The following is a 41063-nucleotide window of genomic DNA, read 5'->3' on the forward strand; positions in this document are numbered from 1 at the left end:
CTCAGCCGGAACGGCGCCCAGCCGCGCGGAGCACTGACGTCGTGGCGCGGGACGATGGCGGCGGCAGGTGCGGCCTGGCTACGCATCGCTAGGCCAGGCTGTACAAGGCAGCGGCCCGCGCGTGCAGCGCGGTCGTATCGAACAGCGGCACCGCCGCGTCGGCCGGGCCGACCAGCAATCCGATCTCGGTGCAGCCCAGGATCACTGCCTCCGCGCCTTGCGCCTGCAGCGCCGCGATCACTTCGCGGTAGCGCAGCCGTGACGGCGCCTGGACCACGCCCTGGCACAGTTCCTCGTAGATGATGCGGTGCACGTCCTCGCGCGCCGGCGCATCCGGGATCAGTACCTCGAAGCCGCGCCGTTGCAGCCGTTCGCGGTAGAACGCCTGCTCCATGGTGAAGCGCGTGCCGAGCAGGCCGACGCGGACGATGCCGGCGGCCTGCAACGCATCGGCGGTGGCATCGGCGATATGCAGCAGCGGCAGCGGGACCGCGGCGGCGATCGCGTCGGCCACGCAATGCATGGTGTTGGTGCACAGCACCAGGAAATCGGCACCGCCGGCCTGCAGTGCGCGCGCCGACGCCGCCAGTGCGGTACCGGCCGCATCCCAGTCGCCGTCGCGCTGGTACTGCGCGATCTCGTGGAAGTCCACGCTGTGCAGCAGGAGCTTGGCCGAATGCAGTCCGCCCAGCTGTGCGCGCACCGTCTCATTGATGTGCCGGTAGTAGGGCAGGGTGGATTCCCAGCTCATGCCGCCGATCATGCCGATGGTCTTCATCGTGCGCCGCTTGCCGCCGTGTCGAGTGCGCGAGGATGGTAGCGGCATCGGCCGCGTGCAGCGACCGCGCGCTGCTGCGCCTGGGTCGGCGATGGCCGCGAAGGCCGGGTGCGTCGCGGCCTCATGCGCGGCATTCAGGCGTCCAGCGTCGGTGGCGTGCCGGTGCCGACGCGCGCCGCACGCCGGGCCAGCACCGCCTCGCGGTGGGCGATGTACGCGTTGGCGCCGAGGATCACCAGCGCGCCCAGCACGGTGCCGCCGTCCGGGGTTTCGTCGAACAGCCACCAGCCGAACAGCGCCACCAGCGGCAGCTGGGTGAAGCTGATCGGGGTCAGCGCGGAGACTTCGCCCAGGCGCAGTGCATGCGTCCACAGCAACTGCCCCAGGGTGCCGAAGAGGCCGGTGGCCAGCAGCCACAGCCATTCGATGCCGTGCGGCCAGCGCCACACGAACAGCGCCGGCAGCAGCGACATCGGCACCCAGAACACGTAGGTGTAGAACACCACCGTGTTGGCGGCGTCCACCCGTGCCAGTTGCTTGATCTGGATCGCGACCAGGGCGCTCATCACCGCCGCCAGCACCGCGACCAGGGTGCCGGGGCTGAACGCGGCAGCGCCGGGGCGCACGATCAGCAGCACCCCGACGAAGCCGCACAGCACCGCCAGCCAGCGCCGCATGCGCACCGTCTCGCCCAGCCACAGCGCGGCGGCCAGGGTCGCGAACAGCGGGGTGGAATAGGACAGGGCCATGGCCTGCGACAGCGGCAGGTGGCCGATCGCCCAGAACCCGGCCAGCATCGACACCAGGCCGATCGCGGTGCGCAGCAGGTAGCGCGGCAGTTGCGCGGTGCGCGGCCACGGCCGCCCCGGGCGCAACAGCATCGGCAGCAGGAACAGCAGTCCGAACAGGTTGCGGAAGAAGGCGATCTGCAGCGTGGACAGCTGCGCCGAGGCCAACCGGATCGCCACCACCATCAGCCCGAAGGCCATCGTACTGGCCAGCATCAGCAGCGCCGCGCGCAGCGGCGTGGGTGCGGCTACCACTGTGCGCCGACGATGCGCGGTTCCGGTTCCAGGACCACGCCGAAGCGCTCGCGCACCGAGGCGGTAATGCGCCGCGCCAGCTCCAGCAGCTCGGCACCGCTGGCCTGGCCGTGGTTGACCAGCACCAGCGCGTGCGCGGCGGACACGCCGGCATCGCCCTCGCGGTAGCCCTTCCAGCCGCAGGCCTCGATCAGCCACGCCGCCGACAGCTTGCGCTGGCTGTCGTCGTCGCCGGGAAACACCGGCAATGCCGGGTGTTCGTGCTGCAGCGCCAGTGCCTGTTCCAGCGGCAGCAGCGGGTTCTTGAAGAAGCTGCCGGCGTTGCCGAGCACGTCCGGATCAGGCAGCTTGCGTCGGCGGATGTTGATCACCGCCTGGGCCACGTCGGGCGCGCCGGGCGTGGCGATGCCCATGGCCTGCAGCTCCTCGCCGATGCCGGCGTAGTCCAGGCGCAGCGCGTGCAGCCGCGGCAGGTTGAACTCCACCGCGGCGATCAGATAACGGTCGGGCTGGCGCTTGAACAGGCTGTCGCGGTAGCCGAACTCGCAGGCGGCCGCATCCAGCCGCACGAAGCGCGCATCGGCGCGGTCGTAGGCCTCGACCACGTGCACGAACTCGCCCATCTGCACGCCGTAGGCGCCGATGTTCTGGATCGGCGCGGCGCCGACCGTGCCCGGGATCAGCGCCAGGTTCTCCAGGCCGGACAACCCTTGCGCCAGCGACCACATCACCAGTTCGTGCCAGCCCACCCCGGCACCGGCGCGGACGATGGCGTAGTCGGCACGGTGTTCGAGGGTGTCGATGCTGCGGTTGGCGAAGCACAGCACCACCCCGGGCGCATCGCCGGCGAACAGCATGTTGCTGCCACTGCCCAGCGGCAGCAGCGCGGCGCCGGCTAGCTCCGGCGCCAGCAGCGCCTCGGGCAGCGCCTCGGGCGCGAAGATCTGCAGCAGCCACGGCGCCTGTGCGGCGACGTGGAAGGTGTTGAGCGCCTGCAGCGGCGCCTGCGCGGTGAGCGACCAGGCCGTCGTGCTCATGGCGCGGCCACGGCGCCGCGGCTGGGCGCTTCACGGCGCCGACGCATCGCTTCCACGCACTCGCCGATCAGTTCCGGCCCGCGGAACACCAGCCCGCTGTAGCACTGCACCAGCGCCGCGCCGGCGGCCATCTTGGCCACCGCGTCGGCACCGGAGAGGATGCCGCCGACGCCGATCAGCGGGACGCTCTCGGGCAGGCGCGCGCGCAAGCGGCGCAGCACCAGGGTGGACTGGCCCAGCAGCGGCGCGCCGGACAGGCCGCCGCTTTCGCCTCCCAGCGGCTCGTGCTCCAGGCCGGGACGGGCGACGGTGGTGTTGGTGGCGATCACCCCGTCCACCTGCAGGTCCGACAGCACCCGTGCCGCCGCATCGATGTCGCTGTCGCTCAGGTCCGGCGCCACCTTGACCAGCATCGGCACGCGCTTGCCGTGACGCGCGGCCAGCGCTTCCTGCGCCTCGCGTAGCCTCGCGATCAACTGCCGCAGCGCCTGTTCCTCCTGCAGCTCGCGCAGGCCGGCGGTGTTGGGCGAGGAGATGTTGACGACGACGTAGTCGGCCAGCGCGTAGACCTTCTCCAGGCAGTGCAGATAGTCGGACGCGGCGTCTTCGTTCGGGGTGTCCTTGTTCTTTCCGATATTGATCCCGAGCAGGCCGCGCCGGCGCCGCGCGCGCTCGACGTTGCGCACCAGCGCATCCACACCCAGGTTGTTGAAGCCCATGCGGTTGATCACCGCTTGCTGCCGCGGCAGGCGGAACATGCGCGGCTGCGGGTTGCCGGCCTGCGCGCGCGGGGTGACGGTGCCGATCTCGACGAAGCCGAAACCCAGTGCCAACAGCGCGTCGATGTGCTCGCCGTTCTTGTCCAGGCCCGCGGCCAGCCCGACCGGGTTGGGGAAATCCAGGCCGAAGGCGCGCGTGGGCATCGGCGCGATCGTGCGCGCCAGCAGCGGATTGGTGCCGGTGCGGTAGGCCAGCTCGATCGCGCGCAGGCCCAGGGCATGCGCGCGCTCGGCGTCGAAGGCGAACAGGAACGGTCGGGCGAGGGAATACATGGCGTGGCTCAGTTCAGCGTCCCGGCGAAGGCGCGGGTGCGGTAATGGAACGCGACGACGCCGTCGCGCTGGTGCCGGTCGAACAGCGCGCGCAACGCCTCCAGCATCGGCGCGTGGCGCGGGTGGCCGGGCAGCGGCGCGTAGGAGGACGACAGCAGGCGTCCGCGCAGCGCCTCGAAATCCATGCGCTGCTCGTTGGAGAACTGCGCGGTGCCGCGCAGGCCGGCGCCGAACCAGCGCTGCATGGTGGCATCGTCGTGGTAGCGCTCGGCCACCGCGCTGTAGTCGGTGCCGTATTCCAGCAGCAACTGCTCGTAGCCCTCCAGGAACGGCGTGGCGTCGAGCAGGCGCGAATTCCAGTACACCAGCGCCAGGCCACCGGGACGCAGCACCCGCGCCCATTCGCGGCGCACCGCCTCCAGGTCGAACCAGTGGAAGGCCTGGGCGGCGCTGATCATATCGACGCTGGCGTCGGCCAGGGTGGTGGCTTCTGCGCTGCCGTCGATGGCGCGGAAGCCCGGCAGGTCGCGCAGCAGCGCCACTGCGGCCTCGCGCATCGCCGCGTTCGGCTCCACCGCCAGGGTCGGGTGCCCGGCCTGCAGGAACAGGCGCGTGGAGATCCCGGTGCCGGCGCCGATGTCGGCGACCAGCGCGTCGCGCGCCACGCCCAGCTCGCCGTGCACCCAGTCGAGCAGGGCCGGCGGATAGCTGGGGCGGTAGCGCACGTAGTCGGCGACGCGGTCGCTGAAGCGCTCGCGTGGCGCGGCGGCGTCCCGGCTCACGACTGGGTGCTGGCGAACCACGCCAGCCCCCCGAAGAACAGCACGAAGGCCAGGACCGCCAGGACCGCCAGCACCACCGCGGTCCAGCCCAGGATCAGTCCGCCGACCGCCAGGCCATCGCCCTGGAAACGGTGCGGCTGGCGACGGATCTCCGCGCGGGCCAGGTGCCCGGTGATGATCGCGCCGAGGCTGCCCAGCACCGGCATCAGGGTCCAGCCGAGGATCCCGGCGACCAGGCTGACCACCGCGAGGGAATTGGTTTCGCGCACCTGACTCATCGCTGTCGCTCCTTGCAGAAGGAAAGGAGCGGCGGCCGCAGGGTGCGGGCCGCCGCGCTCACCGCGTCACAGATCGAACTTGATGCCCTGCGCCAGCGGCAGCGAGTCGGAGTAGTTGATCGTGTTGGTCTGCCGGCGCATGTACACCTTCCACGCATCCGAGCCGGACTCGCGGCCGCCGCCGGTGTCCTTCTCGCCGCCGAAGGCGCCGCCGATCTCGGCGCCGGAGGTGCCGATGTTGACGTTGGCGATGCCGCAGTCGCTACCGGCCGCGGACAGGAACTTCTCCGCCGCCTTCAGGTTCTGGGTGAAGATCGACGAGGACAGGCCCTGCGGCACGCCGTTCTGCATGTCGATGGCCTCGTCCAGTGTGCTGTACTTCATCACGTACAGGATCGGCGCGAAGGTCTCGTGCTGGACGACCTCGTCGCTGTTCTTCAGGCCGGTGACGATGGCCGGCAGCACGAAGTTGCCCGGACGGTCTATCGCGGTGCCACCGGTCTCGACGGTGCCGCCGGCGGCCTTGGCCTTGGCGATCGAGTCCAGGAACTGCTCGACCGCGCCGCGGCTGTTCAGCGGGCCCATCAGGTTGGCCGGGTCGGTGGGATCGCCGATCTTGCCTTCGACCTGCTTGTAGGCCTTGACCAGCGTCGCCAGCACGTTGTCGTAGATCGATTCGTGCACGATCAGCCGGCGCGTGGTGGTGCAGCGCTGGCCGGCGGTGCCGACCGCGCCGAACACGATGCCGGGCACCGCCAGCTTCAGGTCGGCGCTCTCGTCGAGAATGATCGCGTTGTTGCCGCCCAGCTCCAGCAGGCAGCGGCCCAGGCGGCGCGCGCACTTCTCGGCGACGACACGGCCGACCTGGGTGGAGCCGGTGAAGCTGATCAGCGGGATGCGGGTGTCCTCGACCAGGCGCTCGGACAGGGCCACGCCGGCGTCGTTGATCAGGAAGAAGATGTCCGGGAAGCCGGCGTCGCGCAGCGCGTCGTTGCAGATCTTCATCGACGCGATCGCGGTCAGCGGGGTCTTGTTGGACGGCTTCCAGATGCAGATGTCGCCGCAGATCGCCGCCAGGAACGCATTCCAGCTCCACACCGCGACCGGGAAGTTGAACGCGCTGATGATGCCGACCAGGCCCAGCGGCTGGTACTGCTCGTACATGCGGTGGCCGGGGCGCTCCGAATGCAGGGTGTAGCCGTACAGCATGCGGCTCTGGCCGACCGCGAAATCGGCGATGTCGATCATCTCCTGCACTTCGCCGTCGCCTTCCGGCTTGCTCTTGCCCATTTCCAGCGCGACCAGCGAACCCAGCGCGTCCTTGTGCTTGCGCAGCGCTTCGCCGCACAGCCGCACCGCTTCGCCGCGGCGCGGCGCCGGGGTGGTGCGCCAGACCTTGAACGCGGCCTGGGCGCGGGCGATCACCGTTTCGTAGTCCTGCTCGGTGGTGGCCTGGACGTCGGCGATGACGTCGTTGTTCGACGGATTGAGCGGCTGCAGCACGCCGGCGCCGGTGGCGCTGGACCACTCGCCGTTGCCGAGATAGGTGCCGGAGTTGGTGGCGGCGAGGCCGAGCGCCTTGAGCAGGTCAGCGGACATGGAATCTCCTGGGTTCGTTGCGACAGGGAAGGCGACCGCAGGCGGGGGACGCGGGACGCGCAGCCGGCAATTTTAGCAGACCGGACGCAGCCGGCCGCCGTCGCCGGCCTGGAGCGGCTGGCGAGCGCAAAAACGCACAGGTATCGCGCCGCGCGGCGACTGCGGGGCTTGCATCGGCAAGCGAGGAGAAGGCCGATGGCGCCATGGCGGTCACAGCCGGCATGAACGAAATGGTGACCCCGGCGCGATTCGAACGCACGACCTGTCCCTTAGGAGGGGACCGCTCTATCCAGCTGAGCTACGGGGCCATTGGCCTGCCGGGGGATTCTACGACGCTGAATCGCGCGTTGTCGCCCCGGTTTGCAATAACGTCGTCTACACCTTGTGCCGACGCGGCCTGAGCATCGCCCTGGGTAGGCTGGGTACGTCGGCCACTGCGGCTGCGCGGCCAGTCGCGCTGCGATTCCGCGCTGTCTGCAGCGGCGACGAACGACGATGACGGAATCGCATCCGCCGCGTCCGCTACAAGCGTCCCGTTCGCGCTACCGCGGCGAGACGATCGCCGCCGCGCATCGGCGGTCCTGGTCGCCATGGCGTGACCGCCGGAGGTTCCGGCGAGCACGCGGCGACTTCCCCACCTATGCGAAGCAGGAGTGACTCATGAAGACAGCAATGAAGATGGTCCTGGTCGGTTCGATGCTGGCCGCCCTGGCAGCGTGCAAGCGCGATGGCGACCACCCGGCCACCGACCCCAACGCGGCCAATCCGCCGGCAGCGGCCGACGGCAGCCCGGCAGGCGGCAGCACCGCGCCGGCAGGCAGCACCAGCGGCGACGCCAGCGGCACCGCGACCGGGACCGACACCGGGCAGGGCACCATGCAGGGCCAGGACGCGTCGCAGGGCACGTCGCCGACCTCGCCGACCACCCCACAGGACCCGGCCAATCCGGATCCGCAGCAGCCGACGCAGACGCCGCCGGCCGACCAGAAGCAGCAGTAAGGCTTGCGCAAGCGCGCGGCGCCACAAGCGTCGCGCGCTTGGTCGCGGAGTCTTTTGGTCTACGTCGCGCGCGGCGTTTTTTCGTGCAGGGGCAAGTATCGCAAGCCGGCGCAACGCCGGGTTTGTCAGCGTTTGGCGATAGTCACTTTTGCAACCGTCTCGTTCGACCAGCAGGTCGATGCTGCAGGTCGATGCTGCAGGTGCACACACGGCGCTTGACAGCACCCCGACGCATGATGTCCTCTTGCGTTCATGCCTCAGGTTCTCGCCCTCACCGCCATCTCGCTTCCGCGTTCGCTTCGGCACGCGGCCGCCGTTGCCGCGGGCATTACCACCGGTATTACCACCCTCACCATTCGCCCGGTGCGGTCCGTCGTCTTCGCCTGATTGTCGAACACCACGGCCCCGCACCCGGATCAGGATGCGGGGGACTCCCTCGGCCTGATGCGAGCGGGGCCTCCACTCCGAGGTCTCCCATGTCGCCCGCCGTCGCTCCCGCTGTCGCCGCTTCGCCTGATTCCCCCGTAGATCCCGCGCTCGCCGCCGCCACCGTCGTGCACAAGTTCGGCGGCACCTCGGTGGCCGACGCCGAACGCTATCGCCATGTGGCGCAACTGCTGCTGGCGCGCCCGGAACGCCTCCAGGTCACCGTGGTCTCGGCGATGAAGGGCATCACCGATGCCTTGATCGGCCTGGCCGAGCTGGCCGCGCACGGCCACGGCGACTGGCGCGAGCGCTGGCACGAGACCCGCGCCCGTCATCGCGCCGCGGCGGTGGCCTTGCTCGGCGAACATGCCGGCGCCACGGTGGAATGGCTGGACGCGCGCTTCGAGCACCTGGCCGAAATCCTCGCTGCGCTGGCGGTGATCGGCGAGTTGCCGCGGGAAGTGCTGGACCGCGTGCAGGGGCTAGGCGAGGTGTATTCGGCGCAATTGCTGGGCGACCATCTGCGGGCGCTGGGCGAGGACTGCGCCGTGCTCGATGCGCGCGAGGTGCTGGTGGTCGATCGTGGCGAACTGGGTGTGGATGTGGACTGGGCCGCCAGCGCGCAGCGGTTGGCGCAGTGGCGTGCGCAGCACCCGCAGCAGCGCATCGTGGTCACCGGCTTCGTCGCCCGCGACCGCGCCGGCCGCATCACCACCCTCGGCCGCAACGGCAGCGACTATTCCGGCGCGATCTTCGCCGCGCTGTTCGACGCCGCCGAACTGCACATCTGGACCGACGTCGACGGCGTGCTCTCGGCCGACCCGCGGGTGGTGCCCGAAGCGGTGCAGCTGGAGACGCTCAGCTACGACGAAGCCTGCGAACTGGCCTATTTCGGCGCCAAGGTGGTGCACCCGCAGACGATGTCGCCGGCGATCGAGCGCGGCCTGCCGATCATCATCCGCAACACCTTCCAGCCCGAGCATCCGGGCACCCGCATCACCGCCAGCAGCGCCACCAGCGGCCCGATCAAGGGGCTGACCCTGAGCCCGGACCTGGCCGTGCTCAACCTCGAAGGCACCGGACTGATCGGCGTGCCCGGCACTGCCGAGCGCGTGTTCGCCGCGCTGCGCAACGCGCGCGTGTCGGTGGTGATGATCTCGCAAGGCTCGTCCGAACATTCCATCTGCTGCGTGGTGCGGCAGAACGAGTCCGAGCGCGCCCGCGACGCGCTGCTCTCGGCCTTCGCCCACGAACTGGTGGTGGGCCAGGTGCAGCGCGTGCAGCTGACCACCGGCATCAGCGTGCTGGCCGCGGTCGGCGACGGCATGGCCGGGCAGCCCGGCGTGGCCGCGCGCCTGTTCGAGTCGCTGGGCCGCGCCCAGGTCAACATCCTGGCGATCGCGCAGGGCTCGTCCGAGCGCAACATCTCGGTGGCCATCGACAGCGCACACGCGACCAAGGCGCTGCGCGCCGCGCATGCCGGCTTCTGGCTGTCGCCGCAGACCTTCTCGGTCGGCGTGATCGGGCCGGGCAACGTCGGCGCGGCGCTGCTGGACCAATTGCGTGCCGCGCAGCCGCAACTGCTGGCCAAGGCCAACCTCGACCTGCGCCTGCGCGCCATCGCCTCGCGCAGCACCATGCGGCTGGAGCCGCGTGCCTTCGCCGGCGACTGGCGGCAGGCGTTGGCCGCCGGTCAGCAGCCGACGGATCTGGACGCGTTCACCGCACACCTGCTGTCGGCGCATCTGCCGCATGCGGTGATCATCGACTGCAGCGGCAGTGCCGACGTCGCCGACCGCTACGCCGGCTGGCTGGCGGCCGGCATCCACGTGGTGACCCCGAACAAACAGGCCGGCGCCGGTCCGCTGCCGCGCTTCCACGCCATCCGCGCCGCGGCCGCCGCCAGCGGCGCGCGCTTCCGCTACGAGGCCACGGTCGGTGCCGGGCTGCCGGTGATCACCACCTTGCGCGACCTGGTCGATACCGGCGATGCCGTCACCGCCATCGAAGGCATCTTCTCCGGCACCCTGGCCTGGCTGTTCAACAAATACGACGGCAGCGTGCCGTTCGCGCAACTGGTGGCCGAGGCGCGCGGCATGGGCTACACCGAACCGGATCCGCGCGACGACCTGTCCGGCACCGACGTGGCGCGCAAGCTGGTGATCCTGGCGCGCGAGGCCGGGCACGAACTGAGTCTGGAGGACGTGGCGGTGGAGAGCCTGGTGCCGGAAGCGCTGCGCCAGGCCAGCGTGAACGATTTCATGGCGCGCCTGCACGAGGTCGACGACGCCTTCGCCCAGCGCCTGCAGGCGGCCAAGGCGCGCGGCTGCGTGCTGCGCTACGTGGCGCGGCTGGCGCCGGGCCATGCGCCCAGCGTGGGCCTGGTGGAGCTGCCGGCCGACCATGCCTTCGCCAACCTGCGCCTGACCGACAACGTGGTGCAGTTCACCACCCGCCGCTACTGCGCCAATCCGCTGGTGGTGCAGGGGCCGGGCGCCGGCCCGGAAGTGACCGCCGCCGGCGTGTTCGCCGACCTGCTGCGGGTGGCGGCGGGCGAGGGCGCGCGGCTGTGAGCCGGATGCAGACGCTGCCGACAAGCGCCATGGGTACGGCCGCGCTGCCGGTGCAGGCACGCGCGTTCGCGCCGGCCTCGGTGGCCAACGTGGCGGTGGGCTTCGATTTGCTCGGCTACGCGGTGGAAGGCGTCGGCGACACGGTGACGGTGCGCCGCATCGATGCGCCCGAGGTCCGCATCACCGCGATCCGCGGCACCACGGTCGCCTTGCCGCTGGAGCCCGCACGCAACACCGCCGGTGCGGCCCTGATGTCGCTGCGCGAGGCGTTGGCGCTGCCATTTGGTTTCGAACTGGAGATCGACAAGGGCATCCCGCTCAGCTCCGGCATGGGCGGCTCGGCCGCCTCGTGCGTGGCTGCACTGGTGGCGGCCAATGCCTTGCTCGAGGCGCCGCTGTCGCGCGATCAGTTGTATCGCTATGCGCTGGACGGCGAGGCGGTGGCCAGCGGCAGCCGCCATGGCGACAACCTCGGTCCGATGTTGCTCGGCGGGCTGGTGCTGTCGACCCTGGAGCGGCTGGTGCCGGTACCGGTGCCGACTGGCTGGCACAGCTTGCTGGTGCATCCGGACGCGACGCTGGAGACGCGCCATGCGCGCGCGGCGTTGGCCGGGGAGTACCGGCTCGGCGAGTTCGTGGCGCAGAGCGCGAACCTGGCCTTGGTGCTGGCGGGTTGTCATGCCGGCGACGAGGCGCTGGTACGCGCCGGCTTGCGCGATGTGCTGATCGAGCCACGGCGCGCGCCGTTGATCGTCGGTTTCGACGCGGCCAAGGCGGCGGCGCTGGCGGCTGGGGCGATGGGCGCGGGCATTTCCGGTGCCGGCCCGAGCGTGTTCGCCTGGTTCGCCACCCGCGCCGAGGCCGAGGCCGCGGCGCCGGCGGTCCAGGCTGCTTTCGCGGATGCCGGCTTCGGCAGCCAGCATTGGGTGTCGCCGCTGCAGTGTCCGGGCGCGACGTTGCTGTAGCCGAGCGTTGGCGCGGCGCGTTGACGCCTTTGTTGCTGCCGCTACTGCCGCTGCCGATATTGTTGCTGTTGCTGTTGCTGATGCTGTTGCCGATTTTGCTTTTGCTGTCGCAGTAGCTGTTGTCGTTGCTCTTGCTCTGGTTGTTGCTCTTGTTGTTGCTGTTGCCGTACCGGGGGTTCCCTTCCGAAGCGGCGGCCATCGCGGGGAAAAACCCGAAGGGCGGCGCACAGGGACGTGCGCCGTTCGCGGCAGGGGCAGGATGCCCCTTCCGCGAATCCCCGTGATGGACGCGGACCCGGAGCGCGTTAGCGCGGAGGGCGCGAGGCAGGGCGCGCTTTCTTTTGGTTACCTTTTCTTTGCGCGAGCAAAGAAAAGTAACTCGCCGCAAGGCGAAAGCTGTTGCTGTTGCTTGATTTTTGCGTGTGGCGGACGAGCGGAGCTTGTAGGAGCGGCTTCAGCCGCGACCTGGGCGATGGGCGAAGCGCCTGTCGCGGCTGAAGCCGCTCCTGCATGGGTCTTAAAGCAACAACAAGAGCAACAGCTTTCGCCTGGCGGCGAGTCACTTTTCTTTGCTTGTGCAAAGAAAAGTAACCAAAAGAAAGCACACCCCGCAGCGCGCCCTCCGCGCTACGCGCTCCGGGTCCGCAGCCACGACGGGCATTTTTCGACGGCACATCCATGTGCCGGCGAAAAACGACGCGCATCCTGCGCGTCGCCCTTCGGGTATTCGCCCGCCGCGGCTGCCGCGCCGAGGGGACCCCGGGTGAAGCAGAAGCGCAACAGCCAAAGCAACAGCAACAGCAACAGCAACAGCTAGAGCAACAGCCAAAGCCGAGAATGCCAGTGCGACCGAAATTCCCCTGCCACCGGAACCACCATGAACTTCATCTCCACCCGTAACGCCGCACCCCCCGTCTCACTCAGCCAGGCCATCGCCGCCGGCCTCGCCCCCGATGGCGGCCTGTACGTGCCCGAGCGCATGCCCGCCGCCCGCGACCTGCGCGCCGGCGCCAGCCTCGCCGAGACCGCCGCGGACCTGCTGGCGCCGTTCTTCGACGGCGACGCCCTGGCCACGGAACTGCCGGCCATCTGCGCCGAGGCCTTCGACTTCGATGCGCCGCTGCAGCCGCTGGCCACGCCCGGCGACCATGCATTGGAGCTGTTCCATGGCCCGACCGCCGCCTTCAAGGATTTCGGCGCGCGCTTCCTGGCCGCCTGCCTGACCCGGCTGCGGCGGGGGGCGGCGACACCGCTGACCATCCTCGTCGCCACCTCCGGCGACACCGGCGCCGCGGTCGCGGCCGCGTTCCATCGCCAGCCCGGGCTGCGCGTGGTGGTGCTGTATCCGGACGGGCGCGTGTCGCCGCGCCAGGCGCACCAACTCGGCTGCTTCGGCGACAACATCCAGGCGCTGCGCGTAGCCGGCACCTTCGATGACTGCCAGGCCCTGGTCAAGCAGGCGCTGAACGACGCCGACCTGCAGGCGCAGGCGCCGTTGAGTTCGGCCAACAGCATCAGCCTGGGGCGCTTGCTGCCGCAGATGAGCTACTACGCGCACGCAGCGCTGCAGCACCATGCCGCGCATGCGCAACCGCTGAACCTGGTGGTGCCCACTGGCAATCTCGGCAATGCGCTGGCGGCGATCCTGGCGCGTGCGCTGGGCGTGCCGCTGGGCCGGATCGTGCTGGCCACCAACGCCAACCGCGTGCTGCCGGACTTCTTCGCCGGCGCCGACTACACGCCGCAGCCCAGCGTGGCGACCGTCGCCAATGCCATGGACGTGGGTGCCCCGAGCAACGTCGAGCGCCTGCGCTGGCTGTACCAGGGCGACGACGCCACCCTGCGCACCCAATTCCAGGCGTACTCGGTGGACGATGCGCAGATCCGCCAGACCATCGGCGAGCGTTTCCGCCGCTATGGCGAGGTGCATTGCCCGCACACCGCCACCGCGCTGCACGTGCTGCAGCAACTGCGCGCCGAGGGTGCGGAAGCCGATGCCGGCGACTGGGCGGTGGCGGCCACCGCACATCCGGCCAAGTTCGAAGGCGTGGTGGAGCCGTTGATCGGGCAGCCGGTGCCGGTGCCGCCGGCATTGGCGGCGCTGCTGCAGCGGCCGGCACAGGCCGAGCCGATCGCGCCGGACTACGCGGCCTTGCGCGCGCGTCTGCTCGCCGGTTGAGCACTGCGCGGGCGGTGGCGCCCGCGCGCCTGGCGGCTCAGTCGGACGGCTGCAGCCGCTGCCAGGCGGCCAGGACAATCCCGCGCACCTGCAGCCAGTCCAGGCGCGAGCGCGGGTGGTCGCGCAGGAACACGTCGCGCAGTTGCGCGACCACGTCCTCCACGCGCTGGCCGTGGTACTTGAGGTAGGCGTCGTAGGCCAGCTTCAGTGCCGGCTCGTAGTCATGGAAGGTGTAACCGGGCTGATGGAAGGTGCTGTGCACGAAGTGCATCTTCCAGAACGCCAGTTCGCGCTCGCGGTCCAGCATCACGCAGGCGCGCGAGGCGTGTTGCATCTCGATGGCGACGGCCATGTTGGCCCTCCGAGTGGTCCCCCCCACCGGCACCGCGGCGACGCCGCAGGTGTGTTGCGCGCGCAGTCTATGCCGGTCGGGCCGCGATGCGGCGAAGACCAGCTGAAGCGTTCAGGGGTGGCGTGGCGTTGGGGTTGCCCGCCACCGCACAGGCCATCCGTTGCCGGCCAGCCGGCGCGGCGAGGTTGTCCACACGCAGTGTGGAACGTTGCCCTGGAATCCTGTGGATAAGTGGCCGGGCGCCGCGTGGCGTCAGCGCCTGGCGCGACGTGGCGAAAAAATCGCCGCAGCGATCCGGCTCAGGCTTCGTCCGAGGCCAGCCGGTGCAGCGCGGCGAAGTCGCGGATCTCCACCACGTGCAGTTGCGGCAGCGCGATCAGGCCCTGCTGACGCAGCTTGGTGAAGGTACGGCTGACCGTTTCCATGGTCAGGCCGAGATGGTCGGCGATGTCGCCGCGGCCCATCGGCAGCACCACCTTGTTGCCGGCATCGCCTTGGCGCGCCGCGCGCGCGGCCAGCTTGAGCAGGAAGTCGGCCAGCTTCTCGGCCGGCTGCAGCCGCGCCAGCGACAGCGCCGCGTCCTGCGCCGCGTCCAGTTCCAGGCAGGCGCGCTGCAGCAACTTGCGCTCCAGGTGCGGGAACTGGGTGCGCAACTGCTGCATCTGCGCCACCGACACCCGGCACACCCGGCTGTCGGCGATCGCTTCGATGTCGTGGCGGTGCCTGGCCGATTCGCTCAGGCCGACGTAGTCGCCCGGTAGGACGAAACCGGCGACCTGGCGGCGCCCGTCGGCGAGGGTGCGGACCAGGCGCAGCGCGCCGGCGGTGACGGTATAGACGGCCTGCCGCGCCTCGCCGGTGCGCGCGATGGTGGCGCCGGTGGGATAGGTCAGCGACGTGGTGACCCGTTCCAGCGCCTGCACCTCGTCGCAGGCCAGCGCCGAGCAGATCGCCAGGTGGCGGACCGCGCAATGCAGGCACTCGTTGCCGTGCGGCGCACGCGCGGCGGCCGGTTCGGCGTAGGGCAGGGCGAATCCGGAAGGAGGCCGGTTCATGGGCGTGGCAGCGGCGTCGTCACCAGGGAATGATACGCCGATGCGGCCGGGCGTGGCCGGTGCGGCTAGAATTGGCGTCCCGCTCGCCCCCGAATCGCAGGAGTTCCGCACGTGATCAAGCCCCGTACGCCGCCCGGCATCATGGAATTGCTGCCACGCGAGCAGATCGCGTTTCAGCGCATGCTGGACGTCATCCGCCGCAATTACGAGCGGTTCGGGTTCCTGCCGGTGGAGACGCCGGTGTTCGAGCTGTCCGACGTGCTGCTGACCAAGTCCGGCGGCGAGACCGAGCGCCAGGTGTACTTCGTGCAGTCCACCGGTGCGCTGGCCAATGCCGCGGCCGAGGGCGGCGAGGGCGGGCTGCCTGAGCTGGCGTTGCGCTTCGACCTGACCGTGCCGCTGGCCCGCTACGTGGCCGAGCACGAGCACGAGTTGAGCTTCCCGTTCCGCCGCTACCAGATGCAGCGCGTGTACCGCGGCGAACGCGCTCAGCGCGGCCGCTTCCGCGAGTTCTACCAGTGCGACATCGACGTGATCGGCAAGGACGCGCTGAGCATCCGCTACGACGCCGAGGTGCTGGCGGTGATCCACGCGGTGTTCGCCGAACTGGGCATTGGCGATTTCGCCGTGCAGTTGAACAACCGCAAGCTGATGCGCGGCTTCTTCGAGAGCCTGGGCGTGGCCGAGGGCGAGCGCCAGCTCGCGGTGCTGCGCGAGGTCGACAAGCTGGACAAGCGCGGCGCCGACTACGTGCGCGAGACGCTGGCCGGCGAGGGCTTCGGCATTCCTGCCGAGCAGGTGCAGCGCATCCTCGACTTCGTCGCGGTGCGCTCCAGCGGACATGACGATGCGCTGGCACGGCTGCAGGCACTGGAGGCCGATGCGGCGTCCAGCACGATCCTGCGCGAGGGCGTGGCCGAGCTGCGCGAGGTGCTGGCCCTGGTCAAGGCGCTCGGCGTGCCGGAAACCGCGTACTGCCTGAATTTCTCCATCGCCCGCGGCCTGGACTACTACACCGGCACCGTCTACGAGACGCTGCTGACCGACTACCCGCAGATCGGCTCGATCTGCTCGGGCGGCCGCTACGAGGACCTGGCCAGCCACTACAGCAAGTCCAAGCTGCCCGGCGTGGGGATCTCCATCGGCCTGACCCGGCTGTTCTGGCAGCTGCGCGAGGCCGGGTTGATCGATGGCATCGCCTCCAGCAGCGTGCAGGCGATGGTGGCGCTGATGGACGAGGCCAAGCTGGACGACGCGCTGGACATCGCGCGGCGGCTGCGCGTCGGCGGCATCAACACCGAAGTGCAGATGGAGCCGAAGAAGATCGGCAAGCAGTTCCAGTACGCGGCCCGTGCCGGCATCCGCTTCGTGGTGCTGGCCGGCGACGACGAGCTGGCGCGCGGCGTGGTCGCGGTCAAGGACCTGCTGCGCGAGCAGCAGTTCGAGATCGCCCGCGACGAACTGGCCAGCACGCTGTTGGTGGAACTGGAGCAGGCCAAGGTCATGGCCTGAGCCGGTCGCGGCGGCCGGAGACGGCCGCCACGCCGTAAAGGATTTCGTAGGAGCGGCTTCAGCCGCGACGCATCACCGGGAACGCCTGTCGCGGCTGAAGCCGCTCCTACAGCAGGCCCGCATCCTGCAGCATCGCCTTCAGTGCTCTGCGCTGCGCGCCATCCTCCGCCGGCCACCCCTGCAATTGCGCGACGACCTTGCCGTCGCGCACCAGGAAGAACGTCGGCATGCGCCATTCGCGTGGCAGCAGCCGCCATTCCTCGACGTCGTAGAGCGGGTGCAGCGGCGTCTGCGGCTGCGCGCGGTTCCAGGCGCGCAACGCGTCCATGTCCTCGCTGACGGGCGGTAGTGACAGCCATAGCGCGTGGTCGCGGAACGCCGGCCCCAGCTCGGGATCGGCGGCGATGGCGCGTGCGGCGTCGGCCGCGAAATGGCAGCCGGCGCTGACCAGGATCCGGGTTGGCCGCAGATCGATCCGCTGCCGGCGCAGGGTGCGGCCATCGGCGTCCAGCGACCACAGCGTCGGGCCCTGCGCCGCCGCGCCCAGGCGGTCGTCGAAGCGCTGCCAGCGCGGCCAGTCGGCGCTGCCGCCATCGGCCAGCACACGTCGCGCGTCCTCCGCGCGATGCGCCAGCAGCAGCGCGTTGCCGGCGGCATCCACCTGCGTCGCACTGGCCTGGCCGCGGCGCCGCAACTGCGCCAGTACCTGCAGTTGCGCGTCGAGCCCTGCCGCGGTGGGGCGCAGCGCGTAGGTGGCGACGACGGCCCGATACAGCAGGTCCAGCGCGGTATCGTCCAGCTGTGCGATGGCGGCGCGATCGAAGATCTCGGGCAGGGCGCTGCGCAACGCGGGCCACGGATCGCGCTCGCTGTGGCGCAGGCCGTCCAGATTCCGGTGATAGCGGTTGTAACGGCGCTCCAGGTCGCCGATCCGGGCAGCGGGATCGCTGACGCGCGGCTGCGTTGCCCAGTGCGGCAAGGTTTCGGCATAACGCTCGACGCCGAACAGCGCCAGCAATGCGCGACCCTGTTCGCGGGTCAGTTGCGGCAGGTCCTGCGTATCGAATCCACCCAGGCCGTTGCGGCCGAACACCAGGCCGTCGAGGAAGCGTTCGCGGGCGCCGGGCGTGAGCGCATCCAGTGGCGTGCGCTGGCCGGCGTGGGCGCGCAGGTAGGCCTCGAGCTGGGCGCTGGAGCGGATCGGGAGCCCCGCCGTGGCAAGCGCGGTGTCGCCGCTTGTCGCCACTTGGGCGGGTGGTGCCGGAGGCGGCTGCGCCAGTGCGTGCGTCGCCAGGCACAGCGTAAGACTGGCAAGACATGCGTAGCGCATGCGGCGCTCCTGGGGCGGTGGTCGTTGCCGATCCTAGCGGCCGCCGGTCGGTCCTTCCACATGCGGAAGGCGCCATCTTCCACAGTGCTTAGGGGCTGAGCGCGTCTGGGCAGGGCATCCAAGCATCCAGCGGGCACGCCGAAATCGCCGTTGCTGGTGATGCCGGCACCGGCGCGATGGGTGTAGTCGCTGCGGATGGTCACGGCTGAACGGCAGGCCGGCGCGACCCGCGAAAACTTGACCTTGTAATAGCGTGCTATTACATTAGCGCAATGAAACAACGTCCCGTCCCCGCAGAAGACCGCGACAGCGATGCCTCGTTCAAGGCGTTGGCGCGCACCCTGGCCCAGCTCGGCAAGCCGCAGGAAGTGGCGGCGTTCCTGCAGGACCTGTGCACGCCGGCCGAGCTGGAGGCGATGGCGGACCGCTGGCGGGTGGTGCCGCTGCTGCTCAAGGGCGTGCCGTACCGCGAGATCCACGACCTGACCCAGGTCAGCGTCACCACCATCGGCCGTGTCGCACGGACCCTGGAATACGGCGCCGGCGGCTATGCCGCGGCGCTGCGCCGGCAGACGGCGCGCCCCTCCGATTCCCACTGAGATGTCCTGATGAGTGCTTCCCTGGCAGCACCGGCCCGCGACCGGCTGCGTATCGCGATCCAGAAGAGTGGCCGCCTGGCCGAGCCGGCCCGTGCGGTGCTGGCGGCCTGCGGGTTGAGCTGGCGCGAGAGCCGCGACAAGCTGTTCTGCTACGGCGAATCGTTGCCGGTGGACCTGCTGCTGGTGCGCGATGACGACATTCCCGGCCTGATCGCCGATGGCGTGTGCGACTTCGGCATCGTCGGCCGCAACGAACTGGAAGAGCAGGCCGGCGAGCGCCGCCGCAACGGCCTGCCCGAGGCCTACCGCGCCCTGCGCGGACTCAACTTCGGGCAGTGCCGGCTGATGCTGGCGGTGCCCGAGAACTGGGAATGGAGCGGGCCGCAGCAGGTGCAGGGGCTGCGCATCGCCACCAGCTATCCGGCGGTGCTGGCCGACTGGCTGGACGCGCGTGGCATTGCCGCGCAGGTGGTGGAACTGTCGGGCTCGGTGGAGATCGCGCCGCGCCTGGGCACCGCCGACCTGATCTGCGATCTGGTTTCCAGCGGCGCCACCCTGGCCGCCAATCAGCTCAAGCCGGTGGAGACGCTGCTGGAGAGCGAGGCGGTGCTGGCCGGGCCGGTGCGCGAACCGGCCGACGCTCGCGCCGGCCTGGCGGCGATGCTGCTGCGCCGGCTCGACGGCGTGCTCAAGCTGCGCGACAGCAAACTGCTGATGTTCCGCGCCGCGCGCGAGCGCGTCGCCGACCTGGCGCGGCTGCTGCCCGATGCCGAACCGCTGGTGCAACTGCCTGGCGACGCCGATGGCCCGCTGCAGTTGCAGACCATGTGCCACGGCGCGATCACCTGGCAGCGCATGGAGGAACTGGAGCGCGCAGGCGCGCAGGGGTTGATGGTGTTGACGGTGGAGCGGTCGCTGGCATGAATCGATTGGAATGGAGCGCGCTCGACGCGCAGGAGCAGACGCTGGCGCTGACCCGGCCGGTGCAGCGCGTGGCCGAGCAGACCCGCAGCGCGGTGACGCAGGTGCTGGATGCCGTGCGCAGCCGCGGTGACGTGGCGCTGCGCGAGCTCACCGCGCGTTTCGATGGCGTGGTGCTGGAGACCTTCGAGGTCAGCGCCAGCGAGTTCGCCGCCGCCGAGGCGGCGGTGCCGGCACCGCTGCGCGCGGCGATGGCTGAGGCGGCGGCGCGGATCGACACCTTCCACCGCGCCGGCATGGCGCAGCCGTATGCGGTCGAGACCGCGCCGGGCGTGGTCTGCGAGCGCGTGGTGCGGGCGATCGGCCGGGTGGGTCTGTACGTGCCGGCCGGCAGCGCACCGCTGCCGTCCACCGCGCTGATGCTGTGCGTGCCGGCGGCGCTGGCCGGCTGTCGCGAAGTGGTGCTGTGCACGCCGCCGCGTGCCGACGGCTCGGCCGATCCGGCGGTGCTGGTCGCGGCGACGCTGTGCGGGGTGGACCGGGTGTTCAAGCTCGGCGGCGCCCAGGCGATCGCGGCCATGGGCTTCGGCACCGAGACCGTGCCGTCCTGCGACAAGTTGTTCGGCCCCGGCAACAGCTACGTCACCGAGGCCAAACAGCAGGTCGCCCAGGCCGGCGCGGCGGCGATCGACATGCCGGCTGGTCCGTCCGAGGTGCTGGTGATCGCCGACGCTGGCGCCAATGCCGCCTTCGTCGCCGCCGACCTGTTGTCGCAGGCCGAGCACGGCCCGGATTCGCAGGTGCTGTTGCTGTCCGACAGCGTCGCATTGATCGAGGCGGTCGAGAACGAACTGGAGCGGCAGCTGGCGACGCTGCCGCGTGCGGCGATTGCCCGGCAGGCGCTGGCCGCGTCGCGGCTGATCCGTGTCGACACGCTGGACGACGCGTTCGCCATCAGCAACCGCTATGCGCCGGAACACCTGATCCTGGCGCTGCGCGCGCCGCGCGACTGGCTGCAGCGGGTCGAGGCCGCCGGCTCGGTGTTCCTAGGCGACTACACCCCGGAGGCGCTGGGCGATTACTGCAGCGGCACCAACCACGTGCTGCCGACCAGCGGCGCCGCGCGCGCCTACAGCGGCGTGAGCGTGGCCAGCTTCCAGAATTTCGTCAGCGTGCAGAGCGCCAGCGCCGACGGCATCGCCACGATCGGCGGCTGCGCGGTGTTGATGGCCCGGGCCGAAGGCCTGGACGCGCACGCCAACGCGGTGGCGTTGCGCATGGAGACGGCGGCATGAGCGCGACCTCCGACACGCGCGCCGTGCTGGCGCTGGTACGCCCGGACCTGCGCGATTTCGCCGGCTACTCCTCCGCACGCAGCAGCGCGCTGCAGGGCGAGGTCTGGCTCAATGCCAACGAATCGGCCTGGGCCAACGCCGCCGATGGCGACGCCGGCAATCGCCGTTATCCGGATCCGCAACCACCGGCGCTGCGCGCGGCGCTGGCCGCGCTGTACGCCTGCGTCCCGGAACAACTGCTGCTCGGCCGCGGCAGCGACGAGGCCATCGACCTGCTGCTGCGCGCCCTGTGCGAGCCGGGACGCGATGCCATCGTCATCACCCCACCGGTGTTCGGCATGTACGCGGTGTGCGCGCGGCTGCAGAACGCACGCGTGGTCGAGGTCCCGCTGCGCGACACGGCCGACGGTCTGCTCACCGACGTGGACGCGGTGGTGGACGCCGCATTGAGCCAGATGGCCAAGCTGGTGTTCCTGTGCTCGCCGGGCAACCCCGGCGGCGCGGCGATCGCCGTGGCCGACATCGCCCGTGCCGCCGAGCGCCTGCACGGGCGGGCGGTGCTGGTGGTGGACGAAGCCTATGGCGAGTTTTCCGACGAAGCCTCGGCGACCGGCCTGCTGGCGCGCCACCCCAATCTGGCGGTATTGCGCACGCTGTCCAAGGCGCATGCGCTGGCGGCGGCGCGGATCGGCTGCGTGATCGCCGATCCGGCGCTGATCGCGGTGCTGCGGCGCTGCCAGGCGCCGTATCCGATTCCGGCGCCGTGCACGCAGCTGGCGCTGGCTGCGTTGCAGCCCGAACCGTTGCGGCAGACCGCCGCACGGGTGCAGGAAGTACGCGCCGAACGCACGCGCATGCAGGCGGCGCTGGCGGTGTTGCCGGGCGTGCGCCAGGTGTATCCGTCGCAGGGCAATTTCCTGCTGCTGCGCTTCGACGACGCCGAGGGCGCGTTCCAGGCGCTGCTGGCGGCCGGGGTGGTGGTGCGCGACCAGCGCGCCGCGCCGGGCCTGGGCGATGCGCTGCGCATCACTCTGGGCACGCCGGCGCAGAACCAGCGCGTGCTCGGCGCCTTGCAGGCGTGGAGGGCGGCGGCATGACTCCGATCCTGTTCGTGGACCGCGACGGCACTCTGATCGAGGAGCCGGCCGATTTCCAGATCGACGCCTACGAGAAGCTGCGCTTCGTGCAGGGCGTGATCCCGGCGATGCTCAAGCTGCGCGATGCCGGCTACCAGTTCGTCATCGTCACCAACCAGGATGGCCTCGGCAGCGAGGCCTATCCGCAGGCCGCCTTCGACGGCCCCAACGACCTGATGCTGCAGATCTTCGCCAGCCAGGGCATCGTGTTCCGCGAGGTGCTGGTCGACCGCAGCTGGCCGGCCGACAACGCGCCCACGCGCAAGCCCGGCATCGGTCTGATGCTGCCGTACCTGCAGGACCGCAGCATCGACTGGGCGCGCTCGGCCATGGTCGGCGACCGGGTCACCGACATTCAGTTCGCCGAGAACCTGCGCATCCGCGGTTTCCAGTTGCGCACCGCGCAGTTCGGCGGCGAGTGGGACTGGGCCGGCATCGCCCATGAACTGGCCGATGCGCCGCGCCGCGCACGGGTGCAGCGCGACACCAAGGAAACCCGCATCGCGGTCGAGATCGACCTGGACCTGGCGCGCGATCCGCACTGCGCCACCGGCCTGCCGTTCTTCGACCACATGCTCGAGCAGATCGGCAAGCACGGCGGCTTCGCCCTGGACGTGCGCGCCGAGGGCGACCTGCACATCGACGAACACCACACCATCGAGGACACCGGCCTGGCGCTGGGGCAGGCGTTGCGCCAGGCGCTGGGCGACAAGCGCGGCATCGGCCGCTACGGCTTCACCCTGCCGATGGACGAGACCCTGGCCAGCGCCGCGCTGGATTTCAGCGGGCGGCCGTACTTCGTGTTCGAAGGCGAGTTCAAGCGCGAGCGGGTCGGCGACATGCCGACCGAGCTGGTGCCGCACTTCTTCCGCTCGCTGTGCGATGCGGCCGGGCTGAACCTGCACCTGAGCGTGCGTGGCGACAACGACCACCACAAGGTCGAGGCCTGCTTCAAGGCGCTGGCGCGTGCCCTGCGCCAGGCGCTGCGCCGCGAAGGTGCGGCCTTGCCCTCCACCAAGGGCGTGCTGTGATGCGCGCGACTGCTGCAAGGAGCCTGCGATGACCGATGTCGCGCTGATCGACGCCGGCGGCGCCAACCTGGGCTCGGTGCGTTATGCGCTGGAGCGCCTGGGCGTGGAGGCGCGGCTGGTCCGCGATGCGGCCGGCCTGCAGGGTGCGGACCGGGTGATCCTGCCCGGCGTCGGCGCCGCGCCGCATGCGATGGCGCGGCTGCGCGAGCAAGGTCTGATCGAGCCACTCCGCGCGTTGCAAGTGCCACTGATCGGCATCTGCCTGGGCATGCAGTTGCTGTTCGAACGCTCGGAGGAGGGCGATGTCGACTGCCTGGGCCTGCTGACCGGCGTGGTCCGGCGCATGCCGCCGGCGCTGGGCATTCGCGTGCCGCACATGGGCTGGAACCGGCTGCTGCCGTTGCAGCCGTCGTCGCTGCTGGCGGGCGTGCCGGACGGCGCCAGCGCCTATTTCGTGCATGGCTATGCCGCGCCGGTCACCGCCGACACCGTTGCCGCCTGCGACCATGGCGGCCTGTTCACCGCGGTGGTGCAGCACGGCCGCCGTTGCGGCGCGCAATTCCATCCCGAGCGCTCGGCCGATACCGGCGCGCGCATCCTGCGCAACTTCCTCGAGACCGATTTCCCATGAGCTTCGTCGTCTATCCCGCGCTGGACATCCGCGACGGCCGCGTGGTGCGGCTGGCGCAGGGCGACTACGCCCGCGAGACCCACTACGGCGACGATCCGCTGCGCCGCGCGCAGGCCTTCGCCGACGCCGGTGCGCAGTGGATGCACCTGGTCGACCTGGATGCGGCCCGCGCCGGCGGCTACACCCTGGCGCCGCTGCTGCAGCGGATCCGCAGCGAGACCGGGCTGCAGGTGCAGACCGGCGGCGGCGTGCGCTCGCGCGCCGATGTGCAACGCCTGCTCGATGCCGGCGCCAGCCGCGTGGTGATCGGTTCGCTGGCGGTGCGCGACCGCGAGTCGGTGCTGGAGTGGCTGGCCGAGTTCGGCTCCGACCGCATCACCGTGGCGCTGGACAGTCGCCAGGACGCGCACGGCGTGTGGCGCTTGCCGGTGCACGGCTGGACCGAGACCTCGTCGCTGAGCCTGGATGCGCTGGCCGGCGAGTACGCCGCGGCCGGCCTGATCCATCTGCTGTGCACCGACATCGCCCGCGACGGCATGCTGTCCGGGCCGAACCTGGCGCTGTACACGCACCTGCGGCAACTCGCGCCGACGCTGGCCGTGCAGGCCTCCGGCGGCATCCGCGACGCCGCCGATGTGCGCGGCGCACGCGAGGCCGGCTGCGCCGGCGCGGTCCTCGGCAAGGCGCTGCTGGAAGGGCGGTTGCGCCTGGACGAGGCGCTGGCATGCTGAGCCGGCGCATCATTCCGTGCCTGGACGTGCGCGAGGGGCGCGTGGTCAAGGGCGTCAAGTTCCGCGACCACGTGGACATGGGCGACATCGCCGAGCTGGCGCTGCGCTACCGCGACCAGGGTGCCGACGAACTGGTGTTCTACGACATCGGCGCCAGCCCGGAAGGGCGCTCGGTGGACTACGCCTGGGTCGAGAAGGTGGCGCGGCTGCTGGACATCCCGTTCTGCGTGGCCGGCGGCATCCGCGACGTCGCCACCGCGCGCGCGGTGCTGCACGCCGGCGCCGACAAGATCTCGATCAATTCGCCGGCGCTGGAGCGGCCGGCGCTGATCGCCGAGCTGGCCGAGGCGTTCGGCGTGCAGTGCGTGGTGGTCGGCATCGATTCGATCCGCGAGGACGACGGCCAGTGGCGCGTGCGCCGCTTCACCGGCGACCCCAGCAAGACCCAGGCGCTGCGCATGCGCACCCTGGACTGGGTGGTGGAGGCGCAGCGCCTGGGCGCCGGCGAGATCGTACTGAACTGCATGGACAGCGACGGCGTGCGCCGCGGCTACGACATCGCCCAGCTGCATGAGGTGCGCGCCCTGTGCAAGGTACCGCTGGTGGCGTCCGGCGGCGCCGGCGAGATGCAGCACTTCGCCGATGTGTTCGAGCGCGCCGACGTCGACGGCGCGCTGGCCGCGAGCGTGTTCCACAGCGGCGCCATCGCCATTCCCGAACTCAAGCGCTTCCTGCGCCAACAACAGATCGAGGTGCGCGATGCCGCATGAACACTCCCATGACGCGGATGCCGCCGATGCGGCGCTGGACTGGGGCAAGGGCGACGGCCTGCTGCCGGTGGTGGTGCAGGACGCCGCCACCCTGCGCGTGCTGATGCTGGGCTACATGAATCAGGAGGCGCTGGCGCAGACGCGGCGCAGCGGCCAGGTCACCTTCTACAGCCGCAGCAAGCAGCGGCTGTGGACCAAGGGCGAAAGCTCCGGGCACGTCCTGGACGTGGTCGCGATCGACACCGATTGCGATCGCGATACCTTGCTGGTCCTGGCGCATCCGCACGGTCCGACCTGCCACCTGGGCCGCGACAGCTGCTTCCCGCAGGCGCCGGGCCAGTTCCTGGGCGCGCTCGATCGCCTGGTCGCCCAGCGCGAGCGCGAACGGCCCACAGGCAGCTACACCACGCAGCTGTTCGAGAAAGGCACGCGGCGCATCGCGCAGAAAGTGGGCGAGGAGGGCGTGGAGACCGCGCTGGCCGGAGTCGCCCAGGGCGACGACGAACTGCTCGGCGAATCCGCCGATCTGCTCTACCACCTGACCGTGCTGCTGCGCGCGCGCGGCCTGGGCCTGGCCGACGCAGTGGCGGTGCTGGAAGCGCGGCACCGCTGAGCCTGTCCGGCGCGGTCATCGCCGCGTCGGCATAGCTGGCTACAATCGGGAGCCCTCGGTTTCCCCGGATGTTCCGCATGCTGCGCACCGTCGTCCTTGCCTGCCTGTTGGCTGCCGCCGCTCCTGCCGTGGCGCAGACCGCGACGATCAGCGGCAGCGTCTATCAGGAACGCGACAACGCCCCGGGCCGCGGCCCTGGCGATACCGGCATCGCCGGCGTGCAGGTCTCCGACGGCGTGCACATCGTCCGCACCGACGCGCAGGGCCGCTACCGACTGCAGGTGGAGCCAGGCCGCACGGTGTTCGTGATCAAGCCCGACGGCTACAGCTTCGCCAGCGCCGGCAACGGCCTGCCGGACTACTGGCGGCATTACGCACCGGCTGGCTCGCCCAAGCTCAAGTACCCGGGCATTGCCCCGACCAGCGGCACCACCGACCACTGGGATTTCGCGTTGCGCGCGCAGCCCAAGGCCGACAGCACCGAGGTGCTGGTGTTCGCCGATACCCAGACCGCGTCGATGACCGACGTCGGCTACTACGCCCGCGACATCGTCGCGCCCCTGCGCGGCAAGACCCATGCGCGCATCGGCACCACGCTGGGCGACGTGGTCAGCGACGACCTGTCGCTGTATCCGGCGCTGAATGCGGAAACCGCCAAGCTCGGCGTGCCGTGGTTCCACGTGCCCGGCAACCACGACCTCAACTTCGACGCGAGCGACGATGTGGATTCGCTGTCGAGCTGGCGTGCGGTCTACGGCCCCGATACCTACGCGGTGGAAGAGGGCGGGGCCAGCTTCGTGTTCCTGGACGACGTGGTCTACCAGCCGACGCAGCAGCCCAAGTATGTCGGCGGCCTGCGCGAAGACCAGTTCGCGTTCCTGCAGGCCTATTTGGCCAGCGTGCCCAAGGACCGACTGCTGGTGCTGGGGATGCATATCCATCTGTTCGATGCGGTCCCGGGCAAGGAGACCTTCCGCCACACCGATCGTGCGCGCCTGTTCGCGCTGCTGAAGGACTTCCCGCACGTGCTGGTGCTCACCGGGCACAGCCATACCCAGCGGCACGTGTACTACACCGCGGCCGACGGCTGGCACGGCGCGCAGCCGCTGCACGAGTACAACGTCGGCGCGGCCTGCGGCGCGTTCTGGTCCGGGGTCAAGGATGCCGACGGCATCCCCGCCGCGACGATGGCCGATGGCACCCCGAACGGCTACGCGCTGCTGACCGTGCGCCGCGACGGCGGCTACGCGCTGGCCTACCACGCCGCGCGTGCCGCCGACGACGCGCAGATCGGCCTGCATGCGCCGAAGGTGTTGCGCCGCGGCGCCTATCCGGCCTGGGGTGTGTACGCGAACGTGTACATGGGCGAGGACGACACGCGCGTCGAGTACCGCGTGGACGACGGCGCCTGGAAGCCGATGCAGCGGGTCGAACAGCCCGACCCGACACTGCTCGCCGAGAACGCGCGCGACGATGCCGCCGACGCGCTGCGCGGCTACGACCGTTCGCCGGAAGCGACTCCCTCGCAGCATCTGTGGCGCGGCGCCTTGCCGACCGACCTGAAAGTGGGTGCGCACCGCATCGAGGTCCGCGCATTCGACCGCTGGCGCGGCGAGCAGCGAGCCGGCGGTAGCTACCGCTTGCAGGATGCGAGCCCTTGATGAAGTGGCGGCGGTAGGCGGTGGTCGGCAGATAAGCGCGCAGTGATGCTGCATGCTCGATCACCGTCACTGCCGCGACAGGATTTTAGGCGGCCATGTGTTCCAGGCGTCGGGACTGAAGTCCCTCCCACAGTGCGTCCATCAACACCTCGCAGCGTCGGACCCATATAGGAGCGGCTTCGCCGCGACAGGCGCGGTGAGGCGGTCGCGCCATCCACCGCCAACGCCAAGAGACGCGTGCTCGCGTTCCGCACACGCCACGCCGACCCCAGAAACAAAAAAACCTCCACGAAGGAGGCCGACGAACCGAAGGATCCTGGCTGGCGAGCGAAGGCTGGCGGGCGGTTGGATCGGAGCGCAGCTGGCTGGCGAAAAGCGGGCGGGCTTGCTGCGGGAGAGATTCTAGCGATCGCGCAGGCGTCGCGATCGAACGCGAATCACTCTCATCTTTTCGGCCTGCTGCACGGGTTCGGGCGTGCAGGGTCGGGAGCAGGATCGGCCGGCAAGCACGAGGGTGCGCGCACGCCCCTCGCATGCAGTCGACCTCACGCCCTGCGCGGCATCACCGCGCGGACGTGCGCTTCGTCGGCGATGCCGGGTCCTGCACGCGCATCGGCACGGCGGGCGCGGGCGCTGCGCCATGCGCGTGGGTCTGCTCGCCATCGGCCGCATCCGCCGTGTCGTCCGCATCGGGTTCCGGATACGGATAGGGCGGTGCCGCCGCGTTCGGCAACTGCGCGCGCCAGTGCTGCAGCCATGGGCCGATGCGCGCGCCTACGTACAGTTGCGGATACGACGGCGCCTCGCCTTCGGCCTGTTCGCGTGCGCTGATCTCGGCACTGGCCAGACGATAGCTTTCGACGACATCGGTCGTGTGCGCCAGCGCGTCGATCAACCAGGCGCGGCCGAAATAGGTGGCGCTGGCGGTGTTGCCGCAGCCGAACGAGGGCCGGTCGCGGCGCGCGGCGGTGATCACCAGGGTGTCGGCGGTCTTCAGCGCCGGTACGAAGCCGCCGGAGTAGCAGGCCGAGATCACGATGATGCGGTTGCGGATGCCGGCGTCGTCGAGCAGGCGGCGCAGTTCCTGCGGGGTGATGGTGTCGTACTCGGCATCCTCGCCGGGGCCGAACTGCAGATACAGTTCGTGCTGGTCGGTGCCGTGGCTGGTCAGGAACAGCAGCAATGCGTCCTCGTGCGGGTCCATCAGCTTGCCGACGCGGTCCAGGGTATCGGCCAGGTTGTCGTACGAGGCCTGCGGCGCGTAGGCGCGCGCGCCGAGATTGTCGCCGTGGTTGATCAGGGTGGCGATGCGACCGGCAGCGCCGAAGCGCTGCGCGAACAGCTGACGCAGGTACAGCACTTCGTTGCGGAACACGTCCTCGCTGGCGTCGCCGGCGAAGCCGACCACGTACAGGTCGGGGATGCCCGGTCGCTGCGCCTGCAGCGATCCCAGCGCCTGGCGCAGCTGCGCCTGGTCGAACGGGTCCTGCGCCGCGTCGTCCTGCGCGGTGTCGGCCGCGCCGGCCGGCATGGCACCGGCATCGGAATGGCAGGCGGGCAGCGCCAGCGCCAGCAGCGCGGCCGGCAGCAGCCGGCGTCTCAGCACGGCGAGCGGGCGCCGCAACGCCGCCAGGGCGGCGATCAAGGCAGCGACGGGCCTGCGCATTGCGGGCTCAGAAGCCCAGGTCGGCGAAGCTCTCCGCGCGGCGATGGCCGTTGCAGGCCTCGCCCTGGCGCGGTTGCGGGTAGTCGTCGCGGCGGTCGATCAGCACCGTGTCCAGGCCGGCGGCGCGGGCCGCATCCAGTTCGGCGACCACGTCGGACAGGAACACGATCTGCGCCGGCGCCACGCCGATCGCTTCGGCGATGCGCGCATAGCTGGGCTGCTCGCGCTTGCCACCGATCTCGGTGTCGAACCAGCCGGAGAACAGCCCGCGCAGGTCGCCGGCGTCGCTGTGGCCGAAGAACAGCTTCTGCGCCGGCACCGAGCCGGACGAGTACACGTACAGCGTCCGGCCCTGCTCATGCCAGCGGCGCAGCGCCGGCGCGGCGTCGGGATAGATGTGCGCGGTGAAGTCGGCATCGCGGTAGCCGGCCTCCCAGATCATGCCCTGCAGCGCCTTCAGCGCGGTGTGCTTGCGGTCCTCGTCGATCCAGCCCTGCAGGGTCTCCACGATCACCGCATCGGTGCAGATGCCGCCGCATTCGGTGGCGACCGCGTCCAGCCACTGCCGCACCTGCGGCTGCTGGCCGTGTTCGCGCACGAAGCCGGGCAGGGCGCGGCGCGCGTAGGGGAACAGCACGTCCTTGACGAAGGAGATGCTGCTGGTGGTGCCTTCGATGTCGGTGAGAACGACGCGCGGATCGGTCATCGCTCAGTGCGCCTCGCCGCGCAGCTTCGCCTCGTAGCGCGGGAAGCGCTGGGCGATATCGGTGCCGGTGAAGTGGCCTACCCAGCCATCCGGCTCGGTGAAGAAGCGGATCGCGACGAAGCGCGGCTCCGGCCCCATGTCGAACCAGTGGTGGGTGCCGTCCGGCACGGCGATCAGGTCGTTCTGCACGCACTCGATCTCGTAGACCTTGCCGTCCACGTGCAGGGTGAACAGGCCGGAGCCGGCGACGAAGAAGCGCACCTCGTCTTCCTTGTGGAAATGCTCCTCGAGGAACTTCTTGCGCATCTCCTCGCGCTGCGGGTTGTCCGGGGCGATGCTGACCACGTCCACGGTCTTGAAGCCGTTGGCGGCGACCAGGCGGTCGATGTCGGCCTTGTAGGCGGCCATCACCGCTTCCGGCGAGGCACCGGGCTCGATCGGCTGGTTGGCCTGCCAGCGCTCGAAGGTGACGCCGATCTTGCGCAGTTCGGCGGCGATCGCGTCGCCCTCGCGGCTGTCGAACAGCGGCGCGTCGGGAGTGGTGTCGGCGAAGATACGGAGTCGGCTCATGGCGGCGGGCGAAAGCGGCAGGGGGGACGAAAAGGGTAGCAGGTGCGCGGCCGGCGGCCGTTGCGGCGCTGGAACGCTGTCGCGCCGCGGCGGATCAGCCGGCGGCGCGCAGCTTGCGCAGCTCCAGCTCGCAATGCAGCAGGAACTCGAAGGCTTCCAGGTGGCGGCGCGCCTCGGCCATGTCGCGGCCCCAGGCGTACAGGCCGTGGCCGTCGATCAGGTAGCCCCACAACGGCGTGCGGTCGAGCAGGGCGTCGACCTGGGCCGCCAGCACGGTCATGTCCTGGGTGTTGGCGAACACCGGCAGGTCCACCGCGGTCTCGTGGGTCTGGTTGCCGTGCAGCGCCTTCAGCAACTCGTAGCCTTCCAGGCGGATATGGCCCTGCGGCGCGTACAGGCGCGAGGCGATGGTCTGCACCGGCGAATGCGTGTGCAGGATGCAGCCGATCTCGGGGAAGCGCCGGTACAGCTGGGTGTGCAGCAGGGTCTCGGCGGATGGGCGCAGCGGCCGGCCGACGGCCTGGCCGTCGAAATCCACCACCATGATGTCGTCCTCCACCAGCCGGCCCTTGTCGCGGCCGGAGACGGTGATCGCGGCATGGCGATCGTCCAGGCGGTGCGAGAAGTTGCTGCTGGTGGCGGGGGTCCAGCCGGCCTGCGAGAGCTCGCGGATGTTGTCGATCAGCAGGTGCGCCAGCGTGCGCAGGCGCTCGGAATCGTAGGGCAGTGCGTTCATGCGGGTAGTTTAGGGCTTGCTGGCGCGATTGGGATGACAGCACGCCCCCGTATTTCCTCGCGCCGTACCCTCACCCCAACCCCTCTCCCGGTGGGAGAGGGGCTAAGCCATCCAACCGAAGCCGGCGCTTCCTTCTCCCCTCGGGAGAAGGTGCCCCGCAGGGGCGGATGAGGGTACGGGCGAAGCCTCGTGCAGCCGAACACCGCGCGCGCTTCGCGCCCGTACCCTCACCCCAACCCCTCTCCCGCGAGGAGAAGGGCTTTTATGGCTCAACCTTTACCGATGCGGCGCAGCCGGCTGTGGCGGTAGCCGTAGCCGAAGTAGATCGCCAGGCCGATCACCGTCCAGCCGGCCATCAGCATCCAGTTGTGTGCGGTCATCGCCGACAGCAGCGCCAGGCAGCTGAGCACGCCGGCGATGCAGATCGGCCAGGCGAACGGGATGCGGAACGGGCGCGGCAGGTCCGGCTGGGTGCGGCGCAGGATCAGCACGCCGGCGCAGACCGCGGCGAAGGCGATCAGGGTGCCCATCGAGGTCAGTTCGCCCAGCACGTCCAGCGGGAACAGCGCCGCCAGCAGGGCGATGCCGATGCCGGTGATCACGGTGTTGACGTGCGGGGTGCGGTAGGTCGGGTGGATCTTGGTGAACACCGGCGGCAGCAGCCCGTCGCGGGCGATGATCATGAAGATGCGCGGCTGGCCGATGATCATCACCAGCACCACCGAGGACAGGCCGATCAACGCGCCGATCTCGACCACCACGCGCAGCCAGGCCAGCTGCGGATGCGCCGCCACCGCGGTCACCACCGGCTCGTCGGTGCCCAATTGGGTGTAAGGCAGCAGCCCGGTCATCACCGCGGCCATGGCGATGTACAGCACGGTGCAGATCACCAGCGACAGGATCATGCCGATCGGCAGGTCGCGCTGCGGCCGGTGCGATTCCTGCGCCGCCACCGAGACTGCCTCGAAGCCGATGTAGGCGAAGAACACCATCGCCGCGCCACGCAGCACGCCGTCCATGCCGTACTTGCCCGGGCCTTCGTTGGCGGGGATGAACGGATGCCAGTTGGCCGGGTCCACGTACTTCCAGCCGGCGGCGATGACGAGCACGATCAGGCCGCTCTTCAGCACCACCATCGCCATGTTCATCGCCGAGGACTTGCGGATGCCGACGTAGCACAGCCAGGTCAGCAGCAGCACGATGCCGGCGGCGGGCAGGTTGGCGATCGCCCCGGTGGGCTGTAGCTTGCCGTCCAGCGGCGCGTTGACCAGGGCCGCGGGCAGGTGGATGTTGAAGTGGTCGAGCAGGCTGAGGAAATAGCCGGTCCAGCTGACTGCCACCGCCGAGGCCGACACGCCGTACTCGAGCACCAGCATCCAGCCGATGAACCAGGCCGCCAGCTCGCCGAAGGTGGCGTAGGTATAGGTGTAGGCGCTGCCGGAGACCGGCACCATCGCCGCGAACTCGGCATAGGCCAGCGCGCAGAACGCGCAGCACACCGCGGCCAGCACGAACGAGAGCATGATCGCCGGTCCGGCGTGGTTGGCCGCGGCCTGCCCGGTGATGACGAAGATGCCGCCGCCGATCACCGCGCCGATGCCCAGCGCGGTCAGGCCCCAGGGGCCGAGCGCGCGTTGCAGGCCCAGCCCGCCGGCGTCCTCGTGGCTGGCATGAGGGTGTTTGGTGGCCAAGAGTTGTTTGAGCATGGAGCGGTTCCAGCCGAACACGGCGTGCGAGGAGAGGGGTGAACGCGAAGACCGGCGCGGACGCCGGTCTTCGGGGGAGCGGATCAGGCCTTGGTGGCCAGGCGGCTGTTGCGGATGCCGTAGAAGAAGTAGATGCACAGGCCGACCAGGGTCCAGCCGACGAACACCTTCCAGTGTTCCTGGAACGCCTGGAAGAACAGGCCGACGCAGAACAGCGCGCCCAGCGGGCACACCGCCCAGAACAGCGGCACCCGGAACGGACGCGGCAGATCGGGACGGGTGAAGCGCAACACCATCACGCCGACGCAGACCGTGGCGAAGGCCAGCAGGGTGCCCATCGACACCAGCTCGCCGAGCACGTCCAGCGGGATCAGCCCGGCCAGCAGCGCGGCCAGCACGCCGACCACCACGGTGCCGACGTAGGGAGTGTGGAAGCGGCGATGGACCTTGCCGAACAGCTTCGGCAGCAGGCCGTCGCGCGCCATGGTGTAGAAGATGCGCGGCTGCGCCATCAGCATCACCAGCACCACCGAGGACAGGCCGGCGATGGCGCCGATCTCGACGAAGGTCTTCAGCCAGGCCAGGTGCGGGTAGTGCTCCAGCGCGGTGGCCACCGGCTTGGCGGTGCCCAGTTGGGTGTAGGGCAGCAGGCCGGTCAGCACCGCGCAGACGATGATGTAGATGATGGTGCAGATGGCCAGCGACACCAGGATGCCGATCGGCATGTTCTTCTGCGGGTCCTTGGTCTCGCCGGCCGAGGTGGAGACCGCATCGAAGCCGATGTAGGAGAAGAACACGATGGAAGCGGCGCGGAAGATGCCGCTCCAGCCGAACTCGCCGGGGCCGGTGTTTTCCGGGATGAACGGATGCCAGTTGTCCGGGTTGATGTAGAAGACGCCGACGCCGACGAACAAGCAGATCACCAGCACCTTGATCGCCACCACGATGGCGTTGACGAAGGCCGACTGGGTGACGCCGACGTAGCACAGCGCGCTGACCGCGGCCACGATCAGCACCGCCGGCAGGTTGACGATGTTGCCGGAGGCGACGAAGGCGTGGCCGGTCCAGGTCAGCGGCGCGCTGGCCAGTTCCGTGGGGAAGGGCAGGCCGAGGGTGCCGGTGACGAAGCTGATCAGGTAGGCCGACCAGCCGACCGCGACGCTGGAGCCGGCGAACAGATATTCCAGTACCAGGCACCAGCCGATGAACCAGGCTACGCCTTCGCCGAGCGTGGCGTAGGAATACGAATAGGCGCTGCCGGAGACTGGCAGCATCGCCGCGAACTCGGCGTAGCACAGGCCGGCGAAGGCGCAGGCCAGGCCGGCGAACACGAACGACAGCATCACTGCCGGGCCGGCATGATTGGCCGCGGCCTGGCCGGTGAGCACGAAGATGCCGGCGCCGATCACCGCGCCGATGCCGAGCAGGATCAGGTGTCTGGCGGTGAGGGTGCGTTTGAGGGTGCCTTCGCCCTCCAGACTGCCTTCGAACGGTTCGCCGGCATCGACGTGACCGGCAGGTTCGATCGGCTTGACCCTCAGCAGAGACTTGAGCATTCGGTGCATCCCCAGGTAGCGGTACGGGGCAAGCGGCCCCGGCAATGGTGAAGCGCCGGGCCCTTGGTGGGCGACGCAAGCGTCGTACCATGCCAAAGCCGGCCGGCCGCCACAAGCCGCGCTGCACCGTGGACGGCGATAATGGCGGCCCCCGAACGCGAGAACGCCGATGCCGGAGTCGTCCCTACGCCAGCAGTTGCAGGCCCATGCCCGGCAGTGCCCGGACCAGGCCGAGGTCGCCGCGCAGTTCCTGGCCTTGCTGGACGATGCCGCCGATCCGTTCGTGCGCGCACGCCTGGACGGCCATTTCACCGGCTCGGCCTGGCTGGTCAGCGCCGATGGCACGCGCACCCTGCTGACCCATCACCGCAAGCTGCAGCGCTGGCTGCAACTGGGCGGGCACGCCGACGGCGACCGCGATCTGGCGCGGGTGGCGTTGAAGGAGGCCGAGGAAGAATCCGGGCTGCCTGGCCTGGCACTGGAGGATGGCGCGATCTTCGACCTGGACCGGCACTGGATTCCCGCCCGCGGCGAGGTGCCGGGGCACTGGCATTACGACGCCCGCTACGTGGTTCGCGCCGGCGGCGACGAAGCCTTTGCGGTCAGCGCCGAGTCGCTGGCCCTGGCCTGGCGCCCGATCGCCCAATTGCGGGACGACGCGGACCTGGATCCATCGCTGCGGCGCATGGCGTACAAATGGCTGCAGCGGCAAGCCCCTCTCCCCCCGGGAGAGGGGTTGGGGTGAGGGTCGGGGCGCGCAGCGCACGCGGTGTTTCAGCTGCACGAGGCTGCGCCCGGACCCTCATCCGCCCCTTCGGGGCACCTTCTCCCGAGGGGAGAAGGGAACAGCCGGCTCCGGCTGGATGGCTGAGCCCCTCTCCCCCGGAGAGGGGTTGGGGTGAGGGTCGGGGCGCGCAGCGCATGCGGTGTTTCAACTGCACGAGGCTGCGCCCGGACCCTCATCCGCCCCTTCGGGGCACCTTCTCCCGGTGGGAGAAGGAAGTGCCGGCTCCGGTTGGATTGCTTGGCCCCTCTCCCCCCGGGAGAGGGGTTGGGGTGAGGGTACGGGCGCGCAGCGCACCCACGAATCCCCAATCCCCAATCCCCAATCCCCGCTAGTAAAGAATCCGCGTCCGCAACGTCCCCGCCACCTGCGCCAGTTCGTCCTTCAGCACCGCGGCCAGTTCCTCGCTGGCGGCGACGTCGATCACCACGTAGCCGACCTTGGGGTCGGTGCGCAGGAACTGGCCGTCGATGTTGACGTTATGGCGCGAGAACAGTTCGTTGATCTGCGACAGCACGCCCGGCACGTTGCGATGGATGTGCAGCAGGCGCAGGCTCTCGGCGTGCTCGGGCAGGGTCACCTCGGGGAAGTTCACCGCCGAAAGGGTGCTGCCGTTGTCGCTGTAGCGCACCAGCTTGGCCGCCACTTCCACGCCGATGTTGTCCTGCGCCTCCAGCGTGCTGCCGCCGACGTGCGGGGTCAGGATCACGTTGTCGTGCGCGGCCAGCGGCGATTCGAACGCATCGCCGTTGCCCTTGGGTTCGATCGGGAACACGTCCACCGCGGCGCCGCCGATGTGGCCGCTGCGCAGCGCCGCGTCCAGCGCGTCGATGTCGATCACGGTGCCGCGCGAGGCGTTGATCAGGTGCGCGCCCGGTTTCATCTGCGCCAGTTGCGTGGCGCCGATCATGTTGCGGGTGGCCGCGGTTTCCGGCACGTGCAGGGTGACCACGTCGGCGCGCGCCAGCAGGTCGTCCAGGTCGGTGGCGGTGCGCGCGTTGCCCAGCGACAGCTTGGTCTCGATGTCGTGGAAGATCACCTGCATGCCCAGCGACTCGGCCAGCACGCCGACCTGGGTGCCGATGTGACCGTAGCCGACGATGCCCAGCACCTTGCCGCGGGTCTCGTGGCTGCCGGTGGCGGACTTCGACCAGCCGCCGCGGTGGCATTCGGCATTCTTCTGCGGAATGCCGCGCAACAGCAGGATGGCCTCGGCGATCACCAGCTCGGCGACGCTGCGGGTGTTGGAGTAGGGCGCATTGAATACCGGGATGCCGGCCAGTTCGGCGGCGTCCAGGTCGACCTGGTTGGTGCCGATGCAGAAGCAGCCGACCGCGATCAGGCGCTTGGCGTGGGCCAGCACCTCGGCGCTGAGCTGGGTGCGCGAGCGGATGCCGACGATGTGCGCTTCGGCGATGCGCTGCTTGAGCTCGTCTTCCGGCAGCGACTTGGCATGCAACTCGATCTGCGAGTAACCGGCCGCGCGGAACACGTCGACGGCGGTCTGGCTGACGCCTTCGAGCAGCAGCACGCGGATATCCTGCTTCGGAAACGAGGTCTTCTTGGGCGACATTGCGGTGAGAGAGCGATGGCCAACGGGCCGGTCACTATGCCAGATGGCTCCGTGCTTTGGTGCGCCGCAATAGGATGGCGGGGGACCGTGGATGCAACGCCGGTGGAAGGTTTCAGGTGTATCGATCGCCGCAGCCGCGGCGCGGGATTCGAGAGTCGGGATTGGGGATTCGCAAGAGCAGCAGTGTCCTCGTCCAACTGGACGACATCGCACAACGCTGGCACGCTTGAACGCTTATCTACGCTTCGACCTCTCCGCCCATGACCGACCCGCGCCTGGATGCCCTGGCCCTTGCCGTTCCCGGCCTGCGCCTGAAGACCGATCCCGCCGACCTGGAGCACTACGGTCGCGACTGGACCCGGCGCTGGACCCCGGCGCCGCTGGCGATCGCGTTGCCGGCGACGGTGGAAGAGGTGCAGGCGGTGCTGCGCTGGGCCAACGACCATGCGGTGGCGGTGGTGCCGTCCGGCGGCCGCACCGGCCTGTCCGGCGGCGCGGTGGCCGCGCACGGCGAACTGGTGCTGAGCCTGGAGCGGATGAACAAGGCGCTGGCGTTCGATCCGGTCGACCGCACCCTCACCGTGCAGGCCGGCATGCCGCTGGAAGCGGTGCACAACGCCGCGCGCGAGCATGGCCTGCTGTACCCGGTGGACTTCGCCGCGCGTGGGTCGTGCTCGATCGGCGGCAACATCGCCACCAACGCCGGCGGCATCCGCGTGATCCGCTACGGCAACACCCGCGAGTGGATCGCCGGGCTGAAGGTAGTCACCGGCAGCGGCGAACTGCTCGAGCTCAACCGCGGGTTGATCAAGAACTCCAGCGGCTACGACTTCCGCCAGTTGCTGATCGGCTCCGAAGGCACCCTGGGCATCGTGGTCGAGGCCACCCTGCGGCTCACCGACCCGCCGCCGCCGAGCAACGTGATGCTGCTGGCGCTGCCCTCGTTCGAGGTGCTGATGCAGGTGTTCGCCGCGTTCCGCAGCCGGCTGCAGCTGGAGGCATTCGAGTTCTTCACCGATCGCGCGCTGCAGCACGTGCTGGCGCATGGCGCGCAGGCGCCGTTCGACACGGTGTATCCGTACTACGTGGTCACCGAGTACGCCAGCGGCAACGAGGCGCAGGAGGCCGCTGCGCTGGCCGCGTTCGAGGCCTGCATGGAGCAGGGTTGGGTGCTGGACGGGGTGATCAGCCAGAGCGAGGCGCAGGCCGCGCAGCTGTGGCGCCTGCGCGAGGGCATCACCGAGGCGGTGGCGCGCTACACCCCGTACAAGAACGACGTGTCGGTGCGGATCTCGGCGATGCCGGCGTTCCTGGCGCGGACCCAGGCGCTGCTCGGCGAGGCCTACCCGCAGTTCGAGGTGGTGTGGTTCGGCCATATCGGCGACGGCAACCTGCATATCAACGTGCTCAAGCCCGATGCCACCGCGCCGGCAGACTTCATTGCCGCCTGCGAGCAGGTCACCAAGCTGCTGGCGCAGGTGCTGGCCGAGCACGGCGGCAGCATCTCCGCCGAGCACGGCATCGGCCTGGTCAAGAAGCCGTACCTGGACAGCACCCGCAGCGCCGAAGAGATCGCGCTGATGCGCGCGGTCAAGCGCGTGTTCGATCCGTCCGGGCTGCTCAATCCCGGGAAGCTGTTCGATCCTTGAGACCGGCCGCTCCACTGCCGCGCGACCCGTTCAGGCGCTGCGCGCGACGGACCGCTAGGCTATGCGGCGCGGCGCTGGCCGTCCCCCCTTTCATGATCCTGTTTGGAACGATTGCGATGACCCGAGTGACCGCGCGCTGCGCCCTGCTGTTCGCCCTGATCCTGCCCGCGTTCGCGCAGGCGTCCAGCTTCGCCGGCAGCTCCGCCGGTTCGGCCTCGGCCGGCTCGGCCGGCAGCTCGGCGTCCTCGGACAGCAGTTCCAACAACGACAAGGTGGTGCTGCAGGCGCGCGACGACGCGGCCGGCTTCGTCGCCAGCGCCGGGCGCATCCGCGGCGTGCAACTGGAAGCGGCGCTGCGCGTGCTGCGCGAGGCCAACCCGCAGGCGCAGCAGGCCAGCGACCTGGAACTGGCGCAGGCGATCCTGGCGCTGTGATCCCGCGCCGGCCACGGCGCCCAGGCGCGCGGTGGCTGGCGTTGCTGGCCCTGGCCGGTGCGGTGCACGCAGCGGCCGCGCCACTGTCTGTCGACGAGACCGGACTGAGTCCCGCCGAACGTAGGGCCAGCGAGGCCGTGCTGGCGGCCGCGCAGGCGCGGTTGCCCGCAGCCTGGGCCGCGGCGCTGCCCGCAGGGCTGCCGCTGCAGTGGCGCGACGATCTTCCCGCGCAGGTGCACGGCCGCGCGCAGGCCAAGCGCCTGCTGTTGAACAAGCGCCTGCTGCGCGACTGGATGGCGGCGACGGGGGGCGACACCGATCCGGCCGCCGACCTGGCGCGACGGCCGGCACTGGCTGCCTTGCTGCACGAACTAGCGCATTTCTACGATCGTTCCGCGGCAGGAAGGTTGTCGTCCGATCCGCGGCTGCTGGATCTGGCTGGCTGGCAGGTCAGCCCGATGCGCCTGGGCCTGCGCCGCGGCCAGAACCGGTTCACCGAGCGCAGTCCGGACCGCTACGAATTGCAATCGCCGGCCGAGTTCGTGGCGGTGAATCTCGAGCACTTCCTGCTCGATCCGGACTACGCCTGCCGGCGGCCGGCGCTGGCCCGCTACTTCGCCGCGCGCCTGGCATGGACGCCGCCGTCGGCCGCGTGCGCGCCCGGCCAGGTCTTCGTGCAGGACCCGCTGGCCGACGCGGCCGCCTTGCTGCAGGTGGACCCCGCGCGGGTCTACGCGGTGGACTATCTGCTGGCCGAGGGCAATGCGCAGCCGATGAGCCACTGGGGCCACAGCATGCTGCGCCTGGTGATCTGTGCACCCGGGCGGCCGCTGGGCCCGGCATGCCGGCTGGATCTGGCCGAGCACCGGGTGCTGTCGTTCCGCGCCTTCGTCGACGACGTGCAGATCTCCAACCTGCGCGGGCTGACCGGCTCGTACCCGTCGCGGCTGTTCGTGCTGCCGCTGCGGCAGGTGGTGGACGACTACACCCAGGTGCAGCTGCGCGGCCTGCAGTCGCTGCCGCTGCGGCTGTCGCGCGAGGAGATCGCGGCGCTGCTGGAGCGCGCCGCGCAACTGCACTGGAGCTACGACGGCCGCTACTACTTTCTCAGCAACAACTGCGCGGTGGAGACCTACGCCTTGCTGCACGACGGCGTGCCGCGGCTGGCGGCCGCGCACCTGTCCGGGATCAGCCCGACCGGATTGCGCCGGCGCCTGGTGCGTGCCGGCATCGCCGATGCGTCGGTGTTCGACGACGCCGACGCGGCGGTGCGCAATGGCTACTCCTTCCCGGCGGCGAGCGCGCATTTTGCGCAGATGTTCGCGGTGGCGCGCGATTCCTTGGCGCTGCCGGCGCGCAATGCCGAGGCGTGGCTGGACCTGCCGGCCGCGCAGCGCGCGCCCTGGCTGCAGCGCGGCGACCTGCGCGCCAGCGCTGCCTTGCTGCTGCTGGAGAATGCCGCCCGTCGTCGCGCCGAACAGCGCGGTCGCGATGCGCTCAAGCGCCGCTATCTGGGCAAGCCGTTGACGTCCGCGGTTGACGGGGCGGGCGAGGGCAATGCGAGTGCCGACACCCGCGATGCCGCTAGTGCGGTACGTGCGGTGCTGGCCGAGCAAGGCGTGCTGAGCCAACCGGCGAGCCTGCTGCAGGAGCAGCCAGGCTATGGCCTGCCGCAGGCGCAGGAACGCGCCTGGCTGCAAGTCCAGGGACAGGCACGGATCGCGGCGCTGCACGACGACGGCGCCGCGCTGCAGACGCGCCTGCGCGGGTTGCTGCCGGCGCCGCTGCAGGCGGACCTGGCCCAGATCGACACCAACCTGGCGACGCTGGGGGAACGCCTGCGCATGCTCAATCGCGAGGGGGGTGGGCTGCAGTTGCGGTCGCCTTCGGTGTTGCAGCCGGGTGGTGGGAAGCCTTAGTGCGGCGTGCGAGGTTGGTCAGGGAGGCCGAAGGGGCATCTCGCGTTTGGTTGAGGATGTCGTGGTCGCGGCTGAAGCCGCTCCTACGATGTGGCTGACGGTGCGTCCGCTTCATCGGCTGGTTGCAGGCGCAGGCTTTCTTCATGAAAGGAGGCCGATAGGTCCAGTCGTCGGGACTGAAGTCCCTCCCACAGAAGCGTCGCACCTTCCACACATTTTTGTAGATACCGTCTTACCCCCTAGCAGGCAAGGCCCCTTTTCGGGTCGAACGCGGTGCCCGATTTGAGGACGCCATAGGCGAGGTGCAGGAGCTTGCGCATGGCGGCGCACACGATCTGCTTGCCGGCTTTGCCGCGTTCGCTTAGCCGCTGTTTCAGCGCCCGGATGACCGGGTTGTGGGTCATGGCCACCAGGGC

37 protein-coding genes and 1 tRNA gene (1 of these 38 running past the window's edge) are annotated in these 41063 nt (G+C 70.1%); 19 read left to right on the forward strand and 19 right to left on the reverse strand.

What is annotated here, in order from left to right:
* From FHR66_RS07775 to FHR66_RS07815, 9 genes are all read right to left on the reverse strand, one after another.
* Positions 1-86: the 5' portion of a TPM domain-containing protein gene (locus FHR66_RS07775; RefSeq protein WP_160968983.1), read on the reverse strand. The gene continues 1099 nt to the left of window position 1, outside the view; 86 of the gene's 1185 nt are visible here — the first part of the coding sequence; the start codon lies at positions 84-86; the stop codon falls past the left edge of the window.
* A gap of 2 nt (positions 87-88) precedes the next feature.
* On the reverse strand, positions 89-826 hold the full coding sequence (locus tag FHR66_RS07780) for an aspartate/glutamate racemase family protein (RefSeq protein WP_456361735.1): 738 nt from the start codon (positions 824-826) through the stop codon (positions 89-91).
* Positions 827-912: 86 nt separating this feature from the next.
* Positions 913-1821 carry a DMT family transporter gene (locus FHR66_RS07785; RefSeq protein ID WP_317845435.1) on the reverse strand — a complete coding sequence of 303 codons (909 nt, stop codon included), beginning with the start codon at positions 1819-1821 and terminating at the stop codon, positions 913-915.
* Entirely contained in the window at positions 1815-2858 is a 1044-nt protein-coding gene (gene murB / locus FHR66_RS07790) for a UDP-N-acetylmuramate dehydrogenase (RefSeq protein ID WP_160968987.1), read from the reverse strand. Before murB ends, FHR66_RS07785 begins: the two co-directional genes overlap by 7 nt.
* On the reverse strand, positions 2855-3910 hold the full coding sequence (locus tag FHR66_RS07795) for a quinone-dependent dihydroorotate dehydrogenase (protein ID WP_160968989.1): 1056 nt from the start codon (positions 3908-3910) through the stop codon (positions 2855-2857). Before FHR66_RS07795 ends, murB begins: the two co-directional genes overlap by 4 nt.
* An 8-nt stretch (positions 3911-3918) precedes the next feature.
* Positions 3919-4692, reverse strand: a complete 774-nt coding sequence (locus FHR66_RS07800) for a methyltransferase domain-containing protein (RefSeq protein WP_160968991.1) — start codon at positions 4690-4692, stop codon at positions 3919-3921.
* Positions 4689-4970 (reverse strand): DUF4190 domain-containing protein, encoded by a 282-nt coding sequence (locus tag FHR66_RS07805; protein ID WP_160968993.1) that lies wholly within the window; start codon positions 4968-4970, stop codon positions 4689-4691. Before FHR66_RS07805 ends, FHR66_RS07800 begins: the two co-directional genes overlap by 4 nt.
* 66 nt (positions 4971-5036) lie before the next feature.
* Positions 5037-6569, reverse strand: coding sequence for an L-piperidine-6-carboxylate dehydrogenase (gene amaB, locus FHR66_RS07810; RefSeq protein ID WP_160968995.1), 1533 nt, complete (start codon positions 6567-6569; stop codon positions 5037-5039).
* 231 nt (positions 6570-6800) lie between these two features.
* A tRNA-Arg gene (locus FHR66_RS07815) sits at positions 6801-6877 on the reverse strand.
* Positions 6878-7229: 352 nt separating this feature from the next.
* Here FHR66_RS07815 and FHR66_RS07820 point away from each other — a divergent pair.
* The 4 genes from FHR66_RS07820 (at position 7230) to thrC (ending at position 13711) form a co-directional block, all read left to right on the forward strand.
* Positions 7230-7568 (forward strand): hypothetical protein, encoded by a 339-nt coding sequence (locus FHR66_RS07820; protein WP_237475396.1) that lies wholly within the window; start codon positions 7230-7232, stop codon positions 7566-7568.
* Positions 7569-8044: 476 nt separating this feature from the next.
* Positions 8045-10567, forward strand: a complete 2523-nt coding sequence (gene thrA / locus FHR66_RS07825; RefSeq protein WP_202394888.1) for a bifunctional aspartate kinase/homoserine dehydrogenase I — start codon at positions 8045-8047, stop codon at positions 10565-10567.
* Between the two features lie 29 nt (positions 10568-10596).
* Positions 10597-11532, forward strand: a complete 936-nt coding sequence (locus tag FHR66_RS07830; protein ID WP_237475397.1) for a homoserine kinase — start codon at positions 10597-10599, stop codon at positions 11530-11532.
* Between the two features lie 877 nt (positions 11533-12409).
* The gene (thrC, locus tag FHR66_RS07835) at positions 12410-13711 is read left to right on the forward strand and encodes a threonine synthase (protein ID WP_160968999.1); all 1302 of its coding nucleotides are present in this window, start codon (positions 12410-12412) and stop codon (positions 13709-13711) included.
* A 37-nt stretch (positions 13712-13748) separates the two neighbouring features.
* On the opposite strand, the gene FHR66_RS07840 is transcribed toward thrC, so the two are convergent.
* On the reverse strand, positions 13749-14063 hold the full coding sequence (locus FHR66_RS07840) for a hypothetical protein (RefSeq protein WP_160969001.1): 315 nt from the start codon (positions 14061-14063) through the stop codon (positions 13749-13751).
* Positions 14064-14362: 299 nt separating this feature from the next.
* Positions 14363-15118 carry a Crp/Fnr family transcriptional regulator gene (locus tag FHR66_RS07845; RefSeq protein WP_160969003.1) on the reverse strand — a complete coding sequence of 252 codons (756 nt, stop codon included), beginning with the start codon at positions 15116-15118 and terminating at the stop codon, positions 14363-14365.
* Positions 15119-15229: 111 nt separating this feature from the next.
* On the opposite strand from FHR66_RS07845, the gene hisS reads away from it, so the two are divergent.
* Entirely contained in the window at positions 15230-16630 is a 1401-nt protein-coding gene (gene hisS / locus FHR66_RS07850) for a histidine--tRNA ligase (RefSeq protein WP_160969005.1), read from the forward strand.
* 106 nt (positions 16631-16736) lie between these two features.
* On the opposite strand, the gene FHR66_RS07855 is transcribed toward hisS, so the two are convergent.
* Positions 16737-17960: a hypothetical protein gene (locus FHR66_RS07855; protein WP_237475398.1), complete on the reverse strand. Its 1224-nt coding sequence runs from the start codon at positions 17958-17960 to the stop codon at positions 16737-16739.
* 272 nt (positions 17961-18232) lie between these two features.
* On the opposite strand from FHR66_RS07855, the gene FHR66_RS07860 reads away from it, so the two are divergent.
* The 10 genes from FHR66_RS07860 to FHR66_RS07905 all read left to right on the forward strand — a co-directional run bounded on the left by FHR66_RS07860 (position 18233) and on the right by FHR66_RS07905 (position 27348).
* Complete coding sequence (locus tag FHR66_RS07860) at positions 18233-18559, forward strand: YerC/YecD family TrpR-related protein (protein WP_017908286.1); 327 nt, start codon at positions 18233-18235, stop codon at positions 18557-18559.
* A gap of 9 nt (positions 18560-18568) precedes the next feature.
* Complete coding sequence (gene hisG, locus FHR66_RS07865) at positions 18569-19483, forward strand: ATP phosphoribosyltransferase (protein ID WP_160969007.1); 915 nt, start codon at positions 18569-18571, stop codon at positions 19481-19483.
* Entirely contained in the window at positions 19480-20775 is a 1296-nt protein-coding gene (gene hisD, locus FHR66_RS07870; RefSeq protein ID WP_160969009.1) for a histidinol dehydrogenase, read from the forward strand. Before hisG ends, hisD begins: the two co-directional genes overlap by 4 nt.
* Positions 20772-21872, forward strand: a complete 1101-nt coding sequence (gene hisC / locus FHR66_RS07875) for a histidinol-phosphate transaminase (RefSeq protein ID WP_160969011.1) — start codon at positions 20772-20774, stop codon at positions 21870-21872. Before hisD ends, hisC begins: the two co-directional genes overlap by 4 nt.
* Positions 21869-22942 carry a bifunctional histidinol-phosphatase/imidazoleglycerol-phosphate dehydratase HisB gene (hisB, locus tag FHR66_RS07880; protein WP_160969013.1) on the forward strand — a complete coding sequence of 358 codons (1074 nt, stop codon included), beginning with the start codon at positions 21869-21871 and terminating at the stop codon, positions 22940-22942. The genes hisC and hisB overlap by 4 nt, the downstream gene beginning before the upstream one ends.
* A gap of 28 nt (positions 22943-22970) precedes the next feature.
* A complete protein-coding gene (gene hisH, locus FHR66_RS07885) occupies positions 22971-23573 on the forward strand; it encodes an imidazole glycerol phosphate synthase subunit HisH (protein ID WP_160969015.1) in 603 nt (200 codons plus the stop codon).
* A complete protein-coding gene (gene hisA, locus FHR66_RS07890) occupies positions 23570-24304 on the forward strand; it encodes a 1-(5-phosphoribosyl)-5-[(5-phosphoribosylamino)methylideneamino]imidazole-4-carboxamide isomerase (protein ID WP_160969017.1) in 735 nt (244 codons plus the stop codon). Before hisH ends, hisA begins: the two co-directional genes overlap by 4 nt.
* Entirely contained in the window at positions 24298-25074 is a 777-nt protein-coding gene (gene hisF / locus FHR66_RS07895; RefSeq protein WP_160969019.1) for an imidazole glycerol phosphate synthase subunit HisF, read from the forward strand. Before hisA ends, hisF begins: the two co-directional genes overlap by 7 nt.
* Positions 25064-25687 carry a bifunctional phosphoribosyl-AMP cyclohydrolase/phosphoribosyl-ATP diphosphatase HisIE gene (hisIE, locus tag FHR66_RS07900; RefSeq protein ID WP_160969021.1) on the forward strand — a complete coding sequence of 208 codons (624 nt, stop codon included), beginning with the start codon at positions 25064-25066 and terminating at the stop codon, positions 25685-25687. Before hisF ends, hisIE begins: the two co-directional genes overlap by 11 nt.
* Positions 25688-25755: 68 nt before the next feature.
* Positions 25756-27348: a calcineurin-like phosphoesterase C-terminal domain-containing protein gene (locus FHR66_RS07905; protein ID WP_160969023.1), complete on the forward strand. Its 1593-nt coding sequence runs from the start codon at positions 25756-25758 to the stop codon at positions 27346-27348.
* A 562-nt stretch (positions 27349-27910) separates the two neighbouring features.
* Here the strand turns inward: FHR66_RS07905 and FHR66_RS07910 are convergent.
* From FHR66_RS07910 to FHR66_RS07935, 6 genes are all read right to left on the reverse strand, one after another.
* Positions 27911-29014, reverse strand: coding sequence for a C13 family peptidase (locus tag FHR66_RS07910; RefSeq protein WP_202394889.1), 1104 nt, complete (start codon positions 29012-29014; stop codon positions 27911-27913).
* 7 nt (positions 29015-29021) lie between these two features.
* Positions 29022-29720 carry an acireductone synthase gene (gene mtnC, locus FHR66_RS07915; protein ID WP_160969025.1) on the reverse strand — a complete coding sequence of 233 codons (699 nt, stop codon included), beginning with the start codon at positions 29718-29720 and terminating at the stop codon, positions 29022-29024.
* A gap of 3 nt (positions 29721-29723) precedes the next feature.
* Entirely contained in the window at positions 29724-30290 is a 567-nt protein-coding gene (locus FHR66_RS07920) for a 1,2-dihydroxy-3-keto-5-methylthiopentene dioxygenase (RefSeq protein WP_160969027.1), read from the reverse strand.
* Between the two features lie 94 nt (positions 30291-30384).
* Positions 30385-31026, reverse strand: coding sequence for a methylthioribulose 1-phosphate dehydratase (locus FHR66_RS07925; RefSeq protein WP_160969029.1), 642 nt, complete (start codon positions 31024-31026; stop codon positions 30385-30387).
* A 269-nt stretch (positions 31027-31295) separates the two neighbouring features.
* Positions 31296-32732 carry an amino acid permease gene (locus tag FHR66_RS07930; protein ID WP_160969031.1) on the reverse strand — a complete coding sequence of 479 codons (1437 nt, stop codon included), beginning with the start codon at positions 32730-32732 and terminating at the stop codon, positions 31296-31298.
* An 83-nt stretch (positions 32733-32815) separates the two neighbouring features.
* Positions 32816-34288, reverse strand: coding sequence for an amino acid permease (locus FHR66_RS07935; protein WP_160969033.1), 1473 nt, complete (start codon positions 34286-34288; stop codon positions 32816-32818).
* A gap of 169 nt (positions 34289-34457) precedes the next feature.
* On the opposite strand from FHR66_RS07935, the gene FHR66_RS07940 reads away from it, so the two are divergent.
* The gene (locus FHR66_RS07940) at positions 34458-35033 is read left to right on the forward strand and encodes an NUDIX hydrolase (RefSeq protein ID WP_160969035.1); all 576 of its coding nucleotides are present in this window, start codon (positions 34458-34460) and stop codon (positions 35031-35033) included.
* Between the two features lie 370 nt (positions 35034-35403).
* Here the strand turns inward: FHR66_RS07940 and serA are convergent, their stop codons facing one another.
* Positions 35404-36645, reverse strand: coding sequence for a phosphoglycerate dehydrogenase (gene serA, locus FHR66_RS07945; protein ID WP_167087637.1), 1242 nt, complete (start codon positions 36643-36645; stop codon positions 35404-35406).
* A gap of 260 nt (positions 36646-36905) precedes the next feature.
* Here serA and FHR66_RS07950 point away from each other — a divergent pair, with 260 nt between their 5' ends.
* The 3 genes from FHR66_RS07950 to FHR66_RS07960 all read left to right on the forward strand — a co-directional run bounded on the left by FHR66_RS07950 (position 36906) and on the right by FHR66_RS07960 (position 40647).
* Positions 36906-38294 (forward strand): FAD-binding oxidoreductase, encoded by a 1389-nt coding sequence (locus FHR66_RS07950; RefSeq protein WP_160971069.1) that lies wholly within the window; start codon positions 36906-36908, stop codon positions 38292-38294.
* A 116-nt stretch (positions 38295-38410) separates the two neighbouring features.
* Positions 38411-38728, forward strand: coding sequence for a DUF2388 domain-containing protein (locus FHR66_RS07955; protein WP_160971071.1), 318 nt, complete (start codon positions 38411-38413; stop codon positions 38726-38728).
* Positions 38725-40647 (forward strand): Lnb N-terminal periplasmic domain-containing protein, encoded by a 1923-nt coding sequence (locus tag FHR66_RS07960; protein ID WP_160971073.1) that lies wholly within the window; start codon positions 38725-38727, stop codon positions 40645-40647. Before FHR66_RS07955 ends, FHR66_RS07960 begins: the two co-directional genes overlap by 4 nt.
* Positions 40648-41063 lie beyond the last annotated feature (416 nt).

This window comes from Xanthomonas sp. F4, assembly GCF_011761895.1.

Coding starts and splice junctions, on each gene's coding strand:
- FHR66_RS07780 (WP_456361735.1), bottom strand. CDS start 826: ATGCCGCTACCATCCTCGCGCACTCGACACGGCGGCAAGCGGCGCACG.
- murB (WP_160968987.1), bottom strand. CDS start 2,858: ATGAGCACGACGGCCTGGTCGCTCACCGCGCAGGCGCCGCTGCAGGCG.
- FHR66_RS07795 (WP_160968989.1), bottom strand. CDS start 3,910: ATGTATTCCCTCGCCCGACCGTTCCTGTTCGCCTTCGACGCCGAGCGC.
- FHR66_RS07805 (WP_160968993.1), bottom strand. CDS start 4,970: ATGAGTCAGGTGCGCGAAACCAATTCCCTCGCGGTGGTCAGCCTGGTC.
- amaB (WP_160968995.1), bottom strand. CDS start 6,569: ATGTCCGCTGACCTGCTCAAGGCGCTCGGCCTCGCCGCCACCAACTCC.
- FHR66_RS07820 (WP_237475396.1), top strand. CDS start 7,230: ATGAAGACAGCAATGAAGATGGTCCTGGTCGGTTCGATGCTGGCCGCC.
- thrA (WP_202394888.1), top strand. CDS start 8,045: ATGTCGCCCGCCGTCGCTCCCGCTGTCGCCGCTTCGCCTGATTCCCCC.
- FHR66_RS07830 (WP_237475397.1), top strand. CDS start 10,597: ATGGGTACGGCCGCGCTGCCGGTGCAGGCACGCGCGTTCGCGCCGGCC.
- thrC (WP_160968999.1), top strand. CDS start 12,410: ATGAACTTCATCTCCACCCGTAACGCCGCACCCCCCGTCTCACTCAGC.
- FHR66_RS07840 (WP_160969001.1), bottom strand. CDS start 14,063: ATGGCCGTCGCCATCGAGATGCAACACGCCTCGCGCGCCTGCGTGATG.
- FHR66_RS07845 (WP_160969003.1), bottom strand. CDS start 15,118: ATGAACCGGCCTCCTTCCGGATTCGCCCTGCCCTACGCCGAACCGGCC.
- FHR66_RS07855 (WP_237475398.1), bottom strand. CDS start 17,960: ATGCGCTACGCATGTCTTGCCAGTCTTACGCTGTGCCTGGCGACGCAC.
- FHR66_RS07860 (WP_017908286.1), top strand. CDS start 18,233: ATGAAACAACGTCCCGTCCCCGCAGAAGACCGCGACAGCGATGCCTCG.
- hisG (WP_160969007.1), top strand. CDS start 18,569: ATGAGTGCTTCCCTGGCAGCACCGGCCCGCGACCGGCTGCGTATCGCG.
- hisD (WP_160969009.1), top strand. CDS start 19,480: ATGAATCGATTGGAATGGAGCGCGCTCGACGCGCAGGAGCAGACGCTG.
- hisC (WP_160969011.1), top strand. CDS start 20,772: ATGAGCGCGACCTCCGACACGCGCGCCGTGCTGGCGCTGGTACGCCCG.
- hisB (WP_160969013.1), top strand. CDS start 21,869: ATGACTCCGATCCTGTTCGTGGACCGCGACGGCACTCTGATCGAGGAG.
- hisH (WP_160969015.1), top strand. CDS start 22,971: ATGACCGATGTCGCGCTGATCGACGCCGGCGGCGCCAACCTGGGCTCG.
- hisA (WP_160969017.1), top strand. CDS start 23,570: ATGAGCTTCGTCGTCTATCCCGCGCTGGACATCCGCGACGGCCGCGTG.
- hisF (WP_160969019.1), top strand. CDS start 24,298: ATGCTGAGCCGGCGCATCATTCCGTGCCTGGACGTGCGCGAGGGGCGC.
- hisIE (WP_160969021.1), top strand. CDS start 25,064: ATGCCGCATGAACACTCCCATGACGCGGATGCCGCCGATGCGGCGCTG.
- FHR66_RS07905 (WP_160969023.1), top strand. CDS start 25,756: ATGTTCCGCATGCTGCGCACCGTCGTCCTTGCCTGCCTGTTGGCTGCC.
- FHR66_RS07910 (WP_202394889.1), bottom strand. CDS start 29,014: ATGCGCAGGCCCGTCGCTGCCTTGATCGCCGCCCTGGCGGCGTTGCGG.
- mtnC (WP_160969025.1), bottom strand. CDS start 29,720: ATGACCGATCCGCGCGTCGTTCTCACCGACATCGAAGGCACCACCAGC.
- FHR66_RS07920 (WP_160969027.1), bottom strand. CDS start 30,290: ATGAGCCGACTCCGTATCTTCGCCGACACCACTCCCGACGCGCCGCTG.
- FHR66_RS07925 (WP_160969029.1), bottom strand. CDS start 31,026: ATGAACGCACTGCCCTACGATTCCGAGCGCCTGCGCACGCTGGCGCAC.
- FHR66_RS07930 (WP_160969031.1), bottom strand. CDS start 32,732: ATGCTCAAACAACTCTTGGCCACCAAACACCCTCATGCCAGCCACGAG.
- FHR66_RS07935 (WP_160969033.1), bottom strand. CDS start 34,288: ATGCTCAAGTCTCTGCTGAGGGTCAAGCCGATCGAACCTGCCGGTCAC.
- FHR66_RS07940 (WP_160969035.1), top strand. CDS start 34,458: ATGCCGGAGTCGTCCCTACGCCAGCAGTTGCAGGCCCATGCCCGGCAG.
- serA (WP_167087637.1), bottom strand. CDS start 36,645: ATGTCGCCCAAGAAGACCTCGTTTCCGAAGCAGGATATCCGCGTGCTG.
- FHR66_RS07950 (WP_160971069.1), top strand. CDS start 36,906: ATGACCGACCCGCGCCTGGATGCCCTGGCCCTTGCCGTTCCCGGCCTG.
- FHR66_RS07955 (WP_160971071.1), top strand. CDS start 38,411: ATGACCCGAGTGACCGCGCGCTGCGCCCTGCTGTTCGCCCTGATCCTG.